Below are 56695 nucleotides of genomic sequence, written 5' to 3'. Positions count from 1 at the left end.
CCTTGAGCTCGTTGATGAGGTCCTCAATAGCGAGCGTGGAGATCGGGTCCAGCGCGGAGCACGGCTCGTCCATCAGGATAACCTGTGGCTCCACGGCGATGGCGCGGGCGATGCAGAGGCGCTGCTGCTGGCCGCCGGACAGGCCCGAACCGGGCTTGGCCAGGCGGTCCTTGACCTCATTCCACAGGTTGGCGCCGCGCAGCGAGCGCTCCACAAGCGAGTCGGCCTCGCCCTTGGAGATCTTCTGGTTGTTCAGCTTGACGCCGGCCAGCACGTTGTCCCGGATGGACATGGTGGGGAACGGGTTGGGCCGCTGGAAGACCATGCCGATCTGCGAACGCACCGTGACGGGGTCCACGCCGGGGCCGTAAAGGTTGTCGCCGTCGAGCAGCACTTCGCCTTCGACGCGGGCGCCGGGGATGACTTCATGCATCCGGTTCAGGGTGCGCAGGAAGGTGGACTTGCCGCAGCCGGACGGGCCGATGAACGCGGTGACGGACTTGGCGTCGATGTTGATGTTGACGTCCTCGACGGCCAGGAATTTGCCGTAGTAGACGTTCAGGTCTTTGACGTCGATGCGCTTAGACATGCTGTTCCTTCACTTGTGGAGGTAGGGACCGGGTGCCGGCGGTGGCCTAGCGGCCGGCCTTCGGTGCGAAGATGCGGGCCACCAGGCGGGCGGCCAGGTTGAGCAGCATCACGAGGATGATGAGGACCAGGGCCGCGCCCCAGGCGCGCTGGTCGGACGGACCCGGGTTGGACGGCGACGTCGGGTTGAGGATCTGCGTGTAGATAAAGGTGGGCAGCGAGGCCATCCAGCCCCCGAACACGTTGTTGTTGATGGAGGTGGCGAAGCCGGCCGTGACCAGGATCGGGGCGGTTTCGCCGATCACCCGCGCGATGGCAAGGGTGATGCCGGAGGCGATGCCGGAAATCGCCGTCGGGATGACCACCTTGAGGATGGTCCGCCATTTGCGGACGCCGAGGGCGTACGCCGCCTCGCGGAGTTCGTTCGGCACGATCTTGAGCATTTCCTCGCTGGAGCGGACCACCACCGGGATCATCAGCACCGAGAGTGCGACGGCGGCCACGGCGCCGGTCTTGGTGCCCGGGCCGACGACGGCGAAGAAGAACGCGGCGGCGAACAGGCCGGCCACGATCGAGGGGATGCCGGTCATCACGTCGACGAAGAACGTGATAGCCCGGGCCAGCGCGCGGTCTTCGCCGTACTCGACGAGGTAGATCGAGGTCAGCAGCCCGACGGGGACCGAGATGACGGTGGCAAGCAGGGTGATCTGCACGGTGCCCAGCAGCGCGTGGTAGATGCCGCCCAGCACCGGGGCGCCTTGTTCGACGCTCTTGTTGTCGAACGCGCCGGTGACGCCGTTCATCGAGGTGCTCAGGAAGCCGGGATCCACCAGGCCGGGCAGGCCCTTGACCAGCACGGTCCAGATCACCGAGATCAGCGGCAGCAGGGCAACAAGGAAGGCGCCGACCACGAGGCAGGTGACCAGTTTGTCCTTGGCCTTGCGGGAGCCCTCAACGACGGCGCTCCAGCCGACGAGGCCGGCGGTGAAGAGCAGGGCCGAGACGATGCCCCAGCCGAAGGCGTTGAAGCCGACGAGGGCCAGGATGGCGGCGCCGATGACGAGGGCCAGTGCCAGCACGATGTACGGCGCGGCCTTGGGCAGCTGCCCCTTGGTCAGGGCCGAGCGTTTGCGAACCGGGGTCAGGGTGGAGGTCATTTAGTTGGCTCCCGAGAATTCTTTGTGCCGGGTGATGATCCACCGGGCAATCATGTTCACGCCGAGGGTGATGACGAAGAGAACCAGGCCGGCGGCGATCAGCGTGCTGACCTTCAGGCCGCTGGCTTCGGGGAAGTTCAAGGCGATTTCGGCGGCGATGGTCTGGTTGCCGGACTGGATCAGGCTTGCCGTGAGGGCGCCCGAGGACAGCACCAGGGCCACGGCCATCGTCTCGCCGAGGGCGCGGCCCAGGCCCAGCATCACGGCGCTGATGATGCCGGGGCGGCCGAACGGCAGCACGGCCATCCGGATCATTTCCCAGCGGGTCGCGCCGAGGGCAAGGGCGGCCTCCTCGTGCAGCTTGGGGGTCTGCAGGAAGATTTCGCGGGAGAGCGAGGTGATGATCGGCAGGACCATGACCGCGAGCACGATGCCTGCCGTCAGGATGGTTTTACCGGTGGCCGAGGCCGGCCCCTGGAAGATCGGCAGCCAGCCCAGGTTGGTGGCCAGCCAGTTGTAGGCCGGGGAAATTTCCTTGGCCAGGAACGCGGCACCCCAGGCGCCGTAGACCACGGAAGGAATGGCGGCCAGCAGGTCCACCACGTAGCCGAGGCCGGACGCCAGCTGGCGGGGGGCGTAGTGCGAGATGAAGAGGGCGACCCCGATGGCGACCGGGGTGGCGATGACCAGGGCGATCACGGCGGCGATCAGGGTGCCGATGACGATCGGCCAGATGTAGGCGAAGAAACCCTTGCCGCCCTGGATGTCCTCGGCCGGGGCGGTGAAGGCCGGAATGGCCTGGACGACGAGGAAGAGAGCAACGCCGAACAGCACGGCGAGGATCAGGCAGCCTGCTGCCAGGGTGGCACCTGAGAAGACTTTGTCCCCGGCACGGCCTGCGCCCTGGGATTTGGTCAGGGAGGTGGAGGTCATACCTGGCCCTTCGGTGTTGATGGTGCGGATGTACTGAACGTTACCGGGCCGCACTTATCGGAAACTACGGAAAATTCGACGAACTAGGGAATACAACGCTAAGTTCCCCGTCCCGCCAGGCGGCGGGGCGGGGAACTTAGCGGAAGAGCTCAAACGTTAGGACTTGACCTTAATGGTTTCGATGGCCTTGACGGCCTTATCGGACAGGGTGGCGGACAGCGGAGCCGACTTGGCGGACTCGGCAGCAGCCTTCTGGCCCTCTTCGGAGAGCACGTACTTCTCGAAGGCCTTGACCAGGTCGACGGTTTCCTGCTTTTCGTAGGTGCTGCACACGATGTGGTACGAAACCAGGACCAGCGGGTAGGCGCCGGATTCCGTGGTGGTGCGGTCCAGCTTGATGGCCAGGTCGTTGGCGCCGCGGCCCTCGACCGGCTTGCCCAGGTCCACAGCCTTGGCGGCAGCTTCCGGGGAAATCTTGACGAAGTCGGAACCAACCTTGATCTGGGCGGTGCCCATCTTGCCGCTCACGGCGGAGTCATCGGCGTAGGTGACAGCACCGGCGGTGTCGGTGACGGTCTTGACGACGCCGGAGGTGCCCTTGGCGTTCTCGCCCTTCAGCGAGGCAGGCCACACACCGTCAGCCTTGTCCTTCCAGACGGCGGGGGCCGCGGCGGCGAGGTACTCGGTGAAGTTCTTGGTGGTGCCGGAGTCGTCAGAGCGGTTGACCGGGGTGACCTTGAGGTCCGGAAGCTTGGCGTCCGGGTTCAGCGCGGTGATAGCGGGGTCATTCCACTTGGCGATCTCGCCGCGGAAGATCTTGGCCGCGGTTGCGGCGTCCAGCTTCAGGTCCGTTACGCCCGGCACGTTGAACGCGATGGCGATCGGCGAGATGTAGACGGGAACCTCGATGGCGCCGTCCGGGCCGCACTGGTCCTTGGCCTTGGCGGCCTCTTCATCCTTGAGGTAGGCGTCGGAGCCGGCAAACTGCGCCGAGCCGTCGAGGATGGCTTTGCGGCCTGCGCCGGAACCATCCGGGGAGTACTGCACGTTGGCGCCCTGGTTGGCGGAGGCAAAGTTGGTCTTCCATACGTCCATGGCTGCACCCTGCGCGGAGGAACCGATGCCGGTCAGCGTTCCGGTGACCTTGGGGCCGCCGGCCGACTGGGTGCCCGCAGCGGTGTTGGTTGCGTTGTCCGAGCCGCAAGCGGTGAGCGCGAGAGCGCCGGCTGCGATAACAGCGATGGCCGCGTTGCGGCCGAAGCGTGATGCCTTCACTAGATGTACCCCTTCCAGGGTTATTCAGATGCGTGCCGGACCGGAGACGTCCGAGCAGAAAAGACGGTGGATACGGTTTGTACCTTTACCGAAGTTAGGTGCCCCAAGTGAAGAGAATTGGGGTCCAAAGTGAACGGAGGGTTAACGACGCCGGGCCATTGGCCGACATCTGACGGGTCGCCATTGCGTAAGCCCCGTCCCGGTCGTAGGGCCGCGGCTGCCGGACGTGGCACTGCGGACAGCAAATAGACTGGTGGGCATGGCCTCCGCTACTGGATTCACTGCAAGCGCACGATTCCTGCGCGGCCGGGTCCGCACCGGATTTGTCCGGAGCCGCAACTCGCTGGTGCCTGCGCTCCAGATGACGGCCTGCGCCGTGGGTGCCTACGCCTTCGCCGAGTACGTCCTGGGCCATACCGGACCGCTGTTTGCCGCCACCTCCTCCCTGATCGCCCTGGGCTTCTCCCGCGATCCGCGGCTGCGCCGGGTCGTGGAGGTGGGTCTGGGCTGCACCATCGGCATTGTGGTGGGCGACCTGCTGCTGCACTGGCTGGGCGCGGGGATCTGGCAGGCCGCCGTCGTGCTCCTGTTCTCGATTCTACTGGCCCGCTTCCTGGACAGCGGAACTATTTTCACCACGCAGCTGGGCCTGCAGTCGCTGCTGGTGGTGCTGTTGCCGGCACCCGCGGGCGGACCGTTCACCCGGAGCATCGATGCCGTGGTGGGCGGCGTGTTCGCGCTGCTGGTGACCTTCCTGATTCCCAAGGATCCGCGCCGCGAACCCCGCAACGACGTCAAGAAGCTGCTGCATGAACTGGCGGAGGTGCTGCGCGAGTGTTCATCGGCCCTGACCCACAGTGACTCCACCCAGGCCTGGCACGCACTGATCCGCGGCCGCAACTGCCAGCCCCTGGTCGACGCTATGCGCCAGACGCTGCGCTCCTCCGGCGAGGTGGCCACCCTGGCCCCGGCCTACCGCCGCTACCGGGATGAGCTGGACCGGCTGGCTCAGTCGGTGGACTTTATCGATCTGGCTTTGCGCAACAGCCGCGTGTTCGCGCGCCGGCTGACCAGCGCAATCAACCACGCGGCGCTCTCGGACGAGGCCACCGAGAATATTGCCGAGGTGCTGCAGGAGACCGCTGCCGCGATTGACGAACTGGGCCTGGGGCTGGCGGAGGTGCACGACGGCGTCCGCCGCGCCCACCTGCGCACGGCCAGGGCGGCGCTGCGCGAGACCGCCGGCCGGCTGCACCCGCGCCTGCTGGACGTGCAGCGGCTCGAGGGCGAAACCGTGGTGATGCTCTTCAGGCCCCTGATGGTGGACCTCCTCGAAGCCGCAGGCGTTGACCCGCACGAGGCCCGGGACATCCTGCCCGCCCTGTAGGCCCGTGGAGCCGACTCCGGCCGGGCTGCGGCCGGGACCGGGCCGGAGGACCCGTGCCGGGGTGACCGGCCGCGGTAATGTCGCAGCCCCCGGTTAGGGTGGAGCAATGGCTACAAAGACTTCCCGCGCCGCCAAGGCGCCGGGCTATAAGTGCGCGGAATGCGGCTGGACCACGGCCAAGTGGGTGGGCCGGTGCGGTGAGTGCCAGGCCTGGGGCACGGTGGAAGAAACCGGCGCAGCCGTGGCGCGGACGACGGCGGCGACGACCGTCCTGGAGCCGGCCCGCCGGATCGCCGACGTGGATGCCACGACGGCCGCGTTCCTGCCCACCGGCGTGGACGAACTGGACCGCGTGCTGGGCGGCGGCCTGGTTCCCGGCGCGGTGATCCTGTTGGCCGGCGAACCCGGCGTGGGCAAGTCCACGCTGCTGCTGGACGTCGCCGCCAAGTTTGCCCGCACCGCGCAGGATGTCCTCTACGTCACCGGCGAGGAGTCGGCGGCCCAGGTGAAACTGCGCGCGGACCGGATCGACGCCGTCGCCGAATCGCTGTACCTCTCCGCCGAGACGGACCTGGGACAGGCGCTGGGGCAGGTGGAAAAGCTTGAGCCGCGGCTGCTGATTGTGGACTCGGTCCAGACGCTGAGCAGCGCCGACGTCGAAGGCAGCGCCGGCGGCGTCTCCCAGGTCCGCGAGGTCGCGGCATCCCTGATCGCCGCGGCCAAGCGCCGCAACATGACCACCCTGCTGGTGGGCCACGTGACCAAGGACGGCTCCATCGCCGGTCCCCGGCTGCTCGAGCACCTGGTGGACGTGGTTTGCCAGTTCGAGGGCGAACGGCACTCCCGGCTGCGGCTGCTGCGCGCCGTCAAGAACCGCTACGGACCCACCGATGACGTCGGCTGCTTCGACCTGAACGAGGACGGCATCGTGGGCCTGGCCGATCCCAGCGGCCTGTTCGTCTCCCGCACCAAGGACCCCGTGTCCGGCACCTGCATCACGGTGACGCTGGAGGGCCGCCGGCCGCTGCTCGCCGAGGTCCAGTCCCTGCTCGCCGAAAGCGCCAACGCGCAGCCCCGCCGGGCCACCAGCGGCCTGGACAGTTCCCGCGTGGCGATGCTGCTGGCCGTGCTGCAGCAACGCGCCGGCTGCCTGCTGCACAAGGACGACTCCTACGTGGCGACCGTCGGCGGGGTCAAGCTCAGCGAGCCAGCCACAGATCTGGCCGTGGCCCTGGCCGTTGCCTCGGCGAAGGCCAAAAAACCCCTCCCGCAGCGGCTCATCGCCTTCGGCGAGGTGGGCCTGGCCGGCGAGGTCCGTCCCGTGCCGGGGATCAACCAGCGCATCCAGGAGGCCCACCGGTTGGGGTTCACGCACGCCGTGGTGCCCGCCAGCCCCAACGGGCCCGGCCCCGTCCCGGCCGGCTTCTCGGTCCGCGAGGTCGGCCACTTGGCGGAAGCCCTGGGGCTGCTCATCAGCTGACGCGCCCGCGCCCGTTTCCGCCGGAGCTGCACCAGCCGTGCGCGTTCCCGCGCCGGCAGCAACGGGCGGGGGCGACTTAGGACCCTAGCGCCACCGTCCCGGCGGGCGCACCATGGGAGCAGTAGCTTCCTTTGGCGAAGGGAACAGTCATGATGTGGGGTTACGGGCAGAACCTGTGGTGGATGTGGCTTTGGGGGGTGCTCCTCCTCGTCGGAATCGCTGTGCTCGTGTTGCTCGCGGTCCGGATCTTCGGCGGGACCGGGCGCGGACCGCAGCCCGGACATCCCGGACCCTACGGCCAGCCGGGCTTTCCGGGCCGGTCCCCCGGCACACCGGGCGGCAAAAGCCCGGCCCGGCTCATCCTCGACGAGCGCTTCGCGAAAGGCGAGCTGACGGCGGAGCAGTACCGCGAGCATGTTAAGGAACTCGGCGAGGGTCCGTAGTGCCACCCATCAGCCGCCGCAGCGCCCTGCTGCTGGGCGGCCTCGGAATGGCCGGCACCGTTGCCGGCGGTGCCGGGCTGTGGTGGTCGCTCAACTCGCAGCCGGCCCCGCTCACCGGCGAGGCCCTGGGCCAGCCGGGCGCGCTCAGCAGCGCGGGAGGCGTCCTGGAAGCCAGCCTGGAGGCAGCCCCGGGCCGGTTCCTCCTGGCGGGGCTGCAGGCGGGGGCGCTGGGCTACAACGGCGGCATCCCCGGGCCCACCCTCCGGCTCCGTGCCGGCGATGTGCTGCGGCTCAAACTGGTGAACAAGCTGGCCGAACACAGCAACCTGCACCTGCACGGACTCCACGTTTCACCCCAGGGCAACAGCGACAACGTGTTCGTGGCCGTGGACCCCGGCAGCAGCTTCGACTACGAATACCGGATCCCGGCCGGGCACCCGCCAGGGCTGTACTGGTACCACCCGCACCACCACGGCCGGGTCGCCGCCCAGGTGTTCGGGGGCCTCTTCGGCGCCATCATCGTCGAAGACCCCGTACCGGTGGCCGCGGGAACCGAACGCGTGCTGCTGGTCTCTGACATCAGCCTGGACGGGGCGGGGAACGTGCCCGGGGCTTCCCTGCCGGAGCGGATGGCCGGACGCGTCGGTGCGCTCCTGCTGGTCAACGGCCAGGCCAATCCCCGCATGACGGCACGGCCGGGGGAACGGGAACGCTGGCGGATCGTGAACTGCTGCGTGGCCCGGTACCTGCGGCTGCGGCTGGACGGGCAGAAACTCCAGCTCCTGGGCATGGACTCCGGGCGGGCCCAGTCGCCGTCGGACGTGCAGGAAGTCCTGCTGGCACCGGGGAACCGAGCCGAACTGCTGGTTACGGCCGCCCTCGGACGATCCGAGCTGAGGGCCGTGCCCTATGACCGCGGAGCCCTGCCTGGGATGAGCCAGCGCGGAATGGGGCCGGACGGGCCGGCGGAGCAGGAAGGGCCGGAGGATCCGGCCGGCGCCGTCCTGGCAACGCTGGACGTGGCCGGCGACCCGGCCCCGCCGGCCCCCGTCATCGAAGCCGGGCCGGCGCCGCCCGAGCTGCGCTCCGCCACCGTCGCCGCGCGCCGGCAGCTGGTCCTTGCCACGCCCATGGGGCCAGGGCAGGGCGCGGGGATGGGGCCCGGGATGGGAATGGCTTTCACCATCAACGGCCTGGCCTTCGACGAGCGGAGGACGGACACCATTGTGGCCGCCGGCACGGTCGAGGAATGGATCCTGGTCAACCGCAGCGCCATGGACCACCCGTTCCATCTTCACGTGTGGCCGATGCAGCTCATCGCGGAGAACGGCCGGGCCGTAGAGAAGGCTACGCTGCGTGATGTGGTCAACGTGCCGGCAAACGGGCAGGCCACGGTCCGGATCGACTTCCGGGATTTCACCGGCCGCTCCGTCTACCACTGCCACATCCTGGACCATGAAGACCTCGGCATGATGGGCGTCATCGAGGTGCGCTGACTCGGGCCGGCAGCCCCGGCAGGCACATCTGCAGTATTGCCAACCATACCCCCGGGGGGTATGTTGGAGAGTGGAATCAGGACCAGCCGAGACTTTTCCGGAGGCGGGAACCATGGAACACCAGCACAGCGGACAGACGGATCAACTGCGGGCCGGCGCCGGCCCCGGCCACTCCGGCCACGACCACCGGCCACAGCCCGACCGGGACGATGCACATCAGGTGCACAGCCACGGCGAGCACGCCGGCCACAGCGTCGCGATGTTCAAGAACAGGTTCTGGCTGACCCTCGCGCTGTCGGTGCCGGTGGTGCTGTTCAGCCCGATGTTCGGGCACCTGCTCGGCTACGTGCCGCCGGTTTTCCCCGGCTCGGCCTGGATCCCGCCGGTGCTGGGAACCGTCATCTTCTTCTACGGCGGGCAGCCCTTCCTCAAGGGCGGCCTGGATGAACTGAAGAGCCGGAAACCGGCCATGATGCTGCTGATCGCCATGGCCATCAGCGTCGCTTTCGTCGCCTCCTGGGTCACGAGCCTCGGAATCGGCGGTTTCGACCTCGACTTCTGGTGGGAGCTGGCCCTGTTGGTGGCGATCATGCTGCTGGGGCACTGGATCGAGATGCGCGCCCTCGGCTCGGCGCGGGGCGCACTCGACGCCCTCGCCGCCCTGCTGCCGGACGAAGCGGACCGGATCACCGCAACGGGCACGGAAACCGTCAAAGTCAGCGAACTCGCAGCAGGGGACACCGTCCTGGTCCGTTCGGGCGCCCGGATGCCGGCCGACGGCGTCGTCGTCGACGGCCAGGCCGAGGTCGACGAGTCGATGATCACCGGCGAATCCAAGACTGTCCTCCGCTCACCCGGAGACAAGGTCGTCGCCGGGACTGTGGCCACGGACAACACCGTCCGCGTGCAGGTCACCGCCGTCGGGGATGACACTGCCCTGGCCGGGATCCAGCGCCTGGTGGCCGAGGCGCAAGCCTCCTCGTCCAAAGCCCAGGCCCTTGCCGACCGGGCCGCAGCCTTCCTGTTTTACTTCGCCGCCGGCGCCGGTGTCATCACATTCATCGTCTGGTCCCTGCTGGGGAGCATTCCCGACGCCGTCACCCGCACCGTCACCGTGCTCGTGATCGCCTGCCCGCACGCCCTGGGCCTGGCCATCCCCCTGGTCATCGCGATCTCCACCGAGCAGGCCGCCCGGGCCGGAGTCCTGATCAAGAACCGGATGGCGCTGGAACGGATGCGGACCGTCGACGTCGTCCTCTTCGACAAGACCGGGACGCTCACCAAGGGCGAACCCGCTCTCAAGGACGTGGCGGCCGCCGAGGGCGTGGACCGGGACAGCCTCCTGGCGCTGGCCGCGGCCGTCGAAGCAGACAGCGAGCACCCCGTGGCCCGGGCCATTGTCCGGGCAGCGCGGGAGCAAGGTTTGCAGATTCCCCCGGCCACCGGATTTTCGTCCATGACCGGCCGCGGTGTGCGCGCCACGGTTGACGGAAGGACCATCCAGGTCGGCGGCCCGGCCCTGCTCCGGGACCTCGAAGCGGACGAACCGCAGGCACTGGCGCGTGCCACCCGGGCCTGGATGGACCGCGGCGCGGCCGTGCTGCACGTCGTTGACGGGCAAAAAATCCTGGGGGCGGTGAGTCTCGAGGACGCCGTGCGCACCGAGTCCCGGCAGGCTGTGAAGGCACTGCAGGACCGCGGCATCAAGGTCGCGATGATCACCGGCGACGCCCGGCAGGTTGCCCGGGCTGTCGGCGAGGAACTCAACATCGACGAGGTCTTCGCCGAGGTCCTCCCCGCCGACAAAGACAAGAAGGTTGCCGAACTGCAGTCCCGCGGGTTGAAGGTGGCAATGGTGGGCGACGGCGTCAACGACTCACCCGCGCTGGCCCGGGCCGAAGTCGGCATCGCGATCGGCGCCGGTACCGACGTCGCGATGGAATCCGCCGGCGTCGTCCTGGCCGGCAACGACCCCCGGGCCGTCCTGTCGATGCTGGACCTTTCCCGGGCCAGCTACCGCAAGATGTGGCAGAACCTCATCTGGGCCACCGGTTACAACATCATCTCCGTCCCGCTGGCCGCCGGCGCCCTGGCCTTCGCCGGGATCGTCCTGTCCCCCGCGGCCGGAGCCGTGCTGATGTCCGCCTCGACAGTGGTGGTGGCGCTGAACGCCCAGCTGCTGCGGCGCCTGAAGCTCAATCCGGCCCAGGTCCGTTGAGCGGACAGCAGCCCATGGAGGCCGAGGAGCACACCACGTCCTTCGGACGCTCGTACGCCCGGGTGGGGCCGCGGATGGATGCCCGGGGAGCCGCGGCCCACCGCCGGCGCCTGGTGGCGACAGCCCACGGGGCCGTCGTCGAAATCGGGGCGGGCTACGGCGCCACGTTCCCGTTCTACCCGCCGGCGGTGTCGGGGGTGCTGGCGCTCGAACCGGATCCCACGCTCAGGGCGCTGGCGCTGGCTGCTGCGGCGTCAGCGCCGGTGCCGGTCACGGTGCGGAGCGGGTTCGCGGAATCGCTGCCGGCCGCGGACGCCTCAGTCGACGTCGTCGTCTCCAGCCTGGTGCTCTGCAGCGTGGCCGAGCCGGCCGTGGTCCTGGCCGAAGCCGTCCGGGTCCTGAAGCCCGGCGGCCGGCTGCTGTTCTACGAGCACGTCCGCTCCGCGCACCGTGTGCTGGCGGCGGCCGAGGACCTGATCACTCCGCTCTGGAGCCGGCTGGCCGGCGGCTGCCACCCGAATCGGGACACCGCTGCCAGCATCGTCGAGGCGGGCCTGGCCGTGGAGGCCCTGGAGCGCTTCGGCTTCGCGGTCCTGCCCGGCAACCCGCCCCTGGCGCACGTTCTTGGGGTGGCGGTCAAGACCTAGCCCGGCCTTCGGACGTTACGCAAAGGGGCGCCGGCCGCGATGGCGGGCGCCCCTTTCGCCAATCACACTCGCCCGGTCGTGGGGCGCGGGTGCCTAGGTCTTTTTCGGCGGCAGGGCCAGCCGGAAGATCTTGGCCCAGGTGGAGCCGACCTGCTTCCAGATCGGGCCGGTGGTGTACGGCAGGCCGTAGCGCCGGCAGATCTCCTGGACCTTGGGCGCCACCTCGGCGTAGCGGTTGGACGGCAGGTCCGGGAAGAGGTGGTGCTCGATCTGGTGCGAGAGGTTGCCGGTCATCAGGTGCATGAACTTGGAGCCCGAGATGTTGGCGGAGCCGATCATCTGGCGGACGTACCAGTCGCCGCGGGTCTCGCCGTCGACCATTTCCTCGGTGAACGTGTCCGTCCCGTCCGGGAAGTGCCCGCAGAAGATCACCGCATGGGCCCAGACGTTGCGGACCGCGTTGGCGGTCAGCGTGCCGTAGAGGGCCTGCTTGCCGGAGCCGGTGAGCATGGCGACGGCGGGCGTGGCGGCGTAGTCCTTGGTGAACTGCTTGAGGGCCTTGCGGCCGAGCGCCTTGAGGTCCTTGTTCAGTGCTTCTTTGGACTTCCTTCCCTCCTTGTAGTCCACGAGTTCGAGGTCATAGATCGCGATGCCCCACTCGAAGACCGGCGCCAGCAGCGCGTTATAGAGCGGGTTGCCCAGGTTGAACGGCTTCCATTCCTGCTGCGGATCCATGCGCAGCAGGTTGTACCCGATGTCATTGTCCTTGCCGACGACGTTGGTCCAGCGGTGGTGCAGGTCGTTGTGGGTGTGCTGCCAGGAGCGCGCCGGGGTGACAAAGTCCCACTCCCAGGTGGTGGAGTGGATGTCCGGATCGCGCATCCAGTCCCACTGGCCGTGCAGGATGTTGTGGCCCAGCTCCATGTTTTCCAGGATCTTGGCGAAGCTCAGCAGCGTGGTGCCGGTGAGCCAGGCGGCCTTGTTCTTGCTGACCAGGAGCGCTGCGCGGCCGGAGATCTCGAGTCCGCGCTGGATCTTGATCATGCGGCGGATGTAGGCGGCGTCGGAGGAGCCACGCTTGGCGAGAATGTCGTCCTTGATGGCGTCGAGTTCACGGCCCAGCTCGGCGACCTGCTCGTCCGAGAGGTGCGCCGCGGCGGGCGGGCGGAGCAGCGGGCTGCCCGTTTCGGCGAGCGCCCCGGGCCGCTTCTTCACGGCGGCGACGGGCTTCCCGGCGGGAGCGGAGCCAGTGCTGGAGCTGCCGCCTTCGGCAATGTCCGGCTTATCTGTAAGTGTGGTCATGTGGGTTCTCCTCAGAGGTCGAGGTTAACGGGTCCGGCGGCTGCCGAAACACACGTCTGGATTAGTTGGCCGGGCTCGCCGTGGACTTCGCCCGTGCGCAGGTCGCGGATCTGGCCGGCCCGGAGTGGGATGAGGCAGCTGTGGCAGATGCCCATCCGGCAGCCACTGGGCATCAGCACGCCGGCGTCCTCCCCGACGTCGAGCAGGGGCGTGTCGCCGTCGGCTTCGACTTCACGGTCGGAGGCTTCGAAGGTCACCAGTCCGCCGTCATGCCCTTCTCCGCCGGCCAGATTGGTGCTGAAGCGTTCAATCGTCAGGGTCGAGGCCGCATCGGAGTTGCCCGGAGCCGCCTCGGCTTCCCAGAGCGTCTCGGCGTCGTCGAGGAAACCCTCGGGGCCGCAGGCGTAGGCGGCGCGGTCCCGCCAGTCCGGGCACAGCGTGTCCAGCCCGGCCGCGGTGCTGAAATCCAGCCGCCCGCGTTCCCCGGTGAACCAGTGCGTGACCGTGAAGTTGGGGAACTGATCCGCGAGCTCGGCCAGTTCCTCGCGGAAGATGGCGTCGGCCGCCGTCCGCGCCGTGTGGATGAGGACGACGTCGGCATCCGGGCGGTGCGGGACCAGCGTGCGGATCATTGACATCACCGGGGTGATGCCGCTCCCCGCAGTGAGCATCAGCAGCGGGCGCGGATGCTCGGGCAGCACGAAGTCGCCCTGCGGCGGCGCCAGGAAGAGGACGTCGCCCGGTTTGGTGGTGCGGACCAGGGTTCCGGAGACGGCACCCATGTCCGTGACGGTGATGGCGGGGTCCTGGCCGGCGGGTGCGCTGAGGGAGTAGGACCGCCAGTGGCGCACGCCGTCGAGTTCGACGCCGATGCGGGCCCACTGGCCGGCGCGGTGCGCTTGCCAGCCTCGGCCGGGACGGAAGAAAATGGTGGCGGAATCGGCCGTTTCTGGAACCACCCGGGTAACCACGCCGCGTAACTGGCGGGCAGAAAAAACGGGGTTGAACAGCGACAGAATGTCTTCTGGAGCTAGGGGGGTGGTCAGTAGAGATGCGGCGCGCGCCAGCTTACGGAGCCGGATCATTCAACAATCCTATGTCAGGCTGGGCCATAAATCTGCATCCAAGGCATACGATTTACTCCTGGAAACTATCTCCTCACAACAACTATATGGAATCCTGCCATGGACACATATCCCGCCGGGCACCCCGGCTCCCCCTCCTACGACCCGCCCTGGCTTGCGCTGCCCAAGGAGGTCAGCGACATGCTCCGGCCCCGGATGCCCGGCATCGTGGAGGCCATCATCGATGCCGTGCCGCAGCTGGTTCCCGCCTACGCCCGGCCGATCGAGGGCCGTTTCGGGCGGGGGTTGCGGCGCGGTGTCGCGACGGCGCTGGACCGCTTCCTGCAGCTTCCGGGAACCACGCTGCCGGCGCTCTCCGAGGAGAGCCGGCAACTGGTCGCCGGCCTGGGCAGCGGCGAATTCCGGCAGGGCAGGAGCATGGATGCGCTGCTCAGCGCCTACCGGATGGGCGCGCGGGTGACGTTCCGGGAAATGTCGCGGGTCTCGGTGGAACACCACCTGGGCCAGAACGTGGTGGTGGACCTCGGCGAATCGATCCTTGCCTACATCGACGAGCTCTCCGCGGTCAGCGCCGAGGCCTATGCCTTTGAGCAGTCCGAACGCGCCGGGGCGGTGGACCGGCGCCGCACCGAGCTGCTGGACCTGCTGCTGCTGGGGCAAGCGGACGAGGCGGCGCTGCGCCAGACGGCGGCCATGGCGGACTGGTCGCTGCCGCAGCGTATGTCGGTGGTCACGCTGCCGGTGGACCGCGCCGCCGGACTGCGGTTGCGGCTGGGCCCGGGCACGCTGGTGATCGAACGCGAGACCGACGCCGTGGCGCTGGTGCCGGCGCGCAACTCCACAGCCGCGCGAAAAGACCTGGACAAGGCGCTGCGGGGCCGCGGCGCCTCCGTGGGCCCGGCCGGCGGCTGGGAGAAAGTCCCCGAATCCCTGCGGCTGGCCGTGCTCGCTACGTCGATCCTGCCGCGCCGGGACGGGCCGGAAGATGCGCCCATTTGGGCCGACGAGCACCTCGCGGCGGTGATCCTTGGTGCAGAGCCCTCCGCGATCACCGAACTGGCCAACCGCCGCCTCGCGCCACTGGAGGGGCTCCGCCCGGCGCAGCGCGAGCGGCTCGCCGAAACCCTGCTGTCCTGGCTGCGCCACTGGGGCCAGCGCGCACCGGTGGCCGCAGAGCTGGGCATTCACCCGCAGACCGTGGGCTACCGGGCGGCCCAGCTGCGCGAGCTGTTCGGCGAAGCGCTGGAGGACCCGGTGGCGCGGTTCGAACTGGAGCTCGCGCTGCACGCCGGCCGGCGCTGACGCACTAGATGCCCGGATGCGGCGGACGCTGACCGGCCGTGCGGTATTTGGCAGGCGCTGTAGGCCGCTAGCTGGCGATTGCCTCGCGGCTCTGCAGCCGCATCTCAAGATCGTTCATGACAATTGCGGCCAGGTCTTCGAGCGTCCGGGTGTCTTCCGCGCTGAACTCCCGCGGCTCCCGGTCCAGGATGCAGAACGTGCCCAGGTTGTGGCCGTCCGGGGTGCGCAGCGGGACGCCGGCATAGAACTGCAGCCCGAAGTCCCCGGCCACCAGCGGATTGGAGAGCGTCCGGGGGTCCGTTACGGCGTCCTCGACGATCCAGGGCCCGTCCTGCAGGATCGCCGAGGCGCAGAGCCCGGGATCCCGGCCGATCTGGGTAACGTCGGTGCCGTGGTGTGCCTTGAACCAGATCCGGTCGTGGTCCACGACGCTGACGATCGCGACCGGCACGGAGAACACCCGGGCCGCGAGCGCCGCAATCCGGGTGAACGCGCCGTCCTCGGGGGTGTCGAGGATCCGGTACCGCTCGACGGCGCGCATTCGGCCGTCCTCGTCCGTCGTTGCGGCCCCGCCGAGCTGCCGGTGGCGGCCGGCGCCGTTGATGACTTCCTGGCGCAGGGCGAGCGAGACCTCGCGGGCGGGCGGCCGGGCCGCAGGATCCCGGGACAGCATGGAGGACAGCAACGCCACCCACATCGGGGCGAGCTCCTCCGGAATCTGGGGGTCGTGCAGCAGCCGGGCGACGGCGGACTGGACCGGCGCGCCCGGGTAGGCCATCTTGCCGGTCAGCCCCTCGAGCAGCACGAGGCCGAGCGAATAGACGTCGCTGGCCGGGCCGGCGGGTTCGCCGGCGGCCTGTTCGGGACTCAGGTAGGCCGGCGTCCCGGAGGTGCCGCCGTCGTCCGCGCGGTTGTGCCCCAGGATGGCGGCGACCCCGAAGTCGGTGAGCTTGGCCCGGGGCCGGCGGTCGTCGTTGCTGTAGTCCACCAGCAGGATGTTCGCCGGCTTAATGTCCCGGTGCACGATCCCGTGGTGGTGGATGTAGGACAGCCCGTCCGCGAGGTCGTAGCCGATGTGGGCCATGTGCGCGGCGGAGAGCGGTCCCTGCAGGGACCGGTCCCGCAGGTCCTGCCCGCGCACGAGTTCCATCACGAGGTAGGTGAGCCGGGAGTCCGGACTGCTGAGGTCGGCGCCGGCGTCCAACAGTGTCACCAGGGCGTGGTGGCTCATTCCCGCGAGAATCCGCACCTCCTGGCCCTGTCGGCGGGTGTGCTCGAGGTCGTCCGCATCATTGCGGAAGAGTTTGACCGCCACCTCGCGCTGCAGCAGTTCGTCGCGCGCGCGGTACACGGTCGATTGGCTTCCCCTGCCAATGAGGGCATCGATCCGGTACCGTCCGCTGAGCAGAAAGCCGGATTCCATAGTTATTGTCAACGAGTTTCTTGTTCCCTCGATAGGGGTCCGCACATGGAATCGGGCGGATCAGTCCTCAAAGCCGGCCCCCACCGCCAGCGCCCGCGAAATTAGCAAGGTTACTTATGATACCGCGGAATGCGGATTCGGGAAGACAAAACGGAAGGCATTTTCCGGCAGCCTCCGCGGGCTGCCGGAAAGTGCGCCGTACGCGTCTCCGGCGCCTACTTTGCCGGGTTGTGCGTGCCGATCGGCGCCAGCGTCAAATCCGGGTGGTTCTTCTCGATCCGGCGGAGAGCCCAGACGTCGTTGAACAAGGCCAGGTACTCGCCGTCGGAGCGCAGCAGCACCTCGGCGCCGGGTACGTTGGCCAGCGCCGGCATGGCGTCCGCCGTCGTAATCCGTGCGAGGGAGTACGGCAGCCGCTCGAGCCGCATCGGGGCGCTGAAGTCGTGCGCCATCCGGTCCTCGACCACCTCGAACTGCATCGGGCCGACGGCGGCCAGTACAGGCGCCTGGTCGCCGCGGATATCGGAGCGGAGCACCTGGATGACACCCTCGTGCTCGAGCTGTTCGATGCCGCGGCGGAACTGCTTGAAGCGGCTGGGGTCCTTGGAGCGCGCCACCTGGAAATGCTCTGGGGCGAAGAGCGGAATCGCGGGGAACTCCACCGGCTGCTCCAGGAACAGGCTGTCCCCGACGCGCAGCGAGGAAGCGTTCACGAGGCCCACGACGTCGCCGGGGAAGGCCTCGTCGATCACCTCGCGTTCGCGGCCGAAGACCTGCTGGGCGTACTTCGTGGCGAAGGATTTCCCGGTGCGGCCCTGCGTGACCACCATGCCGCGTTCGAAGACGCCGGAGCAGACACGGATGAACGCAACGTGGTCGCGGTGGGCCTTGTTCATTCCGGCCTGGACCTTGAAGACGAACCCGGCGAACGGGGCGTCGACGGGGCGCGCGGCGCCGTCGACGTCGGGCCGCGGGGCGGCGGGCGGCGCGTAGTCCACCAGGGCGTCGAGGATTTCCTTCACGCCGAAGTTCAGCGCGGCGGAGCTGAACAGGATCGGCGTCGCCTTGCCGGCGTGGAAGGCGTCGACGTCGAACGCCAGGTTGGATTCGATCACGAGCCCGGCCTCGTCCACGGCGTTGGACCAGTCGCCGCCCTGGCTGGCGGCGGCCTCCTCCGGGCTGAAGTACTCGGTGAGCGCGATGTTGGCGCCGGCGTTGTTGCGCTTGAACTGGGCGAAGCGGTCGTTGCGCAGGTCCCAGACGCCGCGGAAGTCACCGGAAATGCCCACCGCCCAGGTCAGCGGCATGGGTTGCAGGCCGGTGCGCTCGGTGATCTCGTCCATCAGGGCCAGGGCGTCCAGGCCGGGCCGGTCCCACTTGTTGATCACGGTGATGATGGGCAGGTTCCGCTGCTTGCAGACCTCGAAGAGCTTCATGGTCTGGGTTTCCAGGCCCTTGGCCGCATCCACGAGCATCACGGCGCAGTCGACGGCGGCCAGCACCCGGTAAGTGTCCTCGGAGAAGTCCGCGTGGCCCGGGGTGTCCAGCAGGTTGATCACGGTGTCGCGGTAGGCGAACTGCAGGGCCGCGGAGCTAATGGAGATGCCGCGGTCCTTCTCCATCTGCATCCAGTCGGAGACCGTTTCCTTGCGGTTGGCCTTGCCGCTGGACGCGCCGGCGGTGCCGATCACCTTCGCGTGCAGGGCGAGCGCCTCGGTCAGCGTGGACTTGCCGGCGTCGGGGTGGGAGATCACTGCGAAGGTCCGGCGCCGGGCTGCCTGCTTGTGAATCTCCTGGACTCGGGCGGGGCTGTGGACATCTTGAGACACGGTGCTACTTTCGCTGCGGCTGTGGACGGGTCACGGCGCGGAGAGCCCGCGGTACACCCAAGGCTCCAAGTTTATCGCAGGCGGCGGCGCGCCCGGGCAGGGCGGCTGGAAGCGCGGCCGGCAGACCGGCGGCCGGCCCGGCAACCGGACTGCCGGACGGCCGCCGGACGGACGCCCGGACGGCCCCGCGACAGACCCGCGAAAATGCGGGTTTCGAGTACCGGCGGATGGCCGTCTGCGCGGGACCGCCGGCACGGCGGGAACGGGCCACTTTGAGGCTTGACCGTGCGGAAACCGCCCGCGGTTGCCCCTATGATGGTGGATACGGGAAACCGGGCACTTTTGTTCTTGCCGGCAAACGGTGGAAAACCGATAAAAACCGGTGTACTTGCAGGCATCGTCCTGCACCTTTGAAGGGAAAACCTATGGCTCGGAGTCCCGAAGATGCACTGAAGGCGACGCTGGCCAGGGTGGCACCGGGCACTGCCCTGCGGGACGGACTGGAGCGCATTCTCCGCGGACGCACGGGTGCCCTGATTGTGCTCGGCATCGACCGGACCATCGAATCCATCTGCTCCGGCGGCTTTGAGATCGGCATCGACTTCTCCCCCACCCGGCTGCGGGAACTGGCCAAGATGGACGGCGCCATTGTCTGCGACAAGGATGCGAGCAACATCCTGCGCGCCGGGGTCCAGCTGGTCCCCGACTCAAGCATCGAGACCCAGGAAACGGGAACCCGGCACCGGACCGCCGAACGCGTCGCCATCCAGACCGGGGTTCCGGTGATCTCGGTGAGCCAGTCGATGCAGATCATCGCGCTCTACGTGAACGGCCTGCGCCACGTCCTGGAAGGCTCCGAGAAGGTCCTGGCGCGCGCCAACCAGGCCCTCGCCACCCTGGAGCGCTACCGCTCGCGCCTGGACCAGGTGACCAGTTCGCTGTCGGCCCTGGAAATCGAGGCCATGGTGACGGTCCGCGATGTGGCCGTGACGCTGCAGCGCCAGGAGATGGTGCGGCGCATTTCCGAGGAGATCTCCCAGTACGTGCTGGAACTCGGCGAGGACGGCCGCCTGCTCTCCCTGCAATTGGACGAACTGACGGTGGGCCGCGGACCGGGCAGCGACGTGATCATCCGTGACTACTCGAGCCCCAGCGCGTCCGCCGCGGACATCGACAACGCCGTCAAGGCCCTCGTGAACCTGGGGCCGACCGAGCTGATCGACCTGGGCAAGATCGCGGGGATCGTCGGCTTCGCCGGCGGCGAGGCGAACCTCGACGCCGTCGTGCAGCCGCGCGGATACCGCCTGCTTTCCGGCCTCAAAGCGGTGCCCAAGGCCGTCGCCGACCGGCTGGTGGACCACTTTGGCGGGCTGCAGTTCCTAATGGCGGCCACGATCGATGACCTCATGACGGTGGACGGCATCGGCGACCAGCGCGCCCGGACGGTCCGTGAGGGCCTGAGCCGGATGGCCGAGGCCAGCCTGCTCGACCGGTTCCTCTAGGCCCCGCCGGCTGCTCCGTAACCGCCCTTATGGACCGGCAAAACGGCATCTGCGAAGCACTCGAAAAGGATTAACCGAGCTGGAAGACGGCCCTTGGGCTGGTCTTGTTTCCCAGCCGGGCGGTGAAGACATAGGTTCCGCCCGCAGGTTTGGCGTCGACCGCGGCGCAGCCCTGGACGGTGCGGTTGCGTTGCCACGGGAAGTTGGCCGTCTCGCTCCGGCCGGGGCGGATGGTCTTGACCAAGTCGCTGCTTTCCGCCTGGCAGTCCCTGGACGAGAAGATCCGGTCCGAGCCGCTGGTGATCAGGTACTCCATCTGCGAGGTCCCGATGTTGACCTCACAGGGCACCTGGTTTCCGTTGGTGACCTTCAGGGTGAGCAACGGGTTCTCGCCTGCGGCGTAGGCGGCCTTGTCCGTTGCCGCGGAGACCGTCAGCAGCTTCTGGTCGCAGCCGGCGCTCGGGCTGGGCGTGGCGGACGCCTGCGGGCTTGCGGTGCCGGTACTCGCCGGCGTTTCGGGCCGGGGGGAGCCGCTGCCGGCGGCCTCCGGTGTTGCACCGTTCATGGCGTTGGAGATCGCCGCGAATCCACCGACTGCGAGGGCAAGCACCAGTAGCAGGATCGCCCCGGCGAAGAGCCGCCGGCGTCGGTAAAGGGAGCTGACCGGCTTCCGCACCGGCCTGCCGTTGGTCTTTGCCTTGGCGGAAGCCTTCGGTCCCGAACCGTGAGTTCCTGAATTGCCTTGCCTGACCATCCTCCTAGGTTAGAGAACGCCGCGGTCCAGACTGACCCACCACGCCGCCGGCGGCACTATGGTCCGCATCTCTATTAAGCTGGTTCGATCAAAGCCTTAGCCGATTCCCCCACCCTCCCGGCCGTCGCTGCCGTCCCCGCCCAGCCGGCCGTGCCGCTCGAGCAACTGCACGCCACCCTGGCCTCCTGGTTTGCCGACACCGCCCGGGACCTTCCTTGGCGGGCCGCCGACTGCTCCGCCTGGGGCGTGTTGGTCAGCGAAATCATGCTGCAGCAGACCCCCGTGGTGCGGGTGCGGCCGGTCTGGGAAGAATGGCTGCTTCGCTGGCCCGCCCCCGCCGATCTCGCCCTGGAGCCTGCCGGCGAGGCGGTCCGGTCCTGGGGTCGGCTGGGCTATCCGCGGCGGGCGCTTCGGCTGCATGCGGCCGCCGTCGCGATTGTGAACGACCACGACGGCGAGGTGCCCGGCAGCTACCCGGATCTGCTGGAACTTCCCGGCGTGGGCAGCTACACCGCGGCCGCCGTCGCCGCCTTTGCTTTCGGCCGCAGGGAGACGGTGGTGGACACCAACATCCGCCGGGTCCACGCACGCCTCTTTACCGGGGCCGCGCTGCCGGCGCCGGCGTTGACGGCCGGGGAGATGCGGCTGGCCGCGCAGCTGCTGCCCGACGACGATGCCGCCTCGGTCCGCTGGAACGCCGCCGTGATGGAACTGGGGGCGGTGGTCTGCACCGCGCGGTCGCCGAAATGCGGCGAATGCCCCGTCCGCGCTGCGTGTGCCTGGCTCGCAGCCGGCGAGCCGCCGCCCACCTACACGCCCAAGGGGCAGGCCTGGCACGGGACGGACCGGCAGGTTCGGGGGGCCGTGATGGCGGTCCTGCGGATGGCCGAGGAGCCGGTGGCCCGGGAGCTGCTGGAGCGCGCCCCCGCGGACCTGGGGTTCGGCGCCGAGGGGATCGGCGTCCCGCTGGCGGCGCTGCACCGGCTGGACTCGGCGCCCGAGCAGCTTGAACGGGCCGTTGCGGGGCTGCTGAGCGACGGCCTGGCCGAGCTGCATCCCGGCGGCCTGCGGCTCCCGGGGTGACCTTGGCCTAGGGCTAGGGCTCGCCGAAGCCGGCGCTGATCAGTCCGCCGAGGTAGTCCACCGCTTTGGCTGCGTCCGCGCCGCTGGCCTCAATGTGCAGTACGGTCCCCTTACCCGCGCCGAGCATCATGAGCTCTGTCATTGAGGCGCCGTCGACGCCGTTAATGGTCACGTCGGCGTCCATTCCGGCTAGGCCGCCGGCAATCTTGGCAGCCGGCCGCGCGTGCATCCCGGCCTGGTTGACGAGTTCGAAGTCGCCTTGGGCATCCGGCGGCTGCTGGTGCTCGTGCTCGGGCGCGTGCGGGTGGGCCGGGGGGCGATAGACGGCTTCGGCTGCGTCTTTCACCGTTCCGGCGTCGGCCCCCGCCTGGGCGGAAACGGCGGCGGCGACGAGGCCCTCGACAAGCGGGGCATCGGCCAGGTGGATGGACTCCGGATCGGCGGCGAACTCGACCGCTGATTCCGCGGTCATGACGGCGGAGCCAAGGTCGGTGAGCACCACGATCCCGCTACCTCCGGCCGCCCGTTCCAGGGCGGCCATCACCTTCTCCAGGCTGGTCCCGATCCGGCCGTCGTCGGTGCCGCCCGCCGCGACGATCACAACGTCGGGGGCCATTTGGGCGGCAAGTTCGACGGCGCCGTCGGCGATCTTTTCGCTGTGGGAGACGACGACGAGCCCGACTGTCATCCGGCGGCCCCCACGGCGGCGCGCAGGATCAGGGCGCTGGAGACGGCGCCGGGGTCGCGGTGGCCGATGCTGCGCTCCCCCAGGTAGCTGGCACGGCCTTTCCGGGCCAGCATCGGGTCGGTGGACACAGCCCCGGCTTCGGCCGCGTCGGCCGCCGCGGCCAACACTTTGCGGACATCGCCGTCGCCGGCCGCGGTCGCGGAGGCATCCACCGCCGGCGTCCAGGCATCCACCATCGTTTTGTCCCCGGATTCGGCCTTGCCCCGGGCCACGATGCCGTCACGGGCCGCCTGCAGGGCGGCGGCGAGCGTGGCGGCGTCAATGTCGGCGGCATCGCCAAGTGCCGTGGCGGCGCGCAGGAAAGCCGTTCCGTACAGCGGCCCGGCGGCGCCGCCCACCTTCGACATCAGGGTCATGGCGGTCAGCTTCAGCGCCGCCCCGGCGGTCTCGGGGGGCGATTCAGAGAGTTTGTCCATCACGGCCTTGAACCCGCGGTCCATGTTCTCGCCGTGGTCGGAGTCCCCGATCGGCCGGTCCAGTTCAATAAGTTCGACCCGGTGCTCTGCCATTGCCTCCGCGGAAAGCGTCAGCCACCGCACCGCCCAGTCGACATCCAGCCCCACGTTCAGACGCCCCAGCGGAGGGCGGCGGTGTGGACGGGCGCGTCCCAAAGGGCGGTCATTTCGTCGTCGAGGCGCAGGACGGTGATGGAGCAGCCCTGCATCTCAAGCGAGGTGATGTAGTTCCCCACCAGCGAGCGCTCCACGGTGACGCCCTGATCAGCGAGTCGCTGCGCGGCCCGGCGGTAGACGATGTAGAGCTCGCTCTGCGGTGTGCCTCCCATGCCGTTGACGAACAACAGGACCCTGTCCCCCGAGGCGAGGCCGAGGTCGCTGACCACGGGGTCCAGCAGCCGGTCCGTGATGCCGTCGGCGGCCTCCATGGGGATTTTGTGCCGGCCGGGCTCGCCGTGGATGCCGATGCCGATTTCGATTTCGTTGTCCTCGAGCTCAAAGCTGGGCACCCCGGCGTGCGGGACGGTGCAGGCGCTCAGGGCCACGCCCATGCTGCGCACGTTCTGGTTGACGCGGTCGCCGATGGCCGCGACGGCGTCGAGGCTGTCGCCGCGCTCGGCTGCGGCGCCGGCGATCTTCTCGACCAGGACCGTTCCGCCTACGCCGCGGCGCCCCGCCGTGTAGAGCGAGTCCTGCACGGCGACGTCGTCGTTGACCAGTACGGTGCGGACCTCCACTCCCTCGGCCTGCGCCAGTTCCGCGGCGGTCTCGAAGTTCAGTACGTCGCCGGTGTAGTTCTTCACGATGTGCACGACGCCGGCACCGGAGTTCACCGCGAGCGTGGCCGGCAGGATCTGGTCCGGCGTGGGTGAGGTGAACACAGCGCCGGGAACCGCGGCGTCGAGCATGCCCATTCCGACGTAGCCGCCATGCAGAGGCTCGTGGCCGCTGCCGCCGCCGGAGACCAGACCGACTTTCCCCGCCACCGGGGCGTCTTTCCGGACGATGTATTTGGGATCCGGGTAGACGGTCACGAGGTCGGCGTGGGCAAGCCCGAACCCCTCCACTGACTCGTCGACCACGGCCTTGGGATCGTTGATGAGTTTCTTCATGGCTGTGCTCCCTGGATGGTTGTCCTGGCTGCTTGCTTAGACCCTACTACCGGGGCCCTGCCAGCGGTAGGCTCCCGGCGCGGCCACCGCCAAGGGGCTCAGGGACCGTCCGCAGCCTCCGGCGCGAAGCTAGGCCAGGCGTCCGGGCCAAGCGCAGCCCGGGCCCGGCGGGAGGAGGCGTCGCCCGGCGCGCCGCCGGAGCTGCCGCCCGCGCCGGAGGCATCCGGCACAACCGGTACGGAGTCGACCGTCATTTGGAATGCGGAGAAATCTGGAAAAATCACGCGATTCTGCAATTTCTGCCTCCGGAAGCTGGCGGCCCGCCCCCACGGGCCGGGATCAGTTTATCCACCATGTTGATTTGGCGGTAGACCCCCGCAGGAAGCGCAGCCTAGAGCGTCCGGATCATCCGGGTGTTGCCGAGCGTGTTGGGTTTGACCCGGGCGAGGTCCAGGAATTCGGCAACGCCTTCGTCATGCGAGCGCAGGAGCTCCGAGTACACCACAGGGTCCACGGCTGTCTGGTCAGCCATAACGTCGAAGCCGTGCCTCTTGAAGAACTCCACCTCGAAGGTCAGGCAGAACACGCGGGAGACACCCAGCGCCTTCGCGTCCTCAAGCAGGCGCTCCACCAGCAGGTGCCCTACGCCCTTGCCGCGCCACGCGTCGGACGTTGCAAGGGTGCGCACCTCGGCCAGGTCGTCCCACATCACGTGCAGGGCCCCGCAGCCGATCACCTCGCCGTCGGGCGCCTCTGCGATCCGGAACTCCTGGAGGCTTTCGTAGTACGCGACGGTTTCCTTGGCCATCAGGATCCGCTGGTCGGCCAGGGGTGCCACCAGGGTCTTGATTGCGCCGACGTCGCCGGTGCGGGCAGGGCGGATGCGGATCGTCTCAGTCACAGCCCAATCCTACGGCGCGGGCCAGCTCCGCCCCCGCCCGGGGCCGGAGCGGGGGACGGGCGGGGTCAGAGACCGAGTCCGTCGGGGACGGGGAGGTCCTTGTCCAGCAGGTTTTTCGCCAGGAAGTGCTCGACGACGCCGTACCAGACCTTGGCGTGCTGCGGCTGCAGGATCCAGTGGTTCTCGTCCGGGAAGTAGAGGAAGCGGTGGTCGGTCTCGCCGTTATCATCGGCTGGCAGCCGGGACTTGGAGAGCAGCTCGTACCAGAGCCGCAGCCCCTCCCCGATCGGTACCCGGTAGTCCTTGTCGCCGTGGATGACCAGCATCGGTGTGCGGATGTTCTCCACGTGCAGGTGCGGCGAGTTCTCCGCAGCCATCTCTGCCGTCATTTCCTTGAGCCAGTACTGCGCGGCGTCTGTCGTGGGGCCGAACTGGTCCAGGGCCCAAAGGCTGGCGTGCGTGACGATGGCCTTGAACCGGTCCGTGTGGCCCGCCACCCAGTTGGCCATGTAGCCGCCGAACGATCCGCCCATGGCCGCGGTGCGTGTCTCGTCGATGTCGGGACGCTGCTCGACGGCGTCGGTGATGGCCATCAGGTCCAGGAAGGGCGCCTTGCCCCACTCGCCCCAGCCTCGCTGGATGTGGTCCTGGCCGTAGCCGGTCGACAGGGCCGGGTCCGGTAGCAGCACTGCGTAGCCCCGGGCGACGAGCAGCCACGGGTTCCAGCGCCAGGTCCAGGCGTTCCAGGATCCCAGCGGGCCGCCGTGGATCCAGAGCAGCAGCGGGGCCGGGTTTCCGGCCGAGGCGCCTTCCGGCAGGGCCAGGTACGCCGGCACCCGGGCGCCGTCGGCCGAGGTCGTTTCCACCCGTTCGAGCGTGCCGCGGTAGGCGGGGCGCTCCGCCGGGGCCGGCAGCCGGGTGACGCCCCCGCCGGCGAGGTCGATCCGGACGGCCTCCGCCGGGAATTCGTAGGAGCTGCGCAGCGCGTAAGCGGTGCGTCCATCCGAGGAGACGGCGACGTCGGTGTAGGCGGCTGCGTCGGCCGTCAACCGCGCCGGCGCGGAGTCTCCGCCGCCCGACCCGGGGACGGGAATCCGGAACACCGGGCAGGCCCCGTCCTCGTCGGCCGTCACGAGCAGGGCGGAGCCGTCCGGCAGCCAGGCCGCCGGGTGCGGCCAGCGGTCCCAGCCCGGCGCGAGCGGCGTCAGGCCGGTGCCGCCGTCGTCGGCCGAGACATCGAGCAGGTGCAGCCTGACCTGCGGTGCCTGCTCCGGAGTCGTCTCGGTCTCGCTCAGCACCGCCAGGGTCCGGCCGTCGGGGCTGACCGGACCGGGGAAGTAGCTCATGCCCTCGGTGTCCAGCAGGGTCCGGCAGGTGCCGGTGGCGACGTCGACCGCCACGAGCACGGTGCGGGAGTCGGCGTTGGCGAGCGGTCTGGTGAAGCTGCTGTAGAGGGTTTTCCCGTCCGGGCTGACGACGGTTTCCGCCTCGCGGAGCCCGTTCCCGGCGTCGGGGGTCAGGTTGCGCAGTGTGACCGGTGGGACGGCGTCGACCGTTGCCGGCTTGCCGGGCTCCGGCTCGGCGCCCGGCTCGACCGCGAACAGCCGCGGTTGCGCGGGACCCAGGTCCGCGTCCCAATACCGCACCGGGTAGCCGCTGTGCAGGATCGCTGCGACCTTGTTGTCTTTGCGGTCCTTGCGGCGCTCCTCGTCGTTGTCCTCGTCGATGGATCCGGCGAGCACCGACGCTGTCAGGAAGAGGGCATCGGCGTCCTTTGCCGCCAAGAGGCTCCCGACGCCGCCGGCGCGGGAGAGCGCGACGCGGGCCTCGCCGCCGTCGGACGGAAGGACCCAGAGCGCATTGACCGGCTCGGCGTCCGGGCTCTCGGGGTCCGGCCGCGCGGAGGTGAAGTACAGGTTGCCGTCCGCCGCGAACACGGCGCCGGCCTCGCCCTTGGCGCTGCGGGTAATCCGCCGGGCCTGTTTCTTGCCATCGGGGTCCAGTTCCCACAACGCCGTCCGGAACTCCGTACCCTTGTCGTTGAGCGTGGCCACCGTGGTGATGAGCCTTCTGCCGTCGGGACTCAGTGCCAGGCCGCCCACCCTCGGGATGGCGAGGTAGTGGTCGAGGTCGTGGAAGGGGGTCTCGGGGTGTTCGCCCGGGGTCTGCGTGTCAGAAGAAGCCATGCCCCCGATTCAACACCGCCTGTGCCCCGGATCACACCCCGTTCACTTAGAGTGAAACACTGCTTTCAGATTGGGGCCGCCGCGGAAATCGCAGCGGGCTTTCAGGCAGAGTTGGCATGATGGGGCTATGAACCCTGAAAAGTCCCTGCCCCGACGTTCTATTTTGCTGGGTGCCGGCGCCCTCGGGGGCGGCGCCCTGGCCCTCTCGGCGTGCGCCGCTTCACCCACCGGCACTCCCGCGACGACGGCGGCCGGCCCCTCAGTTCCGGCCGGCACCCCGGTCCGGGTCGGCAAGCTCAGCGAGGTGAAGGTGGGCAGCACGGCCACCGGAAATGTCAACGGCAAAACGGTGGTGATCTTCCGGCAGGATGACAAGACCGTGCTGGCGTACGACGCGGCCTGCACGCATGCCGGCTGCCCGGTGGCCCCGGCCGGAGAAGACTTCGAGTGCCCGTGCCATGGTTCCTCCTTCAAGGGATCCGACGGCAGCGTGGTCAACGGCCCGGCACAGGCGCCGCTGGCCAGGTTGAAGGCGGCCATCGACGGCGAATGGATCACCGTGACCGCCTGACTCCGCCGCGCCGGGAAAGGTGCGCAAACAGCAAAAAAGGCCCCGGCCGCCTCCTTGAAGGAAGCGGCCGGGGCCTTGGCTTGTCGCCCGAGGAGTTGCTACCCGGGCGCTGAGTACCTAGACGCTCGGAGCGATTTCCGGGATGCGCGGCTTGGCGTTGCCGGCGAAGGTGAACTTCGCGTCGTCGCCTTCGCCCTCCACGTCAACCACCACGATGTCGCCGGCGTGCAGCTCGCCGAAGAGGATCTTCTCGGAGAGCTGGTCCTCGATCTCGCGCTGGATGGTACGGCGCAGCGGCCGGGCACCCATCGCCGGATCGTAACCGCGGGTGGCGAGCAGCACCTTGGCCGCGGGCGTGAGCTCGATGCCCATGTCCTTGTCCTTGAGGCGCTTCTCCAGGCGGTTGACGAACAGGTCCACGATCTCGATGATCTCGTCCTGGGTCAACTGCGGGAACACCACCACGTCGTCAACACGGTTCAGGAACTCGGGGCGGAAGTGCTGCTTGAGCTCCTCCGTGACCCGGGCACGCATCCGGTTGTAGCCGGTCTGCGTGTCCGTCCCCGACTGGAAGCCGGTGGCGACGCTCTTGGAGATGTCCCTGGTGCCGAGGTTCGTGGTCATGATGATCACGGTGTTCTTGAAGTCCACCACGCGGCCTTGGGAGTCGGTCAGGCGGCCGTCTTCCAGGATCTGCAGCAGCGAGTTGAAGAGGTCGGCGTGCGCCTTCTCCACTTCGTCGAACAGCACCACGGAGAACGGACGACGCCGGACCTTCTCGGTCAGCTGGCCGCCCTCCTCGTAGCCCACGTAGCCCGGGGGGGCACCGAAGAGCCGGGAGACGGTGTGCTTCTCCGAGTACTCGGACATGTCCAGCGTGATCAGCGCGTCTTCCTCGCCGAACAGGAACTCCGCGAGTGCCTTGGCCAGCTCGGTCTTGCCGACGCCGGTGGGGCCGGCGAAGATGAACGAGCCGCCCGGACGCTTCGGGTCCTTCAGGCCGGCACGGGTGCGGCGGATCGCCTGGGACAGGGCCTTGATGGCCTCGTTCTGGCCGACCACACGCTTGTGCAGTTCGTCTTCCATCTTCAGCAGGCGCGAGGACTCTTCCTCGGTCAGCTTGAAGACCGGGATGCCGGTGGAGTTCGCCAGCACCTCGGCGATGAGATCCTCATCCACCTCGGAGATGTCGTCCATGCCGCCGGTCTTCCACTGGCGTTCCTTCTCGGCGCGCTCGGTAATGAGCTTCTGTTCCTTGTCGCGCAGCGAGGCGGCGCCTTCGAAGTCCTGCGCGTCGATCGCGGATTCCTTCTCGAGCTTCATGGCCGCGATCTTCTCGTCCATGACCTTGAGCTCCGGCGGGGCCGTCATTCGTCGGATGCGCAGCCGGGCACCGGCTTCGTCGATCAGGTCGATCGCCTTGTCCGGCAGGAAGCGGTCCGAGATGTAGCGCTCGGAGAGGCTGGCAGCCGAGGCGAGGGCGCCGTCGGTGATGGTGACGCGGTGGTGCGCTTCATAGCGGTCACGCAGGCCCTTGAGGATCTCGATCGCGTCGGCGACGGAGGGCTCCTTGACCTGGATCGGCTGGAAGCGGCGCTCCAGGGCGGCATCCTTCTCAATGTGCTTGCGGTACTCATCCAGCGTGGTCGCACCGATGGTCTGGAGCTCGCCGCGGGCCAGCATCGGCTTCAGGATCGAGGCCGCGTCGATGGCACCTTCGGCAGCGCCGGCACCGACCAGGGTGTGGATCTCATCGATGAACAGGATGATGTCGCCACGGGTGCGGATCTCCTTGAGGACCTTCTTGAGGCGCTCTTCGAAGTCACCGCGGTAGCGGGAGCCGGCTACGAGGGACCCGAGGTCCAGCGTGTACAGCTGCTTGTCCTTGATGGTCTCCGGCACGTCGCCGCGGACGATCGCCTGGGCCAGGCCCTCGACGACGGCGGTCTTGCCGACGCCGGGTTCGCCGATCAGCACCGGGTTGTTCTTGGTGCGGCGGGAAAGGACCTGCATGACGCGTTCCATTTCCTGCTCGCGGCCGATCACCGGGTCCAGCTTGTTTTCCCGGGCGGCCTGGGTCAGGTTGCGGCCGAACTGGTCGAGGACGACCGAACCGGCGGGGGTGCCTTCGGCCTGGCCGGGGCCAACGCCAGCACCCGTGGTTTCCTTACCCTGGTAGCCGGAGAGCAGCTGGATGACCTGCTGCCGGACGCGGTTCAGGTCCGCTCCGAGCTTGACCAGCACCTGGGCTGCCACACCTTCACCCTCGCGGATGAGGCCGAGCAGGATGTGCTCGGTGCCGATGTAGTTGTGGCCCAGCTGCAGGGCTTCGCGCAGCGAGAGCTCCAGCACCTTCTTGGCCCGCGGGGTGAAGGGGATGTGGCCGGACGGGGCCTGCTGGCCCTGGCCGATGATCTCCTGCACCTGCTCGCGGACACCGTCGAGCGAGATGCTCAGCGACTCGAGGGCTTTGGCGGCAACACCTTCACCCTCATGGATCAGACCCAAGAGGATGTGTTCGGTACCAATGTAATTGTGGTTCAGCATGCGTGCCTCTTCTTGGGCAAGCACAACTACGCGACGGGCACGGTCCGTAAATCGCTCAAACATTTCGCCACACTCCTAGCTACGACGTACTTTGATGCTACGTGGCGGAGTTGCAGATTTGGGGCTTGTTCGCCACGGGGGAAACCGGGACTCCTGCGCGCCCCCTTCCGGGGCCGCGACCAGCGTTGATCCGGGTGCCCGGCCACGCTCCTGCCCGGTTGTTCCTGCCGCCACCGGCCCAGGCCCGGAATGTCCCGGTGTGTCCCGGCGTCTAAGCCGCTTGTCGAGCCAACAACCGGGCTGGAACGCAACAGCACGATCAACATGTCAGCACCCGCGGCCGGACATGACAAAGCCCCCGCCGGAAGACGGGGGCTTTGTCAGTGCCTATTGCAGCCCGGCACCGGGCCGACGCTGCGGACAGCCAGGCCTCGCTAGGAATTTGCCTTTTGGTAGGCTTCCTGAATTTCGGCCTGGATACGGCCGCGGCTGTTTACCGCATAGCCGTTGTCCCGTGCCCATTGACGGATCTGTGCCGAGTCCTGATTACGGCCTCCCGAGACTTTTGTCCTGGTTGCCCGGCCGCTTGATGTTTTACGGGCGTGGGATACGTACCGCTCGACTGCCGAGCGGAGTTCCGACGCATTGCTTGAGGACAGGTCAATTTCATAACTGACGCCGTCCAGGCCAAACCGGACAGTTTCGTCCGCGGATCCCCCATCCAGATCATCAACGAGGATGATTTTAACTTTCTGTGCCATAAAAACTCTCTTTTCAAAAGGATGAGTATTTAGAAAAGCAGGATGTATCTGTAAAAAGTATCCATCGTTTTACGGCCGGGAGTCAAAGCGGAAATGCCCTTCCAAAGAAAATCCACAGGAGGGAATCACCCGCGCCTTTTAGCGCTGGTCGGGGGAATGCCCGTTTCCGGGGGCGGGATTCTGTTCCGGGCCGCGGGCTGATGCCTCCGCCTGGGCGCGGGCCTCCGCCTGGCGCTCGGATTTGTCGGCATTGAAAATGGCCTTCATGGCGAACCAGAAGATGAGCCCGACCACCACGGACGGGAGCAGGACGGCAATGTATTCCATGATCAGTGGCCTTCGGGCTTGAGCAGCGGGAAGAGGATGGTCTCGCGGATGCCGGCACCGGTGAAGAGCATCACCAGCCGGTCGATGCCCAGGCCGATGCCGCCCATCGGCGGCGCACCGTATTCAAGGGCGCGGAGGAAGTCCTCGTCCAGCTGCATGGCCTCGACGTCGCCGGCGGCCGAACGGCGGGACTGCTCGGAGAGGCGTTCACGCTGGATCACCGGGTCGATCAGTTCCGAGAACGCGGTGCCGCGTTCCATCCCGCCGATGATCAGGTCCCAGGCTTCGATCAGCCGGTTGTCCTCGCGGTGGTGGCGGGCCAGCGGCTGCGCGGAGGGCGGGTAGTCATAGACAAAGGTGGGGTTGAGCAGGGTCGGTTCGACCAGCTCGCCGAAGAGCTCGACCACGAGCTTCTCGGCGTCCCAGCCGGCGTCGACCTTGACCTCGTGCTTCTCAGCGAGGGCCAGCAGCTCCCCGACCGGCGTTTCCGGGGTGATCTCCTGGCCGACGAAGTCGGACAGTCCCGGGTACACGGCCATCCAGGCCCAATCGCCGTCGAGGTTGATCTCGCCGGCCTCGGTCTGCAGCACCCGGCCCACGCCGGCCGCATCGGCGGCGTCGAGGATGATCTCCTTGATGCGGTCCGCCATGACGAACTGGTCGGCCCACGCCTCGTAACTCTCCAGGGTGGTGAATTCGGGGCTGTGCGTGGAGTCAACGCCCTCGTTGCGGAAGACCCGGCCCATGTCGTAGACCCGGTCGATCCCGCCCACCACCGTGCGCTTGAGGTACAGCTCGGTAGCGATGCGCAGGGTCATCTTCTGGTCGAAAGCGTTCATGTGGGTCTCGAACGGACGGGCCGTGGCGCCGCCGTGCACCAGCTGCAGCATCGGGGTTTCCACCTCGACGTAGCCCTGGCGGTGCAGGGTTTCGCGGATCGAGCGCGTGATCGCGGCCCGGGTATAGACCATTTCGCGGGCCTCGTCGCGGACGATCAGGTCCACGTAGCGCTGGCGGACGCGCGTTTCCTCGTTGAGCTCGGCATGCAGCACCGGCAGGGGCCGAAGCGCCTTGGACGCCATGGACCACGACTCGGCCATCACGGAGAGCTCGCCACGGCGCGAGGAGATGACTTCGCCCTTGATGAAGACGTGGTCGCCGAGGTCAACCAGGGACTTCCAGTCCGCGAGCGCTTCCTCACCGATGTTGGCAAGGCTGAGCATGACCTGCAGCCGCACGGCTTTGCCGTCGAGCCCGCCCTCCTGGAGGGTGGCGAAGCAGAGCTTGCCGGTGTTGCGGATAAAGACGATGCGGCCGGTCACGCCGACGACGTCGCCGGTGGTCTCGTCGGCCACGAGGTGGGCGTACTTCTCGCGGATTTCGGTCAGCGAATGCGTACGCTCGACCCCCACCGGATACGCCTCGATGCCACGTTCGATCAGCTTGGCGCGCTTCTCCATCCGGACCAGCGTCTGTTCGCTGGCGTCGGCGTGCTCGGCGGCGGTGTGCGGGGCGGGGGTGTTTTGGGAAGTCACAATCCCCAAGTTTACCGGGAGTTCGCGCGCCGCCGGTGCGGCGGGGGTGGAATGGACCGGGAATGAACTCCCAGCCATCGAGACGTGGACGGTTCGGACCGACGACGGCGCGCGGCACCTCCGGACGCCGGGCTGCCCGGTGCACGGCTGCAACCGCCGCCGCAGGCCGCGCGCAGTTGAGGCTGCGGCGGCTGCGGCCGGCCCGCTGGCGTCTGGCACTAGAATCGGGTGCGACCTAAGTCGAAAGGACCCCCTTGGCCAAGCTCTACTTCCGCTACGGCGCGATGAACTCCGGCAAGTCGACGGGCCTGCTGCAGGCAGCGTTCAACTATGAGGAGCGCGGCCAGAGAGTGGTTCTCGCCAAGCCGGACATCGACACCAAGGGCGACGCCGACGTCGTGTCCCGGCTGGGGATGACCCGGTCGGTGGACTTCCTGATCCCTGCCGGGGCCTCCGCCCGGAAGCTGTTCTCCGCGCACGCCCATGGGGACGACCCGGACGCGCTGCTGCAGCACGTGGACACGCCGCCCGTGGCCTGCCTGCTGGTGGATGAGGCACAGTTCCTCGAGCCGGCACAGGTGGACGATCTGTTCCGCATCGCCGTGCTGGACAACGTCCCCGTGCTCGCCTACGGGATCCGCACCGACTTCCGGACCCGCGCCTTCCCCGGTTCGCTCCGGCTGCTGGAAATCGCGCACACCCTGGAGGAACTCAAGACGATCTGCCGCTGCGGCCGCAAGGCCATCTTCAACACCCGCCGGATCGGCGACGAGGTGGTGTTCGACGGCGACCAGGTGGCCATCGACGGCCAGGACGCCTGGTACGAGTCGCTGTGCGGGTCCTGCTACCTGGAGATCTCCGGCGGCCGGCTGGGCTAGCCGCTTCCCGCTGTGCGGTTCCGGGCGCCTCGGCTAGGCTCGGAGCATGACCCGCGAGAACATCAGAACGCCCGACGGCGGAACCCTCGAGCTTTTCAGCACGGGCGCGGAGCTTGCCGCGGCGGGTTCCGGCGTCGTCGTCGTGTCGGCCTCAATGGTGACGGCCGCCGACTACACCCGTTTCGCCCAGAAGCTCAGCGCCGCCCTGGGCCGCCCGGTGCACACGTTCAACCGCCGCGGCCGCGGCTCGTCCTCCCCGCAGCCGGAGGACTACACGCTGGACGTGGACATCCGTGACCTGGACGCCGTGATGAAGCACACCGCCAGCACCGACGTCTTCGGGCACAGCTTCGGCGGCGCTGTGGCGCTGCACGCGGCACGCACCCTGCCGGTGGAACGGCTGGCCGTGTACGACCCGGCCGTTTCCGTCAACCACAGCGTCACCGCGGACTGGACTGCCGAATACGAGCGGCTGACGGCGGCGGGCGACGACGACCGCGCCCTCGCCGTGCTGGTCCGCGGCCTCGAAACCGGAAGCGCCCTGTCCCGGATGCCGCTGTCCATGCTGACGCTGGCGAACAAGCTCACCGCCGGCACCCCCGTCGGCAAGCAGCTGCGCGAGCTGATGAAGACCGGTGTCCGGGAGATCAAGGCAATCATCGCCGCGGATATGCCGGCCGAGCCGTTCCTGGAGCTGCCGCTCGAGACGCTGATCATCGTGGGCGAGAAGAGCCCTGCGTACTTCGGGGTGGCCTGCGGGCAGATCCACGACGTGCTCTCGGGCTCCAGCTACACCATCCTGCCGGGCATGGGCCACGACGGGGTCAACAAGGCACCGGACAAGCTCATCGCCGAACTCAGCGAGTTCTTCGCCGGCTAGGACCCGCCTCCCCACCCCGGGGCGCGAACGGACAGTTGCGGCCCTCCGCGTAGCGCGAACGGACACTTGGCGCCCGCGGCATAGCGCGAACGGACACTTGCGGCCAGGGGCCCCAAGTGTACGTTCGCGCGAAAGACCGGCCCGCTTAGTGGCCGCCCGGGGCTGCCGCGCCGTCGGTCTTGCGCATCAGCAGGGACAGCACGACGGCGGCGAGTGCGATGGCGGCCGCGGTCAGGAACGCCGCGTGCATGCCGGCGACGATACCGGAGCCGGCCGAGACGGCCGCGAAGATGGAGACCAGCAACGCTGTGCCCGCCGCGCCCGCCACCTGCTGCAGGGTGCTCATGATGGCCGAGCCGTGGGAGTACAGATGCGGCGGCAATGGGTTCAGACCCGTGGTGAAGGCCGGGGTGAACAGCAGTGCCAGGCCCAGGCTCAGCGCCACATGCAGCGCGATGATCCAGCCGACCGGCGTCTGGCCGTCCAACCGGGAGAACTGCCACAGCGAGAGCACCATCATGACCGACCCGGTCACGGTCAGCGGCAACGGGCCCACCTTGTCGAAGAGCCGGCCGATGACCGGCCCCAGCAGCCCCATCGCCAGGCCGCCCGGGAGCAGGGCGAGACCCGTTTCGAGCGACTTCAGGCCCCGGACTTCCTGCAGGTACAGGGGCAGCAGGATCACGGCGCCGAACAGAGCAATCATCGCGACCACCAGCAGCAGCACGGACACGGTGAACATCCGGAAGTTGAACGCGCGCAAGTCCAGCAGCGGCGCCTTGGCCTTTTGCAGCCTGAGCTGGCGCAGGACAAAGGCCAGCAGGGCGACGCCGCCGACGGCGAGCGCCGCGACCGCCGGGACGGCGGCACCGCCGTCGCCGCCGCCGATCTGGCTCAGTCCGTACACAACTCCGCCGAAGGCCGGGACAGAAAGGACGACCGACAGCACGTCGAGACGGGTCTTCTCGTTCTCCCCGATGTTCTTCAGGAACCGGGCACCGATTCCGAACGCGAGCAGCGCGATGGGGAGGACGAACACGAACATGAACCGCCAGGAGAAGTGCTGCAGGATCACCCCGGAAACCGTCGGTCCCATGGCGGGTGCCACCGAGATCGCGATGCTCACGTTGCCCATCACGGCGCCGCGGCGTGAGACCGGGACCAGGGTGAGGATGGTGGTCATCAGCAGCGGAAGCATGATCGCGGTGCCGCCGGCCTGGACGATTCTGGCAAGAAGCAGGACTTCGAAGCCCGGTGCGAGCGACGCCAGCAGGGTGCCCGCCGAGAACAGCCCCATCGCCAGCATAAAGACCGCCCGGGTGGAGAGCCGCTGCAGGATGAAGCCGGTGGTGGGAATGACCACCGCCATGGTCAGCATGAAGCCGGTGGACAGCCACTGCACGGTGGGGGCGTCCACCCGCAGGTCCACCATCAGCCGCTGCAGGGCGACGTTCATGATGGTCTCATTGAGGATCACCACAAACGTCGCGACCAGCAGCGTGGCGATGACGGTGACGGACTCCCGTGACAGCTTCTCCGCCCCGGGCGCCGGGGCCTCCGCGCGCCGGACGGGCGCCGGGGGCACGACGGCGGTCCGGGGCGGCTGCGCCAGGGCCTCCCGCACGTTGGAGGGGGCATCTGCTGGCATGGTGATCCCCTTGGGAGTCGACGTTGGTTTCGGCGAACTATGTCGCCACTACGGTTTCCAACCCGGGAGGCGCGGCAGTAATTCCCCGTGCCGCAAAAGCGCCTGGCTGCGGCCCCCGGAGCGGCGCGAACGTACACTTGCGGCTCGCGGGAGGGGCCTCAAGTGTACGTTCGCGCAATAAGCAGTCAGAGCTGGAGTCTTGGACCTCAGGAGTCCAGCGGCACGTTGTCGATCAGCCGCACCGGGCCGACCCTGGCCGCGATCAGGACCAGGCCCTCGCCGCGGAACGGGGTCTCCCGGCAGTTCTCCGCGAGCGGCTCAAGGGTGCGCGGATCCACGACCTCGAAGTAGTCCAGTTCCACGAGGGGCTGGGATTCCACCAGCGCCCGGGCGGAGTCCAGGTCCAGGGGTTCGTGCGCGTTCGCGCGTTCCTCAACCAGCCGCAGCGCCCGGGACAGCACCAGGGCCGCCTCGCGCTCCTCGGCCGAGAGGAAACGGTTCCGGCTGGAGAGCGCCAGCCCGTCCGGGGACCGCACGATCGGCACCGGGACGATCTCCACCGGGAAGTTCAGGTCCGCCACCATGCGCTGCACGAGGGCCAGCTGCTGGGCGTCTTTCTGACCGAAGTAGGCCCGGTAGGTGGCCTGTCCCAACGCGGGCAGGCCGTAGTGCAGCAGCTTCGCCACCACCGTCAGGGCGCCATCGAAGTGCCCGGGCCGGGAGGCGCCCTCCCACTTCTCCGCCAGCACGCCGGAAGTGATCCGCACCATGGGTTCCCCGCCCGGGTACACCTCGTCCACCGCGGGCGCGAAGGCGAGGTCGACGCCTTCGGCCTCGAGCAGGGCCAGGTCCGCCTCCAGCGTCCGCGGGTACCGTTCAAGGTCCACGGTCTCGCCGAACTGCAGCGGGTTGACGAAGATGCTGGCAACCACAACGTCGTTTTGCGCGACGGCGGTGCGCGCCAGCTGGGCATGTCCCTCGTGCAGGGCGCCCATCGTCGGCACCAGCCCCTGCGAGGTACCGCGTTTCTCGGTGAGCAGGCGGGCGCTCTCGGCACGCAGCCGGGCAGCCGTGGTCACCAGCTGGATTGCCATCTCAGTGTCCTTCCTCAGGAATCGGCCAATCGGCGTCGGGGCCCTCGAGCGCCCGCCGGATGCCCTCGATTTGGTCCGGCTTCAACAGCCCGCGGCTGCCCGCACGGCGGGCCGTTGCCCGCGCCATGGCCAGGTACGCCTCCAGAATATCGCCGCCGGAGCCGCCGTCGAGTTCCCGCAGGGCCTCCGAGTGCGCGGCGACGGTCCCCACGTCGCCGCGGGCCACCGGCCCGGTCAGCGCGGACTCACCCGAAGCGAGGGCGTTTTCCAGGCTCGCACGCAGCAGGGGTCCCAGCATGCGTTCGGGGGCTTCGACGCCCACCTCGCGCAGCAGTTCGGACGCTTGGGCCACGAGGGTAACCAGGTGGTTCGAGCCGTGGGCCAGGGCCGCGTGGTAAAGCGTGCGGTCGCCCTCGGCGATCGCGACCGGCTCGGCGCCCATCTCCACCACGAGGGCCTGCGCGATCGGCAGCATGGCCGGGTCGGCCGTCACGCCGAAGCTGCAGTCCAGCAGCCGGGTAAGGTCCAGGCTCATCCCGGTGAACGTCATGGCGGGGTGCAACGCCAGCGGGACGGCCCCCGCGGCGCGGACCGGCCGCAGGACACCGACGCCGAACCGCCCGGAAGTGTGGGCCACGAGCTGGCCCGGCTGCCAGGCGCCGAGCTTCGCGAGGCCTTCAACGAGCGGGCCTAGGGCATCGTCAGGGACCGCCAGCAGCACCAGTTCGGCGCGCTCCACGATGTCCTGCACCTCAAGGACGGGGACACCGGGCAGCAGGGTTTCCGCGCGTTCGCGGCTTGCATCCGAGACGGCGGAGACCCCGACGACGGCGTGCTCGGCGGCGCGCAGCGCCGCCCCCAGCACGGCCCCCACCTTGCCGGCTCCGATAATTCCGACGCCGAGGCGTCCTGGCTTAGCCATGCTGAGGCCCTTCCTTCGCTTCGTGTTCGAGAAGTTGGTGGTCGTGTGGTTCGTGGTCGTCCGCCCCGCGTTCGACTGCTGCGCCCTGCCCGAGCCAGTGTTCACTGGTCTGCCGTTTCCGCGCGCTTCGGGCTCGGGCCGCCTGAGCGTCGAGCAGGGCCCGGCCCTGGTCCAGGCCGGCCTGGACCAGCCGCGGCGCCACCGGTCCCGCGGTGGTGTGCAGGACGAGGTCAGCGACCCGGAAACGCCGCGCCAGCGGACCTTGCTGCAGCGCGATCGACTGGGTGCGCTGGTGCGGGACCAGCACGAGCTGGCGCCACCAGCGGCCGGACCGGATCAGCAGTGCGGTGTCGGTGGCGGCGAAGCCGTTCCGCCGCCACCCCAGCGGGGCGAGCAGGCGGGCCCGCGCCGGTGTGGTGACGAAGCCGCCGTCCTCCGGTGCCACCGGACCGCCGTCGTCCATCCGCACCGCGGGACCGCCGCGACGGTCCGCGCCCCGCGCCCCAGCGGGCGCCGCCAGGCCGTTCAGGCCTGCGGTGAAGACGCGCACAGGGTCCGGGGTGCCGGGGTCGGGCAGGACCAGCGAGAGCATGATGAAGACCTCCGCCAGCGTTCCGACCGGCAACAGGGTGGTCCGGGAGGAGCCCTCGCCGTTGCCGCCGGCCGTTCCATAGCCGGCCACGTTGACCTGCATCCGGTACCAGCCGAAGATCCGCCAGAGCGGCGGCTGGCTGATCCGCAGGGCCTGGATCCGTCCCGGCGGCAGCGTCTGGGCCTGGGTGTCCAGCAGCCCGTAGCGCAGCCGGATGCCGTCCGGGGAAATGGCGGCGGTGAAGTTATAGCCCTTGTTAAACGAGTTCCAGTACGCCGCGACCAGGCCCAGCCCGGCGGGGATCAGGTACAGGAAAAAGCTGCGGTTCTCCGTGAGGGCCGAGAGCAGCACCGAGGCCACGGCACCGAGGACGATGACGACGCTCTGCTCGCTCAGCACCAGCGACCCCACCAGGCGTTGCGGCGGAACGGTCAGCACCACCCGTTCCGGCGCCTCTACGGCGGCTGCCGCCGGCCGGTCCGGTGCTGGCGCCGCTGCACCACCGGCGGCGCTGGAGGCACCGGAGGCGCTGGCCAGAATGGTCGCGCGGAGCTGGCGGGCCTCATCCGCGCGCAGGTAGGCCAGGTGCACCGCAGACGATCCGGCGTCGGCGACCTCGAACCGGAGCTCAGCGAGCCCGAAAATCCGCGCCAGGAGAGGCTGCACGACGTCGATCGCCTGGACCCGGTCCAGCCTGGCCTGGCGTTGCTGCTTGAACAGCACCCCGGTGTTGACGCGCACGTATCCGTCAGCCACCTGGTAGCGGGTGAAGTACCAGCTCAGGACAAAGCCGATCACGGTCAGCAGCAGCACCGTGCCCCCGCCGAGCAGCAGCCACGGAGCCCGTCCGGCGAACCGCTCGTCGAAGACCGGGCCGCCCTGGAGCAGCCGTTCGAAGGCGTCGCGTCCAAAAAAGAAGAACATCGCGGCCAGCGCCACCCAGCCCCGGACGAACGGGGAGGCCGGGTGCACGCGCTGCCAGCTGTCCCCGGCGGCGCTCACAGCCCGGCCAGACGGGCCTCGCCGCGGGCGGACAGCTGTTCGCGGAGCCGCGCGCCCTCCGCCGCGGGCAGGCCGGGGATCTCCGCGCTGGTACCGGCGGAGGCGGTGTGAAGCTTTAGGGTGCACAGGCCCAGGCCGCGTTCGACCGGGCCGGCGCCGATGTCCACGTACTGCATCCTCCCGTACGGGACCACCAGCACGCGCTGGAAGAAGATGCCACGCCGGATCAGGAGGTCGTCCTCGCGTTCGGCGTAGCCGATGGAGCGCACCTGGCGCGGGATGAGCACCAGCCGCCAAAGGGCCAGGACCAGGGCAGCGGCGGGCAGCGCGACGGCGAGCCAGAGCGGCAGCCAGTCCCACACGCCGGCGAGGACCAGCATGAGTGGCAGCGACAGGACCGCGACGGCGGCCACGTTGGCCAGGGCCCAGGCCGCCACCCGCACGGTGACGTAGCGCGGGGAAACGCGCAGCCAGTCCACCCCGGGCGGGTCAATCGCCTCGGTACGCATATTCGCCTTCGGCCTCGGGCTTACCCCGCTTGGCCTGCAGTCCGGGGGTCCCCTCGGCGTCGCCGTCCTCCGGGGGAATCCGGCAGAACCGCTCCACCACCAGGCCCACCACCACCATGACGAGCCCGCCGCCGGTCATGGCCAGCGTCTCCCAGGTAATGGATTGCCCGCTGCGCACGGACCAAAGCCGCAGCTGGTCCAGGAAGATTCCGGCATGCCAGCCCAGCAGTACGGTCCCGGTGTACGCGCAGGCCTGGGCGAGGACGAGGGTCCACGCGGCCAGGATCGGGTTGAGCATTTTCTTCTTTTTCCCGTTGCGCCAGCGCAGCACGCGGATGCCGAGGACCAGGGTGACGGCAACGATCACGCCCATCGTGATCAGCCCGGTGAGCGGCAGCACCGGGGTGTTCAACCCGTAGCGGGCGGTCATCAGGCTGGCGAGCCAGCCCAGCACGGCGAGGGCAACGCCGATGACGAGCAGCAGGAGCGGGTTGATCAGTTTCACGGCGCCTCCACCACTCCGGCAGTGCCCTGGAGCTCCTCGAAGCCGTCGAAGGGCACCAGGTCCGGGAAATCGGCGGCCTTGGCGGCGAGGTCACCCACCCGTTCCCCGTTCAGCTCGGCCGCGGGCTCGATCAGGGACCAGGGATAGAGCACGAAGGCGCGTTCCGCGGCGCGCGGATGCGGGAGTGTCAGGTCAGGGTCGGAGCTCACCACCTCGCCGAAGGTGATGATGTCCACGTCGAGGGTGCGCGGACCCCAGCGCACCTCGCGGACCCGGAAGTGCTTTTGTTCCACCGCGTGGCAGTGCCGCAGCAGTTCCTCCGGGGACAGCGAGGTTTCCACGGCGATTACCATGTTCAGGAAGTCCGGCTGGTTCGGCGGTCCGCCGACGGCCTTGGTCTGCACGATCGGCGAAATGGCCAGCAGCCGTACCTCGGGCGGGTCGACGAGGTCGGCGACGGCGGCGGAGAGGGTATCGTTGCGCTCCCCCAGGTTGCTGCCAAGCGCGATCACGGCGCGGGTGTAGGGGGCGGCGTGTGGGCTCATGGCCGTTCCCGGTGCACGCTGACGGAAACGTCGCCGAAGTCGACCTGGATCGGAGCTTTGGGTTTGTGCACGGTGATGTCCACCGCTGCCACCGGGAAGCGCAGCAGCACGTCGTCGGCGATCCGCACCGCGAGGGCCTCAATCAGGTTCAGCGGGGTGCCGGTGATCCAGTCGCGGATGCATTCGGCCACCTCGCCGTAGTGCGCGGTGTCCCGCACGTCGTCGCTCGCGGCGGCCTGGGTGAAGTCCAGGTGCAGCACGGCGTCGACGACAAACGGCTGGCCGTCCCGCCGTTCGAAGTCGAACACTCCGTGGTGCCCGACGGCGGTGACACCGCTCAGCGTGATTTGGTCCATGGGGCGCCGGTTCAGCGGTCGCCGGGCGCGGCCGGCGCCGCCGGGCCGGTGGCCGGGCTGGCCGGGGCGAGGCGGGCGGCGACCTTGACGGCGTCGAGGCTGGGGCCGACGTCGTGCACCCGGACGGCCCAGGCGCCGCGGAAGGCGCTGATGGCGGTCACGGCCGCGGTGGCGGAGTCCCGTTCGTGGGGTGCGGCGGCCTTGCCCGCGACGGTCAGGAGGCTGCCCAGGAACCGCTTCCGGGAGGCGGCCACCAGGACTTTGTGGCCCATGCCCTGCAGCACGTCGATGTTTTGCAGCAGCTCCCAGTTCTGTGCCTCGTTCTTCGCGAAGCCAAGGCCCGGGTCCACGATGATCTGCTCCGGCGCGGCGCCGGCCGCGTACAGCTTGTCCCGGACACCGGCGAGTTCGGCGGCGACTTCCGCTGCCACGTTGTTGTAGTCGGCCAGCGAGTCCATGGTGTTCGCGTCGCCGCGGCGGTGCGTGAGGATGTACGGCGCCTTGCTCCGGGCCACGAGTTCGAGCATTTCCGGCTCGACCGTGAGGCCGGAGACGTCGTTGATGATCGCGGCGCCGGCGGCCAGGGCTGCCTCGGCGGTGGCGGCGTGGGTGGTGTCGATGCTCACGAGGGCGCCGGCCTTGACCAGCGCCTCGACGACGGGCAGGACCCGGCGCTGCTCCTCCTCGACGCTGACTTCGGCGGCGCCGGGACGGGTGGATTCCCCGCCGACGTCGATGATGTCGGCGCCGGCGTAGAACATCCGCAGGCCGGCGGCGATGGCGGTGTCCGCCGTCGCGTGTCGGCCGCCGTCGCTGAACGAATCAGGGGTGACATTCAGGATCCCCATCACGAGCGTCCGGTCCGTCGGCAGGTCCTTGAAGCTCGCGGCCGGGCGCGGTTTGCGCAGCACGGGCAGCGGCGAGGTGGCAGGTCCTGTTCCAGGGGCTGCAGCGAGGGAATCCATAGTGTGTTTTTCTTACCTTCCGAGGATGAGGCTCATGGCTTCGGCACGGGTCGCCGGGTCATGCAGTTGCCCGCGGACCGCGCTGGTGACGGTCTTCGCACCAGGCTTGCGGATGCCGCGCATCGACATGCAAAGGTGTTCGCATTCGACGACGACAATCGCGCCGCGCGGCTTGAGGTGGGTAACGAGGGCTTCGACGATCTGGGTGGTCAGCCGTTCCTGCACCTGCGGGCGGCGGGCGAACATGTCCACCAGCCGGGCCAGCTTGCTCAGCCCGGTGACCTTGCCGTCGTGTGAGGGGATGTACCCGACGTGGGCGACGCCGTGGAACGGGACCAGGTGATGCTCGCAGGTCGAGTAGAACGGGATGTCCTTGACCAGGACCAGTTCCTCATGGTCAAGGTCGAAAGTGGTGGCGAGGATCTCGGCCGGGTCGTGGTGCAGGCCGGCGAACATCTCCGCGTAGGCCTTGGCCACGCGTTTCGGCGTGTCCAGCAGGCCGCTGCGGTCCGGGTCTTCGCCAATGGCGAGCAGGATCTCGCGCACCGCCGCCTGGATCCGGGGGTGGTCCACCGTGGTGGTGTTCTGGCCGGGGGCCCCCGCCGCCCCTTCCGCGGGGAAGGGGCCGGCGGTGGCGGGAACGTCGTCGTCGTCGAAGTAGGAAGTCACAGAAGAAGCCTAGCCGGGATGGCCGTCGGGCCCCAGATCCGTAACACCGCCCTGGAAGGGCTCCTGTCCGGGGACGCCCTGGGCGTGCGGGGGCACCGTGTCCAGCGGTTCCTCGAGCCGGGCTTCCTTGGCCTCTTCCTGGGCTTCGCGTTCCGCCTTCTCGCGGCGTGACTCCACCGGGCCGACGGCCTGGATCGGCCGGGTCTCCTTGGAGAGCCAGATCTCGCGGAAATCGCGCTTGCGGATATGCGTGAAGACCTGCGCGATCTCGGCCTGGTTCAGGGTTTCCCGTTCCAGCAGTTCCAGGGCCAGCTGGTCCAGGACGTCGCGGTTCTCGGTCAGGATCGCGTAGGCCTCGTCGTGCGCGCCCTCGATCAGGCGGCGCACTTCTTCGTCCACAACGTAGGCGATCTGGTCCGAGTAGTTGCGCTCGTGGCCGGCGTCGCGGCCCAGGAACGGCTCGCCGCCGCCCTGTCCGAGGCGCACCGCGCCCACCCGCTCGCTCATGCCGAACTCGGTGACCATTTTCCGGGCGATCCCGGTGGCCTTTTCGATGTCGTTGGAGGCACCCGTGGAGGGGTCGTGGAAGACGAGTTCCTCCGCCACCCGGCCGCCCATAGCGTAGGCCATCTGGTCGAGCAGCTCGTTGCGGGTTACGGAGTACTTGTCGTTCTCCGGAACCACCATCGTGTAGCCCAGGGCCCGGCCGCGCGGCAGGATCGTGATCTTAGTGACCGGCGCCGAGTTGCGCAGCGCCGCCGCTACCAACGCGTGGCCGCCCTCGTGGTAGGCGGTGACCTTGCGCTCGTGTTCCTTCATAACGCGGCTGCGCTTCTGCGGGCCGGCCATCACGCGGTCGATCGCCTCGTCGAGAGCGCGGTCATCGATCAGGTTGGCGTTGGAGCGGGCCGTGAGCAGCGCGGCCTCGTTGAGCACGTTCGCCAGGTCCGCGCCGGTGTAGCCGGGGGTCTTCTTCGCGACGGCCTTGAGGTCGACGCCGGGAGCCATCGGCTTGCCCTTCGCGTGCACCTTCAGGATCTGGTCCCGGCCGATCAGGTCGGGGGCCTCGACGGAGATCTGGCGGTCAAAGCGGCCCGGGCGCAGCAGCGCGGGGTCGAGCACGTCGGGCCGGTTGGTGGCCGCGATCAGGATGACGTTGGTCTTGACGTCGAAGCCGTCCATTTCAACCAGGAGCTGGTTGAGGGTCTGCTCGCGCTCGTCGTTGCCGCCGCCGATGCCGGCGCCGCGGTGCCGGCCGACGGCGTCGATCTCGTCCACGAAGATGATGGCTGGAGAATTCGCCTTGGCCTGCTCGAACAGGTCGCGGACACGGGAGGCACCCACGCCGACGAACATTTCCACGAAGTCGGAACCGGAGATGGAGAAGAACGGCACGCCGGCCTCGCCGGCGACGGCGCGCGCCAGCAGCGTCTTGCCGGTGCCGGGAGGACCGTACAGCAGCACGCCCTTGGGGATCTTGGCGCCCACGGCCTGGAACTTGGCCGGTTCCTGGAGGAATTCCTTGATTTCCTGGAGTTCCTCAACGGCCTCGTCGGCACCGGCGACGTCGCTGAAGGTCACCTGCGGCATGTCCTTGTTAACCATCTTGGCCTTGGACTTGCCGAACTGCATGACCTTGGAGCCGCCACCCTGCATCCGGGAGAGCAGGAACCAGAAGAGCACACCCAGCAGCAGCACCGGTACCAGCAGCGAGAACAAGCCGGAGAACCAGTTGCTTTCAACCGGCTGATCGGTGAAGCCGCTCGGCGGCTTCGCAGCCGTCACGGCCTTCACGACGTCGGCGGCGCGGGCGTTGACGAAGTAGAACTGGACGTTCTTGCCCTTGTTCTGCCCGTCAGCCTGGTAATCGTCCCTCAGCACCAGGTCCACGCGGTTCTCGGCGTCGAAAATCTTTGCCTGCTCGACCTTGCCGGTGGACAACTGCTCCAGGCCCTTGTCCGTGTCGATCCGGACCGATCCCCCCGGGGCCAGGGTGGCAAAGGCCAGCAGGAGCATGCCGATAACAACGACAATCCAGATGCCGGGGCCCTTGAAGAAACTCTTAGCTTTCATCTGATCGGGGGCTCGCCCCGTCCCTCCTGGTAGTGCTGCACGGCGACCGATCTGCGCGCGTGTGGTGTGCTGCGTCAGGTTCTAGCTATACACCGTCGCAGTAACTCACGCACGGTCAAGGGTAAAAGTTCCCTATCGGCGTAGCGGAGGGCTGTGCGCGGCAGAACAGGCTCAGCGTCGAGCCGGGGCGGCGCCGCCGGTTCTACTCGTAAACGTGGGGAGCGAGGGTGCCCACGAAGTCCAGGTTGCGGTACTTCTCGGCGTAGTCCAGGCCGTACCCGACGACGAATTCGTTCGGGATGTCATAGCCGACGTACTTGACGTCGATCTGGACCTTGGCGGCGGTGGGTTTGCGGAAGGCGGTGCAGATCTCCACCGAGGCCGGGCCGCGGGACTCCAGGTTGGTCTTGAGCCAGGAGAGCGTGAGGCCGGAGTCGATGATGTCTTCGACGATCAGGACGTCCTTGCCCATCAGGTCCGTGTCGAGGTCCTTGAGGATGCGGACCACACCGGAGGACTGCGTGCCGGAGCCGTACGAGGAGACGGCCATCCAGTCCATCGACACGTGGCTGTGCAGCGCGCGGGCCAGGTCCGCCATGACCATGACCGCACCCTTGAGCACACCGACGATCAGCAGATCGCGGCCTTCGTAGTCCTTGTCGATCTGGGCAGCGAGTTCAGTGATCCGGGTCTGGATCTGCTCCTTGGAGTAGAGAACGTGCTTGAGGTCTGCCTGGACGTCGTTTGAATCCACCAATGGCTCCTGTGTAGATGCGGGTGCGACTATTCTTGGGGCGGTTTTTGAGGCCGGAATACAAGCTTCCCACAGCGGGCGCCCTCTCGGGGAACGCTGGCGGGGGCGGACTGCTCGGCCGCGAGCAGCTGGGCGAGTGAGAGCCGGTAGACGCTCACGCCGCCGGGCAGCTCCACCGGCCCGGCGGAGCCCTGCCGGCGCAGCAGCGCCTCCGCGGCGAGCAGCCGCTGGTAGCTGGGCTGTTGACCGCCGACGGCGGCGGCGGCCTTGGCAATCACCCGGAACCTCACGGCCGGGGCCAGTTCGCGCAGCGCGGCCTCCGGCAGGCCGAGCTCCGTCCCGGTGCGCTCCTGGAGGCGGGCAAAGGTGTCCTCCGCCACAGCCTCCAGGAAGTCGGCGTCGAGTTGCAGGATCGACGCCGTCCTGGCCAGCGACTCTGCCACCCCCGGGCCGAGTTTGTCCTCCAGCATCGGCAGCACCTCCACCCGGGTCCGCGACCGGGCGAACGAGGAGTCCTCATTGCTTGGGTCATGCCACGGGTCCAGCCCCTCGACGGCGCAGATTTCCAGGGTGTCGGCCCGGCGCAGGCCGAGGAAGGGCCGTAGCAGGCGGCCGCGGGCCGGCCGCATCCCGGCGAGCGAGCGGGTCCCGGAACCGCGCGCCAGGCCCAGCAGGACCTGCTCGGCCTGGTCGTCCAGGGTATGACCGAGCAGGATGGCCGCGGCGCCGGCCTCGTCGGCCGCGGCTTCGAGGGCGGCGTGCCGGGCGTCCCGCGCGGCGGCTTCCGGGCCCATCCCGGCGGGGGCGACTTCGACCGTCCTGACCTGGACGGGGGCGAGTCCCAGCTCCTGCAGCACCGCCGCCGCCGCGGCGGCCACCTCCGCTGAGCCGGGTTGGAGCTGGTGGTCCACCACGACGGCGCCAACGGACACCGGGCGCCCGTCCACGTGGCCGCGCCGGCCAAAGTAGGCGGCGACGGCGGCGAGCGCCAGCGAGTCCGGGCCGCCGCTGCAGGCCACCAGCACCCGCTCGGGGTAGCCGGCGTCGGCGAGGGCGTCCTGCAGCATTTTCCGCGCCTTGCCGACGACAGGCGCCAGCCGGCCAGGGCGCCGTCGTCCGCCGGAAGCCGCCGGGAGATCCGGGTTGCTGGTGGCCGGCACGCGGACTAGAGCCCCATCCGTTCGAGCCAGAGCTTCGAGTCATGGATCTCAGGTTCGGTGGGCAGGTGGTCTGCGGACTCCCACACCTTGTTAAAGCCTTCCATGCCGGCGGCATCGACCACTTCGCGGACGAACTTCGACCCGTCGCTGTACTGCCGCATTTTCGCGTCCAGGCCGAGCAGGCTGCGGATGAACTTCTCGATCGCGCCGCGGTCCTTGCCGCGGGCGTTGAAACGCTGCCGGATGGTCTTGACCGACGGGACGATGCTCGCGTCCACCGCATCCATGACCACGTTGGCATGGCCCTCCAGCAGGCTCATGACGGCGGTCAGGTGCGAGATCGCCGCGCGCTCGGCCGGGTCCTGCAACAGGTCCAGGATTGCCCCGCGGCCGGGGGTCGCCCCGGGGGCGGACCGGTCCTTGAGTGCCTTCGCGGCTGCAGCGGCGCGTTCCATGATCGAGTCGACATTGCCCAGCAGGTGGGCACTGAGGTCCTCGATCTGGTCCAGCATGTGGTGGCGGAGCCACGGGGCGGCGGCGAACTGCACGCGGTGGGTCTGTTCGTGCAGGCACACCCAGAGCCGGAAATCCTCGGGGGCGACATTGAGCTCACGTTCCACCGCGATGATGTTGGGGGCCACCAGCAGCAGCCGGCCGGCGGCGGGGGCCGTGGAATTCTCGGCCAGCGCGGAAAACGGGTCGTACTGGCCCAGGACCTTGCTGGAGAGGAACGCCAGGATGGCGCCCAGCTGGCTGCCGGTGATCGCGCCGCTCACGCTGGCGGCACCCGTGCCCACGGTCCCGCGGCGGCTTTCGAGCATTTTCTCGATGGCGGGCTGGAGCATCACGGCAAAGCTTTGCGTGTTCGCCTTGGCCCAGGACGCGCGGTCCACCACCAGGACGGAGGAGTCTCGGAGATCCCGGGCGGCTTCGAGCCCGGTGATGTCGTGCACGTGCGGGACGGAGATGTCCGCCATCAGGCGCAGGTTTTCGACGGCGGCGCCGATCTCCGCGGAACCCAGCGACGGCCCGGCCGGGGTGAGGCGCGCGGCCGTGGATGCCGCGAGGTCCCAGTTGATGAGGGCCTGGGCCTGGGCAGCTGTCTCAGCTGATGTCTCGCGCGAAGAGGACTCCATAGCTCCCATCAGATCACAGCGGGCCGGGGATGCGCCTTAAGTTCGCCGCGGAGCGAACGGGCGGCCGGTGGCCGCCGGTTCGACGGTTCCCTGCCGAGGAGGCGTTTCGAACGCCCGGATGCGCAGGGAACCGTCGAAACGGCGCGGCCTCAGCGGCAGCCGCAGGCGGCCAGGACCGAGGCTGTCCGGTCCAAGGCCGTCTTGTTCCCCGCAGCGCCGGGGGTAAGGCCGTTGCCGATGAAGGAAAAGACCAGGAGCCGGCCGTCTGCGTCCACGACGTAGCCGCTGAGGGCGATCACGGTGTTCAGCGTCCCGGTCTTGGCGCGGACCAGGCCCGCGCCCCGGGCGGTGCTGGTATCCGTGTACCGGCTGCCCAGTGTTCCGGTCAGCCCGGCCACCGGGAACCCGGCCAGGGCGGACCGGAGGCGGGTGTCCGTGCCGGTGGTCATCGCGCGGACCACGGCGGCGAGCTGCCGCGCCGAGACCTTGTTTTCCAGGGTCAGTCCGGCCAGGTCGGCCGCCCGGAGCGTGGCCGCGGGAATGCCCAGTTCCTCGAGTTGCTGCAGGACAGCCGCGACGGCGCCGGCGTTGCTGGCGGGTTTCCCGCTGGCCACCGCCACCATCCGGCCCAGTACCTCCGCGAGGTAATTATCCGAGGTGCGCAGCATCAGATCCACCTGCTGGCTGACGGTGGCGGACTGGACTTCGGCCAGGACCGCGGCCCGTCCGCCGGCAGCCGCGGCGGGCTTCCGCGTCGCCGGCAGCCTGGCGACGCCGGGCGCAACGGTGAGCCCCGCGGCGGCGCCGGACGCCGAGAGCCGGGCCGCGAATGCTTCGGCCGCGGTCATGGCGGCGTCCCGGGGGCGGGGCCCGGTGGTGACAGCAGGGTCGTAGCGGGCGGAGTTCAGGGCCACCGGGAACACCGGCGCCACTTCGCCGGCGGCCACGTCCTCCGGGTTCCAGGCCGGGCTGAGGGGCGCTCCGGTAAAGAGGGAATCGTCCAGCAGGACGGACACCGGCCCGGCTGTGCCGGCCTTCCGCAGGGCGTCCACGGTGGACTGCGCCAGGGTGGCGAGCCCGGCCCGGCCCAGGACGGCCTCCGGCGCGGACCCGCCGGCGCCCAGCAGCACGTCGCCGCCGCCGGTGAGGACCACGGAACCGGGCGTGGGGCCGGCCACGACTTTGGTGCTGAAACGCCGGTCCGGGCCGAGCGTGCGAAGCGCGGCGGCGGCGGTCAGCAGCTTGATATTGGAGGCGGGGGCGCGGACCTCGTCGCCGGACCGGTCGAAGAGCACCTTGCCGGTGGCGGCGTCCTGCACCACGCCACTGAAGGACCCGGCGCCGTCGGTCTTCAGGGTGGCGGTGAGGGCGGCGGCGAGCGCGGCGGCGTCCGGCACCGGTGCCGCGTCACTGAGCGGCCGCATGCCGCCGGCGGCTACCGGACCGCCGTCGGGCGTGCTCAGGGTGGCGGGCAATTGCTGCCAGGGGCCGGCCGCGGCGGGCTCGGGGGGCACGGCCGGGCCGCGGAATCCGGGGCTGACCGCCACCCCGGCGGGGATGGCGAGGGCAATGACCAGGAGGGTCAGCAGCAGCATCGGAAGGGTGCGCCCGAGCGTTCCGGGCGCGTGAGCCGTTCCCTTCCGGCTCTTTCTGGGTTTCATGCTGCCGTTGGTCCTTTAGTCCCGAAATGTCCCCACTAGTTCCTGAAACCAGGGCCTGTCGCTATATCCTCAATAGTAGTCGGCGGCACCGGCACTGCTTTTTGCACGTCACGAGTGCCGCGCACCCCCTGAATCCGTCGAGGAGCATTCCATGAAGCATGACGTGACCATCGAGATCCCCAAGGGATCGCGCGTCAAGTACGAAGTCGACCACGAGACCGGCCGCGTCCGCCTGGACCGCGTCCTGTTCACCTCCATGCAGTACCCCACGCACTACGGTTTCTTTGAGAACACCCTGGGCGAGGACGGCGACCCGCTGGACGCACTGGTGCTCCTGCAGGACTTCGACCTCTACCCCGGCGTGATCGTCGAGGCCCGCCCGATCGGCGTCTTCAACATGACCGACGACGGCGGCGGGGACGCCAAGGTCCTCTGCGTCCCGACGGATGCCCGTTTCGACCACATCAACGAGATCGGCGACGTCAGCGAGTTCCTGATCAAGGAGATCGAGCACTTCTTCACCCGGTACAAGGACCTGGAGCCGGGCAAGTGGGTCAAGGCCGAGGGCTGGGGCGACCGCGCCGCGGCCGAAGCCGAACTCGAAGCGTCGATCAAGCGCTTCGTTCCGGGCGCCGGACACTAGTCCCGCCCCATTCAGAGCGCGAACGTACACTTGAGGCCCTCGAATCCGCGGATTTTGGGGCCTCAAGTGTACGTTCGCGCCTTGCCAGCCGTGGATCAGGAATGTGTGAAATCGTTGGTTCATGAACGCCGAGCCTGCCTTTAGCCCGCCGTGCGGCCCGGTCACCGGGTGGCGCGACGGCGACGTGGTCCGCGCCACCGGAATCCCGTACGCCACCGCCGCACGTTTCCAGCCGCCGGTGCCCGCGCCGGACTGGACCGAGGCCCTGGCCGCCACCTCGCTCTCCCCCGCCTGTCCGCAGGCGCCGGTGCCGTTCCTGGACGACATCCTGGGCACCCGCTACGGGGAGCTTCCCGGCAGCGAGGACTGCCAGCGGCTCTCAATCACCATGCCGGAGGACCTGCACGACGGCGAACGCGTGCCGGTCATGGTGTGGCTGCACGGCGGGTCCTATACCTCCGGCTCGGGCGACCTGGCGATCTTCGACCCCAGGGCCCTCGTCGTCGAAAACCGCGTCATGGTGGTCTCCGTGACGTACCGCCTGGGCCTGTTCGGCTACCTGGCCACCGGCAGCGGCCGGCCCGCCAACCTCGGCCTGCTGGACCAGCTCGAGGCGTTCCGCTGGGTGCAGCGCAACATCAGCGCCTTCGGCGGCGATCCGGGGAACGTCACAGCCTTCGGGCAGTCTGCCGGCGGCGACGCCGTCGCCCACCTGATGGCGACGCCGGAGGCGCCTGCCCTGTTCCGGCGGGCCATTATCCAGAGCGCGCCGCTGGGCATCACCCGGGGCCGGGACAAGATGAGCCGGGCCATGGGCGTCGCCGCGGAAGCCGTCACCGAAGACACCCCGGCGATGGACGTCGTGCAGATCGAGGAGCAGGTGTCGCAGGTGGCCCGGAAGTTCGGGCTGATCGCGGCCATGCCCTTCGGCACCCAGTACGGGCACGCGCCGCTGCCGGCCGAGTCCGGCATCGAGGCCGCCTGGAACGCCACGGCCCCCGGGATCGAGGTTCTGATCGGGCACACCTCCGAGGAGGCCCGCATGTTCCTGCCGCGCAACCGGGCGGTCAGCCGCCTGGCCAAGGTCCCGGTGCTCGGCGGCGCCGCCGTCAAGGCCATCAACTGGGCCGTGACCGAGGCGGTGTACGGCCGGTCCGCCAGGCGGTTCGCCCGGCGGCACGCGCGGGCCGGCGGCACGGCGTACAGCTACGTGCTGTCCTGGGCCGCACCGGGGAACTTCTACGGGGCCGCGCACACCGTGGACCTGCCGCTGCTGTTCGGCGACCGGCAGACCTGGGCCGGGGCCGGGCTGCTGGCCGGCGCCAGCTGGGAGGAAATCAACGCCCAGGGCCGGGCACTGCGCGCGGTCTGGGCGCGCTTTGCCTCGGGAAAGGGCCTGGAGCCCAGCGGCGGGATTCCCGGCGCGTTCCGGTACCGCTCGCTGTGAGCCGGACGAAGGGCTGATGCCATGCCCGAATGGCCGAACACCCCGGCCGGGCCGCGGATGCTGACCCTCGGCGTCGACCTCGCCGCGGCCACGAAAAAGACCGCGGCCGCCGTCGTCGAATGGAACAACGGCACCGCCCGCCTGGCGCACCTGGCCCTCGGCGTCGACGACGATGAGATTGTGCGGCTCTTCGGCGCCAGCGACATGACCGGAATCGACTGCCCCGTGGGCTGGCCGGACGCGTTCCTGCCGTTCATCGCGGGGCACCTGTCCGGCGAGGCGCACCCGGTGCTGGACTACGACGGCATCGAGGGCCGCCGGCTCTTGGCCTACCGCGACACCGACCGCTTTGTCACCGCGCGGACCGGGCTGATCCCGCTCAGCGTCTCCGCCGACCGGCTGGCGCACCCGGCGATGCGCTGCGCCGTCATCCAGGCCAAGATCGCCCGTGACCACGGGCCGCAGGCCAGGGACGGGAGCGGCCGGCTGGCCGAGGTCTATCCGGCAGCGTCGCTGACGTCCTGGGGCCTGCTGGCCCGCGGCTACAAGGGTCGCGGCGGCGCGGAAACGCAGCGGCTGGGCGAACTCCTGGGCGGGCTCCGGCAGGCAGCACCCTGGCTGGACCTGGCCGGACACGAGGACCAGCTGGGCGGCTCGGACGACCTGTTCGACGCGCTCATCGCCTCGCTGACCGCGCGGGCCGCGGCCCTCGGCGCGACCCTGCGCCCCGACGCCGCGCACGCCCGGCCCGCCCGGACCGAGGGCTGGATCCATCTGCCCACCGGCGGCCTGCCCGGGCTCACCGGGCCCTAGCGGGCCGTCGGTCCCGGGGTCCGCTCCCCGGGCCGGACGGGGCCGACGGACCAGGGGCTGCTATTCGGAGCTGAGCGTCCAGCCGCTGATCTCCTTCGCATCCTCGCCGTGCTCCCTGGTGTGGTTGTGCGCCCGGATGCGCCGGTCCTGCAGCGACTGGCGCAGCAGCGAGTGCCGTTCCGCCAGGCCCGGCACCCGGTCAATCGCATCGATGGCCAGCTGGTAGCGGTCGATCCCATTGAGCATCGCCATGTCGAACGGCGTCGTGGTGGTGCCTTCTTCCTTGTAGCCGCGCACGTGCAGACCGTCCTGGTTGGTGCGGCGGTATGCCAGCCGGTGGATCAGCGAAGGGTACCCGTGGTAGGCGAAGATGATCGGCTTGTCGGCGGTGAAGATGCCGTCAAAGTCTCGGGAGGAGAGGCCGTGCGGGTGCTCGGCGGCGTCCTGGAGGCGCATCAGGTCCACCACGTTCACCACCCGGATCTTCAGCCCGGGTGCCCCTTCCTTGAGAAGTTCGGCCGCCGCCACCGTCTCCACCGTGGGGACGTCGCCCGCGCAGGCCAGCACGACGTCGGGCTCCTCGCCGGCGACCTCCGACCCGGCGAATTCCCAGATCCCCAGGCCGCGCTGGCAGTGGTGCGCCGCGTCGGCGGGACCCAGCCACGTGGGTGAGGGCTGTTTGCCGCTGACCACGATGTTGACATAGTCCCGCGAGGCGAGGCAGTGCTCCATCACCGAGAGCAGGGTGTTGGCGTCCGGCGGCAGGTAGACCCGGATGACCTCGGCTTTCTTGTTCACCGCGTGGTCGATGAACCCGGGGTCCTGGTGCGAGAAGCCGTTGTGGTCCTGCTGCCAGACATGGGAAGAAAGCAGGTAGTTCAGCGACGCAACGGGCTGGCGCCACGGCAGCTCGCGGTGGACCTTGAGCCACTTGGCGTGCTGGTTGAACATCGAGTCGACAATGTGGATGAAGGCCTCGTAACAGCTGAACACCCCATGCCGGCCCGTCAGCAGGTAGCCTTCCAGCCAGCCCTGGCAGAGGTGCTCGCTGAGGACCTCCATCACCCGGCCGGCGCGCGCGAGGTGCTCGTCGATCTCCTCGATCCGGTACTGCCAGACCTTGTCCGTAACCTCATAGACGTCCTGCAGCCGGTTGGACGCCGTCTCGTCCGGACCGAACAGCCGGAAAGTCTCCGGGTTGAGCGCAATCACGTCCCGCAGCCAGGAGCCGAGGGTCAGCATGGCGCTGACCCTCTCCTGGCCCGGCCGGGCGACGTCCACCGCGTGGTCCGTGTAGCCGGGCAGCTTCAGGTCGCGCAGCAGGACGCCGCCGTTGGCATGCGGGGTGGCGCTCATCCGCAGCTCACCGCCGGGGGCGTTCGCGGCGACGTCGGGCCGGAGCCGGCCCTCGCCGTCGAACAGTTCGTCCGGGCGGTAGGACTCCAGCCACCGGCCGAGCTGCGCGAGGTGTTCGGGGTTGGTGCGGACTTCGGCCAGGGGCACCTGGTGGCTGCGCCAGGTGCCTTCCACCTGCAGGCCGTCGACCGTCTTCGGGCCGGTCCAGCCCTTGGGCGAGCGCAACACGATCATCGGCCACACGGCGGCGGGCGCGTCGTTGCCGCTGGCGCCGCCGGCTGTTGTTGCGACCCTGCGGGCGGCCTGGATCTTCCGGATGTCGGACAGGCAGCGGTCCAGCACCGCGGCGAAATCGCGGTGCGCGGCCGCGGTGTCCTGCGGGTCGGCGACGGTCACGAAGTGCGGCTCGTGGCCGTACCCGCGCAGCAGCTGCTCCAGCTGGGCCTCCGGCATCCGCGCGAGAATCGTGGGGTTGGCGATCTTGTAGCCGTTCAGGTGCAGGATCGGCAGCACGGCACCGTCCGCGGCCGGGTCCAGGAAGTTGTGCGAGTGCCAGCTCGCGGCCAGCGGCCCCGTCTCCGCCTCGCCGTCACCGATCACGACGGCGGTGATCAGCTGGGGGTTGTCGAACACCGTGCCGTAGGCGTGCGCCAGCGAGTATCCGAGTTCGCCGCCTTCATTGATGGAGCCCGGGGTTTCCGGGGCGGCGTGGCTGGGGATGCCGCCGGGGTAGGAAAACTGCCGGAACAGCTCAGCCAGGCCGTCTTCGTCCGGGCCGACGTTGCTGTAGATCTCGGAGTAGGTTCCCTCCAGCCAGGCGTTCGCCACGACGGCGGGTCCTCCGTGGCCGGGGCCGGCGACGAACAGCATCTCCTGCGAATCGCGGCGGATGACACGGTTCAGGTGGGAGTAGATGAAGTTCAGCCCCGGGGTGGTCCCCCAATGGCCCAGCAGTCGGGACTTGGTGTCTGCGGCGCTCAGCGGTTCGCGCAGCAGCGGGTTGGAGCGCAGATAGATCTGGCCCACCGAGAGGTAGTTGGCCGCCCGCCACCACCGGTCCACCAGGCCGATTTCGGCCGCGCTGGCCGCCTCCGCCGCCGGCTGCCCTGTCCCCTGTTCCAACCCATCAACCACTGTTGCACTCCGCCCCGGTACGTGCCGCCGTCGGCAGCGTCTTGACCCATCGCAACATTTCCTGCGGCCCGAGACAAGCCCGCCGCGCGTCCCGGCGGGGGGCGTCGGCAGGTCTGTGACGGGGGTTGCCCCGGGTACTTGCCTCGCGTTTGCCACGCGGTAGTGTGGCATCCAGTATGTTCACGCTGACCATCAACCAAACCGACAGCCGGCGCGACGGCGACCGCGTGCCGCAGCTCCTCAAGGACCTGCGGCACATTCCGGCGCGCCTCGATTTCGACCGTTCGGTGGAGGATGAGGTCCAGGGCATCCTGGACTGTCCGCGGCAGGCGGTCGAGGCGGCGCTGATCGCCCTGCGCACCGGCGCCTGGTATGTCGGGATCGGCGTCGGCCCCGTCAACGAACCGCTGCCCAACCAGATCAAGGACGCCTCAGGCCACGGACTCATTTACGCGCGCCGGGCGGTGGACAGGCTGCGGAACAGCAAGGAACGCATCCCGGTGGCCGTGGAGGGCCCGTACGCGGACCTGGCCGCGGAAGCCGAGGCCGTGCTGCGGCTGCTCGGCCATATTGTGCACGACCGAAGCATTGCCGAGTGGCGGGTACTGGACTTGCTCACGCCCGGCGTTCGCGGGCAGCAGAAGGCCGTGGCCGAGGAACTGGGGATCACTACCCAGGCCGTGAGCAAGGCGGTGGCCCGGTCGCAGTGGAACGAGGAGCACGCGGCCCGGCCCGCCGCCGCCCGGCTGCTGGGCCTGATCCTCGAAGCCCGTTAGCCCGGGCGCACCGCCAACAGCGGGCGCAGCTCGCCCCGCCTCAGCCGAGGATGCTGCGCAACACGTGCGCGGCGCCGTCGTCGTACACCGAGTGGGTGACCTCGTCAGCGGCGGCGATCACCTCAGCCGG

The 56695-nt window shown here is 69.1% G+C and carries 52 protein-coding genes (2 of these 52 running past the window's edge); 16 read left to right on the top strand and 36 right to left on the bottom strand.

The genetic code is table 11. The annotated features are described in order from the left end of the window. From pstB to pstS, 4 genes are all read right to left on the bottom strand, one after another. A protein-coding gene (pstB, locus tag ACUYM2_RS00815; protein WP_481598338.1) for a phosphate ABC transporter ATP-binding protein PstB crosses the window boundary here: on the bottom strand, positions 1 to 589 show its 5' portion. Its footprint begins 191 nt before the window's first position; only the first 589 of its 780 coding nucleotides appear in the window; it begins with the start codon at positions 587 to 589; the stop codon falls past the left edge of the window. Positions 590 to 635: 46 nt separating this feature from the next. Continuing rightward, a complete protein-coding gene (pstA, locus tag ACUYM2_RS00810) occupies positions 636 to 1745 on the bottom strand; it encodes a phosphate ABC transporter permease PstA (RefSeq protein WP_481598337.1) in 1110 nt (369 codons plus the stop codon). Next, complete coding sequence (gene pstC, locus ACUYM2_RS00805; protein WP_481601365.1) at positions 1746 to 2678, bottom strand: phosphate ABC transporter permease subunit PstC; 933 nt, start codon at positions 2676 to 2678, stop codon at positions 1746 to 1748. It abuts the gene before it with no gap. Positions 2679 to 2834: 156 nt separating this feature from the next. Continuing rightward, positions 2835 to 3953 carry a phosphate ABC transporter substrate-binding protein PstS gene (gene pstS / locus ACUYM2_RS00800; protein WP_481598336.1) on the bottom strand — a complete coding sequence of 373 codons (1119 nt, stop codon included), beginning with the start codon at positions 3951 to 3953 and terminating at the stop codon, positions 2835 to 2837. Between the two features lie 259 nt (positions 3954 to 4212). On the opposite strand from pstS, the gene ACUYM2_RS00795 reads away from it, so the two are divergent. From ACUYM2_RS00795 to ACUYM2_RS00770, 6 genes are all read left to right on the top strand, one after another. Beyond that, on the top strand, positions 4213 to 5340 hold the full coding sequence (locus ACUYM2_RS00795) for an FUSC family protein (RefSeq protein WP_481598335.1): 1128 nt from the start codon (positions 4213 to 4215) through the stop codon (positions 5338 to 5340). Between the two features lie 106 nt (positions 5341 to 5446). Further along, positions 5447 to 6820 (top strand): DNA repair protein RadA, encoded by a 1374-nt coding sequence (gene radA, locus ACUYM2_RS00790; protein ID WP_481598334.1) that lies wholly within the window; start codon positions 5447 to 5449, stop codon positions 6818 to 6820. Positions 6821 to 6969: 149 nt separating this feature from the next. Next, positions 6970 to 7263 carry an SHOCT domain-containing protein gene (locus tag ACUYM2_RS00785; RefSeq protein WP_481598333.1) on the top strand — a complete coding sequence of 98 codons (294 nt, stop codon included), beginning with the start codon at positions 6970 to 6972 and terminating at the stop codon, positions 7261 to 7263. Continuing rightward, positions 7263 to 8759 (top strand): multicopper oxidase family protein, encoded by a 1497-nt coding sequence (locus ACUYM2_RS00780; protein ID WP_481598332.1) that lies wholly within the window; start codon positions 7263 to 7265, stop codon positions 8757 to 8759. The genes ACUYM2_RS00785 and ACUYM2_RS00780 overlap by 1 nt, the downstream gene beginning before the upstream one ends. A 112-nt stretch (positions 8760 to 8871) precedes the next feature. Then, on the top strand, positions 8872 to 10977 hold the full coding sequence (locus ACUYM2_RS00775) for a copper-translocating P-type ATPase (protein ID WP_481598331.1): 2106 nt from the start codon (positions 8872 to 8874) through the stop codon (positions 10975 to 10977). Then, positions 10974 to 11624, top strand: a complete 651-nt coding sequence (locus ACUYM2_RS00770; RefSeq protein ID WP_481598330.1) for a class I SAM-dependent methyltransferase — start codon at positions 10974 to 10976, stop codon at positions 11622 to 11624. The genes ACUYM2_RS00775 and ACUYM2_RS00770 overlap by 4 nt, the downstream gene beginning before the upstream one ends. A 93-nt stretch (positions 11625 to 11717) precedes the next feature. Here ACUYM2_RS00770 and ACUYM2_RS00765 read toward each other — a convergent pair whose 3' ends face one another. Then, positions 11718 to 12926 (bottom strand): fatty acid desaturase family protein, encoded by a 1209-nt coding sequence (locus ACUYM2_RS00765; protein ID WP_481598329.1) that lies wholly within the window; start codon positions 12924 to 12926, stop codon positions 11718 to 11720. 11 nt (positions 12927 to 12937) lie between these two features. Further along, a complete protein-coding gene (locus ACUYM2_RS00760) occupies positions 12938 to 14011 on the bottom strand; it encodes a ferredoxin reductase (RefSeq protein WP_481598328.1) in 1074 nt (357 codons plus the stop codon). A 99-nt stretch (positions 14012 to 14110) separates the two neighbouring features. Here ACUYM2_RS00760 and ACUYM2_RS00755 point away from each other — a divergent pair, with 99 nt between their 5' ends. Next, positions 14111 to 15313, top strand: a complete 1203-nt coding sequence (locus ACUYM2_RS00755) for a PucR family transcriptional regulator (RefSeq protein WP_481598327.1) — start codon at positions 14111 to 14113, stop codon at positions 15311 to 15313. A gap of 67 nt (positions 15314 to 15380) precedes the next feature. Here ACUYM2_RS00755 and ACUYM2_RS00750 read toward each other — a convergent pair whose 3' ends face one another. Both ACUYM2_RS00750 and ACUYM2_RS00745 read right to left on the bottom strand, forming a co-directional pair. Then, complete coding sequence (locus ACUYM2_RS00750) at positions 15381 to 16736, bottom strand: protein kinase domain-containing protein (RefSeq protein ID WP_481598326.1); 1356 nt, start codon at positions 16734 to 16736, stop codon at positions 15381 to 15383. A 215-nt stretch (positions 16737 to 16951) separates the two neighbouring features. After that, on the bottom strand, positions 16952 to 18565 hold the full coding sequence (locus tag ACUYM2_RS00745; protein ID WP_481598325.1) for a peptide chain release factor 3: 1614 nt from the start codon (positions 18563 to 18565) through the stop codon (positions 16952 to 16954). A gap of 425 nt (positions 18566 to 18990) precedes the next feature. On the opposite strand from ACUYM2_RS00745, the gene disA reads away from it, so the two are divergent. Next, positions 18991 to 20067 carry a DNA integrity scanning diadenylate cyclase DisA gene (gene disA, locus ACUYM2_RS00740; protein ID WP_481598324.1) on the top strand — a complete coding sequence of 359 codons (1077 nt, stop codon included), beginning with the start codon at positions 18991 to 18993 and terminating at the stop codon, positions 20065 to 20067. Positions 20068 to 20137: 70 nt separating this feature from the next. Here disA and ACUYM2_RS00735 read toward each other — a convergent pair whose 3' ends face one another. Further along, the gene (locus ACUYM2_RS00735) at positions 20138 to 20821 is read right to left on the bottom strand and encodes a hypothetical protein (protein WP_481598323.1); all 684 of its coding nucleotides are present in this window, start codon (positions 20819 to 20821) and stop codon (positions 20138 to 20140) included. Positions 20822 to 21067: 246 nt separating this feature from the next. On the opposite strand from ACUYM2_RS00735, the gene ACUYM2_RS00730 reads away from it, so the two are divergent. Then, positions 21068 to 21904 (top strand): HhH-GPD family protein, encoded by an 837-nt coding sequence (locus tag ACUYM2_RS00730; RefSeq protein ID WP_481601364.1) that lies wholly within the window; start codon positions 21068 to 21070, stop codon positions 21902 to 21904. 13 nt (positions 21905 to 21917) lie between these two features. Here the strand turns inward: ACUYM2_RS00730 and dhaM are convergent, their stop codons facing one another. From dhaM to ACUYM2_RS00700, 6 genes are all read right to left on the bottom strand, one after another. Beyond that, positions 21918 to 22592, bottom strand: coding sequence for a dihydroxyacetone kinase phosphoryl donor subunit DhaM (gene dhaM, locus ACUYM2_RS00725; protein WP_481598322.1), 675 nt, complete (start codon positions 22590 to 22592; stop codon positions 21918 to 21920). Continuing rightward, positions 22589 to 23215, bottom strand: coding sequence for a dihydroxyacetone kinase subunit DhaL (gene dhaL / locus ACUYM2_RS00720; RefSeq protein WP_481598321.1), 627 nt, complete (start codon positions 23213 to 23215; stop codon positions 22589 to 22591). Before dhaL ends, dhaM begins: the two co-directional genes overlap by 4 nt. Positions 23216 to 23217: 2 nt before the next feature. Beyond that, positions 23218 to 24219, bottom strand: coding sequence for a dihydroxyacetone kinase subunit DhaK (gene dhaK, locus ACUYM2_RS00715; protein ID WP_481598320.1), 1002 nt, complete (start codon positions 24217 to 24219; stop codon positions 23218 to 23220). A gap of 98 nt (positions 24220 to 24317) precedes the next feature. Further along, positions 24318 to 24473 carry a hypothetical protein gene (locus ACUYM2_RS00710; protein ID WP_481598319.1) on the bottom strand — a complete coding sequence of 52 codons (156 nt, stop codon included), beginning with the start codon at positions 24471 to 24473 and terminating at the stop codon, positions 24318 to 24320. Positions 24474 to 24610: 137 nt separating this feature from the next. Continuing rightward, entirely contained in the window at positions 24611 to 25120 is a 510-nt protein-coding gene (locus tag ACUYM2_RS00705; RefSeq protein ID WP_481598318.1) for an amino-acid N-acetyltransferase, read from the bottom strand. Between the two features lie 65 nt (positions 25121 to 25185). Then, on the bottom strand, positions 25186 to 27306 hold the full coding sequence (locus ACUYM2_RS00700; protein ID WP_481598317.1) for a S9 family peptidase: 2121 nt from the start codon (positions 27304 to 27306) through the stop codon (positions 25186 to 25188). Positions 27307 to 27433: 127 nt separating this feature from the next. Here ACUYM2_RS00700 and ACUYM2_RS00695 point away from each other — a divergent pair, with 127 nt between their 5' ends. Beyond that, complete coding sequence (locus ACUYM2_RS00695) at positions 27434 to 27877, top strand: QcrA and Rieske domain-containing protein (protein WP_481598316.1); 444 nt, start codon at positions 27434 to 27436, stop codon at positions 27875 to 27877. A 117-nt stretch (positions 27878 to 27994) separates the two neighbouring features. Here the strand turns inward: ACUYM2_RS00695 and ACUYM2_RS00690 are convergent, their stop codons facing one another. The 4 genes from ACUYM2_RS00690 to lysS form a co-directional block, all read right to left on the bottom strand. Then, positions 27995 to 30487 (bottom strand): ATP-dependent Clp protease ATP-binding subunit, encoded by a 2493-nt coding sequence (locus tag ACUYM2_RS00690; protein ID WP_481598315.1) that lies wholly within the window; start codon positions 30485 to 30487, stop codon positions 27995 to 27997. Positions 30488 to 30858: 371 nt separating this feature from the next. Further along, the gene (locus tag ACUYM2_RS00685; RefSeq protein WP_481598314.1) at positions 30859 to 31185 is read right to left on the bottom strand and encodes a histone-like nucleoid-structuring protein Lsr2; all 327 of its coding nucleotides are present in this window, start codon (positions 31183 to 31185) and stop codon (positions 30859 to 30861) included. A 138-nt stretch (positions 31186 to 31323) separates the two neighbouring features. After that, positions 31324 to 31512 carry a hypothetical protein gene (locus ACUYM2_RS00680; RefSeq protein ID WP_481598313.1) on the bottom strand — a complete coding sequence of 63 codons (189 nt, stop codon included), beginning with the start codon at positions 31510 to 31512 and terminating at the stop codon, positions 31324 to 31326. 2 nt (positions 31513 to 31514) lie between these two features. Further along, entirely contained in the window at positions 31515 to 33047 is a 1533-nt protein-coding gene (gene lysS / locus ACUYM2_RS00675; protein ID WP_481598312.1) for a lysine--tRNA ligase, read from the bottom strand. Between the two features lie 254 nt (positions 33048 to 33301). On the opposite strand from lysS, the gene ACUYM2_RS00670 reads away from it, so the two are divergent. Together ACUYM2_RS00670 and ACUYM2_RS00665 are read left to right on the top strand one after the other, a co-directional pair. Beyond that, entirely contained in the window at positions 33302 to 33925 is a 624-nt protein-coding gene (locus ACUYM2_RS00670) for a thymidine kinase (protein WP_481598311.1), read from the top strand. A 46-nt stretch (positions 33926 to 33971) separates the two neighbouring features. Further along, positions 33972 to 34805 carry an alpha/beta fold hydrolase gene (locus ACUYM2_RS00665; protein ID WP_481598310.1) on the top strand — a complete coding sequence of 278 codons (834 nt, stop codon included), beginning with the start codon at positions 33972 to 33974 and terminating at the stop codon, positions 34803 to 34805. Between the two features lie 145 nt (positions 34806 to 34950). Here ACUYM2_RS00665 and ACUYM2_RS00660 read toward each other — a convergent pair whose 3' ends face one another. The 15 genes from ACUYM2_RS00660 to dacB all read right to left on the bottom strand — a co-directional run bounded on the left by ACUYM2_RS00660 (position 34951) and on the right by dacB (position 50396). Beyond that, a complete protein-coding gene (locus ACUYM2_RS00660) occupies positions 34951 to 36453 on the bottom strand; it encodes a DHA2 family efflux MFS transporter permease subunit (RefSeq protein ID WP_481598309.1) in 1503 nt (500 codons plus the stop codon). Positions 36454 to 36659: 206 nt separating this feature from the next. After that, positions 36660 to 37547: a pantoate--beta-alanine ligase gene (gene panC / locus ACUYM2_RS00655; RefSeq protein ID WP_481598308.1), complete on the bottom strand. Its 888-nt coding sequence runs from the start codon at positions 37545 to 37547 to the stop codon at positions 36660 to 36662. Position 37548: 1 nt separating this feature from the next. After that, complete coding sequence (locus ACUYM2_RS00650; protein ID WP_481598307.1) at positions 37549 to 38469, bottom strand: Rossmann-like and DUF2520 domain-containing protein; 921 nt, start codon at positions 38467 to 38469, stop codon at positions 37549 to 37551. Then, entirely contained in the window at positions 38462 to 40063 is a 1602-nt protein-coding gene (locus tag ACUYM2_RS00645; RefSeq protein WP_481598306.1) for a PH domain-containing protein, read from the bottom strand. Before ACUYM2_RS00645 ends, ACUYM2_RS00650 begins: the two co-directional genes overlap by 8 nt. Beyond that, positions 40060 to 40572, bottom strand: coding sequence for a PH domain-containing protein (locus ACUYM2_RS00640; RefSeq protein WP_481598305.1), 513 nt, complete (start codon positions 40570 to 40572; stop codon positions 40060 to 40062). Before ACUYM2_RS00640 ends, ACUYM2_RS00645 begins: the two co-directional genes overlap by 4 nt. Next, positions 40553 to 41077 carry a DUF3180 domain-containing protein gene (locus ACUYM2_RS00635; RefSeq protein WP_481598304.1) on the bottom strand — a complete coding sequence of 175 codons (525 nt, stop codon included), beginning with the start codon at positions 41075 to 41077 and terminating at the stop codon, positions 40553 to 40555. Before ACUYM2_RS00635 ends, ACUYM2_RS00640 begins: the two co-directional genes overlap by 20 nt. Further along, positions 41074 to 41622: a 2-amino-4-hydroxy-6-hydroxymethyldihydropteridine diphosphokinase gene (gene folK / locus ACUYM2_RS00630; RefSeq protein WP_481598303.1), complete on the bottom strand. Its 549-nt coding sequence runs from the start codon at positions 41620 to 41622 to the stop codon at positions 41074 to 41076. Before folK ends, ACUYM2_RS00635 begins: the two co-directional genes overlap by 4 nt. Beyond that, positions 41619 to 41978, bottom strand: a complete 360-nt coding sequence (gene folB / locus ACUYM2_RS00625; protein ID WP_481598302.1) for a dihydroneopterin aldolase — start codon at positions 41976 to 41978, stop codon at positions 41619 to 41621. The genes folK and folB overlap by 4 nt, the downstream gene beginning before the upstream one ends. A gap of 11 nt (positions 41979 to 41989) precedes the next feature. After that, complete coding sequence (folP, locus tag ACUYM2_RS00620; RefSeq protein ID WP_481598301.1) at positions 41990 to 42943, bottom strand: dihydropteroate synthase; 954 nt, start codon at positions 42941 to 42943, stop codon at positions 41990 to 41992. 12 nt (positions 42944 to 42955) lie between these two features. Next, positions 42956 to 43612 (bottom strand): GTP cyclohydrolase I FolE, encoded by a 657-nt coding sequence (gene folE / locus ACUYM2_RS00615; protein WP_481598300.1) that lies wholly within the window; start codon positions 43610 to 43612, stop codon positions 42956 to 42958. Positions 43613 to 43621: 9 nt separating this feature from the next. Then, the gene (gene ftsH, locus ACUYM2_RS00610) at positions 43622 to 45685 is read right to left on the bottom strand and encodes an ATP-dependent zinc metalloprotease FtsH (RefSeq protein WP_481598299.1); all 2064 of its coding nucleotides are present in this window, start codon (positions 45683 to 45685) and stop codon (positions 43622 to 43624) included. A gap of 202 nt (positions 45686 to 45887) precedes the next feature. Continuing rightward, positions 45888 to 46439 carry a hypoxanthine phosphoribosyltransferase gene (gene hpt / locus ACUYM2_RS00605; RefSeq protein ID WP_146336115.1) on the bottom strand — a complete coding sequence of 184 codons (552 nt, stop codon included), beginning with the start codon at positions 46437 to 46439 and terminating at the stop codon, positions 45888 to 45890. Positions 46440 to 46468: 29 nt separating this feature from the next. Further along, positions 46469 to 47506, bottom strand: a complete 1038-nt coding sequence (gene tilS / locus ACUYM2_RS00600) for a tRNA lysidine(34) synthetase TilS (RefSeq protein ID WP_481598298.1) — start codon at positions 47504 to 47506, stop codon at positions 46469 to 46471. Between the two features lie 98 nt (positions 47507 to 47604). Beyond that, positions 47605 to 48735 carry a zinc-dependent metalloprotease gene (locus tag ACUYM2_RS00595; RefSeq protein ID WP_481598297.1) on the bottom strand — a complete coding sequence of 377 codons (1131 nt, stop codon included), beginning with the start codon at positions 48733 to 48735 and terminating at the stop codon, positions 47605 to 47607. Positions 48736 to 48884: 149 nt separating this feature from the next. Beyond that, the gene (gene dacB, locus ACUYM2_RS00590) at positions 48885 to 50396 is read right to left on the bottom strand and encodes a D-alanyl-D-alanine carboxypeptidase/D-alanyl-D-alanine endopeptidase (protein WP_481598296.1); all 1512 of its coding nucleotides are present in this window, start codon (positions 50394 to 50396) and stop codon (positions 48885 to 48887) included. Positions 50397 to 50547: 151 nt separating this feature from the next. Between dacB and ACUYM2_RS00585 the strand changes: the two genes are divergently transcribed. The 3 genes from ACUYM2_RS00585 (at position 50548) to ACUYM2_RS00575 (ending at position 53299) form a co-directional block, all read left to right on the top strand. Continuing rightward, entirely contained in the window at positions 50548 to 51039 is a 492-nt protein-coding gene (locus ACUYM2_RS00585) for an inorganic diphosphatase (RefSeq protein WP_346958375.1), read from the top strand. 121 nt (positions 51040 to 51160) lie between these two features. Beyond that, entirely contained in the window at positions 51161 to 52486 is a 1326-nt protein-coding gene (locus ACUYM2_RS00580) for a carboxylesterase family protein (RefSeq protein ID WP_481598295.1), read from the top strand. Between the two features lie 57 nt (positions 52487 to 52543). Beyond that, the gene (locus ACUYM2_RS00575; protein ID WP_481601363.1) at positions 52544 to 53299 is read left to right on the top strand and encodes a DUF429 domain-containing protein; all 756 of its coding nucleotides are present in this window, start codon (positions 52544 to 52546) and stop codon (positions 53297 to 53299) included. A 60-nt stretch (positions 53300 to 53359) separates the two neighbouring features. Here ACUYM2_RS00575 and ACUYM2_RS00570 read toward each other — a convergent pair whose 3' ends face one another. Next, positions 53360 to 55789: a phosphoketolase family protein gene (locus ACUYM2_RS00570; protein WP_481598294.1), complete on the bottom strand. Its 2430-nt coding sequence runs from the start codon at positions 55787 to 55789 to the stop codon at positions 53360 to 53362. Between the two features lie 176 nt (positions 55790 to 55965). On the opposite strand from ACUYM2_RS00570, the gene ACUYM2_RS00565 reads away from it, so the two are divergent. Further along, positions 55966 to 56565, top strand: coding sequence for a hypothetical protein (locus ACUYM2_RS00565; RefSeq protein ID WP_481598293.1), 600 nt, complete (start codon positions 55966 to 55968; stop codon positions 56563 to 56565). A 40-nt stretch (positions 56566 to 56605) separates the two neighbouring features. Here the strand turns inward: ACUYM2_RS00565 and ACUYM2_RS00560 are convergent, their stop codons facing one another. Further along, a protein-coding gene (locus tag ACUYM2_RS00560) for an HAD family hydrolase (protein WP_346958371.1) crosses the window boundary here: on the bottom strand, positions 56606 to 56695 show its 3' end. Its footprint extends 759 nt past the window's final position; the window shows 90 of its 849 coding nt (coding positions 760–849); its start codon lies off the right edge, out of view; it ends in the stop codon at positions 56606 to 56608.

Source organism: Arthrobacter sp. SD1074B (genome assembly GCF_056780195.1).
This window is presented reverse-complemented; position numbering and strand designations above follow the sequence as displayed.

Bases quoted from the DNA above. Each gene is read 5' to 3' on its own strand.
- pstA (WP_481598337.1), bottom strand. From the start codon at position 1,745: ATGACCTCCACCCTGACCCCGGTTCGCAAACGCTCGGCCCTGACCAAG.
- pstC (WP_481601365.1), bottom strand. From the start codon at position 2,678: ATGACCTCCACCTCCCTGACCAAATCCCAGGGCGCAGGCCGTGCCGGG.
- ACUYM2_RS00795 (WP_481598335.1), top strand. From the start codon at position 4,213: ATGGCCTCCGCTACTGGATTCACTGCAAGCGCACGATTCCTGCGCGGC.
- radA (WP_481598334.1), top strand. From the start codon at position 5,447: ATGGCTACAAAGACTTCCCGCGCCGCCAAGGCGCCGGGCTATAAGTGC.
- ACUYM2_RS00785 (WP_481598333.1), top strand. From the start codon at position 6,970: ATGATGTGGGGTTACGGGCAGAACCTGTGGTGGATGTGGCTTTGGGGG.
- ACUYM2_RS00775 (WP_481598331.1), top strand. From the start codon at position 8,872: ATGGAACACCAGCACAGCGGACAGACGGATCAACTGCGGGCCGGCGCC.
- ACUYM2_RS00765 (WP_481598329.1), bottom strand. From the start codon at position 12,926: ATGACCACACTTACAGATAAGCCGGACATTGCCGAAGGCGGCAGCTCC.
- ACUYM2_RS00760 (WP_481598328.1), bottom strand. From the start codon at position 14,011: ATGATCCGGCTCCGTAAGCTGGCGCGCGCCGCATCTCTACTGACCACC.
- ACUYM2_RS00755 (WP_481598327.1), top strand. From the start codon at position 14,111: ATGGACACATATCCCGCCGGGCACCCCGGCTCCCCCTCCTACGACCCG.
- ACUYM2_RS00750 (WP_481598326.1), bottom strand. From the start codon at position 16,736: ATGGAATCCGGCTTTCTGCTCAGCGGACGGTACCGGATCGATGCCCTC.
- disA (WP_481598324.1), top strand. From the start codon at position 18,991: ATGGCTCGGAGTCCCGAAGATGCACTGAAGGCGACGCTGGCCAGGGTG.
- ACUYM2_RS00735 (WP_481598323.1), bottom strand. From the start codon at position 20,821: ATGGTCAGGCAAGGCAATTCAGGAACTCACGGTTCGGGACCGAAGGCT.
- dhaM (WP_481598322.1), bottom strand. From the start codon at position 22,592: ATGACAGTCGGGCTCGTCGTCGTCTCCCACAGCGAAAAGATCGCCGAC.
- dhaK (WP_481598320.1), bottom strand. From the start codon at position 24,219: ATGAAGAAACTCATCAACGATCCCAAGGCCGTGGTCGACGAGTCAGTG.
- ACUYM2_RS00710 (WP_481598319.1), bottom strand. From the start codon at position 24,473: ATGACGGTCGACTCCGTACCGGTTGTGCCGGATGCCTCCGGCGCGGGC.
- ACUYM2_RS00700 (WP_481598317.1), bottom strand. From the start codon at position 27,306: ATGGCTTCTTCTGACACGCAGACCCCGGGCGAACACCCCGAGACCCCC.
- ACUYM2_RS00695 (WP_481598316.1), top strand. From the start codon at position 27,434: ATGAACCCTGAAAAGTCCCTGCCCCGACGTTCTATTTTGCTGGGTGCC.
- ACUYM2_RS00690 (WP_481598315.1), bottom strand. From the start codon at position 30,487: ATGTTTGAGCGATTTACGGACCGTGCCCGTCGCGTAGTTGTGCTTGCC.
- ACUYM2_RS00685 (WP_481598314.1), bottom strand. From the start codon at position 31,185: ATGGCACAGAAAGTTAAAATCATCCTCGTTGATGATCTGGATGGGGGA.
- ACUYM2_RS00680 (WP_481598313.1), bottom strand. From the start codon at position 31,512: ATGGAATACATTGCCGTCCTGCTCCCGTCCGTGGTGGTCGGGCTCATC.
- ACUYM2_RS00665 (WP_481598310.1), top strand. From the start codon at position 33,972: ATGACCCGCGAGAACATCAGAACGCCCGACGGCGGAACCCTCGAGCTT.
- ACUYM2_RS00660 (WP_481598309.1), bottom strand. From the start codon at position 36,453: ATGCCAGCAGATGCCCCCTCCAACGTGCGGGAGGCCCTGGCGCAGCCG.
- panC (WP_481598308.1), bottom strand. From the start codon at position 37,547: ATGGCAATCCAGCTGGTGACCACGGCTGCCCGGCTGCGTGCCGAGAGC.
- ACUYM2_RS00650 (WP_481598307.1), bottom strand. From the start codon at position 38,469: ATGGCTAAGCCAGGACGCCTCGGCGTCGGAATTATCGGAGCCGGCAAG.
- ACUYM2_RS00640 (WP_481598305.1), bottom strand. From the start codon at position 40,572: ATGCGTACCGAGGCGATTGACCCGCCCGGGGTGGACTGGCTGCGCGTT.
- folK (WP_481598303.1), bottom strand. From the start codon at position 41,622: ATGAGCCCACACGCCGCCCCCTACACCCGCGCCGTGATCGCGCTTGGC.
- folB (WP_481598302.1), bottom strand. From the start codon at position 41,978: ATGGACCAAATCACGCTGAGCGGTGTCACCGCCGTCGGGCACCACGGA.
- folP (WP_481598301.1), bottom strand. From the start codon at position 42,943: ATGGATTCCCTCGCTGCAGCCCCTGGAACAGGACCTGCCACCTCGCCG.
- ftsH (WP_481598299.1), bottom strand. From the start codon at position 45,685: ATGAAAGCTAAGAGTTTCTTCAAGGGCCCCGGCATCTGGATTGTCGTT.
- tilS (WP_481598298.1), bottom strand. From the start codon at position 47,506: ATGCTGCAGGACGCCCTCGCCGACGCCGGCTACCCCGAGCGGGTGCTG.
- ACUYM2_RS00595 (WP_481598297.1), bottom strand. From the start codon at position 48,735: ATGGAGTCCTCTTCGCGCGAGACATCAGCTGAGACAGCTGCCCAGGCC.
- dacB (WP_481598296.1), bottom strand. From the start codon at position 50,396: ATGAAACCCAGAAAGAGCCGGAAGGGAACGGCTCACGCGCCCGGAACG.
- ACUYM2_RS00585 (WP_346958375.1), top strand. From the start codon at position 50,548: ATGAAGCATGACGTGACCATCGAGATCCCCAAGGGATCGCGCGTCAAG.
- ACUYM2_RS00580 (WP_481598295.1), top strand. From the start codon at position 51,161: ATGAACGCCGAGCCTGCCTTTAGCCCGCCGTGCGGCCCGGTCACCGGG.
- ACUYM2_RS00575 (WP_481601363.1), top strand. From the start codon at position 52,544: ATGCTGACCCTCGGCGTCGACCTCGCCGCGGCCACGAAAAAGACCGCG.
- ACUYM2_RS00565 (WP_481598293.1), top strand. From the start codon at position 55,966: ATGTTCACGCTGACCATCAACCAAACCGACAGCCGGCGCGACGGCGAC.